44 protein-coding genes and 1 pseudogene are annotated in these 56,941 nt (G+C 69.1%); 18 read left to right on the top strand and 27 right to left on the bottom strand.

What is annotated here, in order from left to right; translation table 11 throughout:
• Nucleotides 1-22: 22 nt before the first annotated feature.
• The 4 genes from CKO41_RS01050 to CKO41_RS01035 form a co-directional block, all read right to left on the bottom strand.
• Nucleotides 23-754, bottom strand: a complete 732-nt coding sequence (locus CKO41_RS01050) for a YggS family pyridoxal phosphate-dependent enzyme (protein WP_200380992.1) — start codon at nt 752-754, stop codon at nt 23-25.
• Entirely contained in the window at nt 751-1,368 is a 618-nt protein-coding gene (gene rdgB, locus CKO41_RS01045; RefSeq protein ID WP_200250308.1) for an RdgB/HAM1 family non-canonical purine NTP pyrophosphatase, read from the bottom strand. The genes CKO41_RS01050 and rdgB overlap by 4 nt, the downstream gene beginning before the upstream one ends.
• Nucleotides 1,365-2,120: a ribonuclease PH gene (gene rph, locus CKO41_RS01040; RefSeq protein ID WP_200250306.1), complete on the bottom strand. Its 756-nt coding sequence runs from the start codon at nt 2,118-2,120 to the stop codon at nt 1,365-1,367. Before rph ends, rdgB begins: the two co-directional genes overlap by 4 nt.
• Nucleotides 2,121-2,240: 120 nt before the next feature.
• Nucleotides 2,241-3,185 (bottom strand): serine/threonine-protein kinase, encoded by a 945-nt coding sequence (locus CKO41_RS01035; protein WP_200380991.1) that lies wholly within the window; start codon nt 3,183-3,185, stop codon nt 2,241-2,243.
• Between the two features lie 122 nt (nt 3,186-3,307).
• On the opposite strand from CKO41_RS01035, the gene CKO41_RS01030 reads away from it, so the two are divergent.
• From CKO41_RS01030 to CKO41_RS01010, 5 genes are all read left to right on the top strand, one after another.
• The gene (locus CKO41_RS01030; RefSeq protein ID WP_200250302.1) at nt 3,308-4,174 is read left to right on the top strand and encodes a YicC/YloC family endoribonuclease; all 867 of its coding nucleotides are present in this window, start codon (nt 3,308-3,310) and stop codon (nt 4,172-4,174) included.
• A 5-nt stretch (nt 4,175-4,179) separates the two neighbouring features.
• Nucleotides 4,180-4,860, top strand: coding sequence for a guanylate kinase (gene gmk, locus CKO41_RS01025; RefSeq protein ID WP_200250301.1), 681 nt, complete (start codon nt 4,180-4,182; stop codon nt 4,858-4,860).
• A 142-nt stretch (nt 4,861-5,002) separates the two neighbouring features.
• Nucleotides 5,003-5,290 carry a DNA-directed RNA polymerase subunit omega gene (rpoZ, locus tag CKO41_RS01020; protein ID WP_200250298.1) on the top strand — a complete coding sequence of 96 codons (288 nt, stop codon included), beginning with the start codon at nt 5,003-5,005 and terminating at the stop codon, nt 5,288-5,290.
• Between the two features lie 41 nt (nt 5,291-5,331).
• Nucleotides 5,332-7,512 (top strand): RelA/SpoT family protein, encoded by a 2,181-nt coding sequence (locus CKO41_RS01015; protein WP_200250295.1) that lies wholly within the window; start codon nt 5,332-5,334, stop codon nt 7,510-7,512.
• A gap of 127 nt (nt 7,513-7,639) precedes the next feature.
• Nucleotides 7,640-8,605 (top strand): SphA family protein, encoded by a 966-nt coding sequence (locus CKO41_RS01010; RefSeq protein WP_200250293.1) that lies wholly within the window; start codon nt 7,640-7,642, stop codon nt 8,603-8,605.
• A gap of 46 nt (nt 8,606-8,651) precedes the next feature.
• Here the strand turns inward: CKO41_RS01010 and ridA are convergent, their stop codons facing one another.
• On the bottom strand, nt 8,652-9,038 hold the full coding sequence (gene ridA, locus CKO41_RS01005) for a deaminase RidA (RefSeq protein WP_200250290.1): 387 nt from the start codon (nt 9,036-9,038) through the stop codon (nt 8,652-8,654).
• Between the two features lie 93 nt (nt 9,039-9,131).
• Between ridA and CKO41_RS01000 the strand changes: the two genes are divergently transcribed.
• Nucleotides 9,132-10,028, top strand: a complete 897-nt coding sequence (locus CKO41_RS01000; RefSeq protein ID WP_200250288.1) for a phosphoribosylaminoimidazolesuccinocarboxamide synthase — start codon at nt 9,132-9,134, stop codon at nt 10,026-10,028.
• Here the strand turns inward: CKO41_RS01000 and CKO41_RS00995 are convergent.
• The 4 genes from CKO41_RS00995 to CKO41_RS00980 all read right to left on the bottom strand — a co-directional run bounded on the left by CKO41_RS00995 (nt 10,003) and on the right by CKO41_RS00980 (nt 17,097).
• On the bottom strand, nt 10,003-12,942 hold the full coding sequence (locus tag CKO41_RS00995; protein ID WP_200250286.1) for a putative bifunctional diguanylate cyclase/phosphodiesterase: 2,940 nt from the start codon (nt 12,940-12,942) through the stop codon (nt 10,003-10,005). The two genes, CKO41_RS01000 and CKO41_RS00995, sit on opposite strands and share 26 nt — an antisense overlap.
• A gap of 345 nt (nt 12,943-13,287) precedes the next feature.
• Nucleotides 13,288-14,112, bottom strand: coding sequence for a hydroxyacylglutathione hydrolase (gene gloB / locus CKO41_RS00990; RefSeq protein ID WP_200380990.1), 825 nt, complete (start codon nt 14,110-14,112; stop codon nt 13,288-13,290).
• 16 nt (nt 14,113-14,128) lie between these two features.
• Nucleotides 14,129-16,057, bottom strand: coding sequence for a 1-deoxy-D-xylulose-5-phosphate synthase (gene dxs / locus CKO41_RS00985; protein WP_200250282.1), 1,929 nt, complete (start codon nt 16,055-16,057; stop codon nt 14,129-14,131).
• Nucleotides 16,058-16,164: 107 nt separating this feature from the next.
• Nucleotides 16,165-17,097 carry a LysR family transcriptional regulator gene (locus tag CKO41_RS00980; RefSeq protein WP_200250279.1) on the bottom strand — a complete coding sequence of 311 codons (933 nt, stop codon included), beginning with the start codon at nt 17,095-17,097 and terminating at the stop codon, nt 16,165-16,167.
• Between the two features lie 312 nt (nt 17,098-17,409).
• Between CKO41_RS00980 and CKO41_RS00975 the strand changes: the two genes are divergently transcribed.
• Together CKO41_RS00975 and CKO41_RS00970 are read left to right on the top strand one after the other, a co-directional pair.
• Nucleotides 17,410-18,828: a form I ribulose bisphosphate carboxylase large subunit gene (locus CKO41_RS00975; RefSeq protein WP_200250276.1), complete on the top strand. Its 1,419-nt coding sequence runs from the start codon at nt 17,410-17,412 to the stop codon at nt 18,826-18,828.
• Nucleotides 18,829-19,023: 195 nt separating this feature from the next.
• Nucleotides 19,024-19,380, top strand: coding sequence for a ribulose bisphosphate carboxylase small subunit (locus tag CKO41_RS00970; RefSeq protein WP_200250273.1), 357 nt, complete (start codon nt 19,024-19,026; stop codon nt 19,378-19,380).
• 762 nt (nt 19,381-20,142) lie between these two features.
• Here the strand turns inward: CKO41_RS00970 and CKO41_RS00965 are convergent.
• From CKO41_RS00965 to CKO41_RS00945, 5 genes are all read right to left on the bottom strand, one after another.
• Nucleotides 20,143-21,162 carry an alpha/beta fold hydrolase gene (locus CKO41_RS00965; protein WP_200380989.1) on the bottom strand — a complete coding sequence of 340 codons (1,020 nt, stop codon included), beginning with the start codon at nt 21,160-21,162 and terminating at the stop codon, nt 20,143-20,145.
• Nucleotides 21,123-21,866 carry a SanA/YdcF family protein gene (locus CKO41_RS00960; RefSeq protein WP_200380988.1) on the bottom strand — a complete coding sequence of 248 codons (744 nt, stop codon included), beginning with the start codon at nt 21,864-21,866 and terminating at the stop codon, nt 21,123-21,125. The genes CKO41_RS00965 and CKO41_RS00960 overlap by 40 nt, the downstream gene beginning before the upstream one ends.
• Nucleotides 21,841-22,503 (bottom strand): YceH family protein, encoded by a 663-nt coding sequence (locus CKO41_RS00955; protein WP_200380987.1) that lies wholly within the window; start codon nt 22,501-22,503, stop codon nt 21,841-21,843. Before CKO41_RS00955 ends, CKO41_RS00960 begins: the two co-directional genes overlap by 26 nt.
• A gap of 107 nt (nt 22,504-22,610) precedes the next feature.
• Nucleotides 22,611-24,806, bottom strand: a complete 2,196-nt coding sequence (gene ppk1, locus CKO41_RS00950) for a polyphosphate kinase 1 (RefSeq protein WP_200250266.1) — start codon at nt 24,804-24,806, stop codon at nt 22,611-22,613.
• Nucleotides 24,807-25,004: 198 nt separating this feature from the next.
• Nucleotides 25,005-25,439 (bottom strand): DUF2934 domain-containing protein, encoded by a 435-nt coding sequence (locus CKO41_RS00945; RefSeq protein WP_200380986.1) that lies wholly within the window; start codon nt 25,437-25,439, stop codon nt 25,005-25,007.
• A gap of 271 nt (nt 25,440-25,710) precedes the next feature.
• On the opposite strand from CKO41_RS00945, the gene CKO41_RS00940 reads away from it, so the two are divergent.
• Both CKO41_RS00940 and CKO41_RS00935 read left to right on the top strand, forming a co-directional pair.
• On the top strand, nt 25,711-26,925 hold the full coding sequence (locus tag CKO41_RS00940) for a polysaccharide deacetylase family protein (protein ID WP_200250263.1): 1,215 nt from the start codon (nt 25,711-25,713) through the stop codon (nt 26,923-26,925).
• Nucleotides 26,926-27,251: 326 nt separating this feature from the next.
• Nucleotides 27,252-28,724: a polysaccharide deacetylase family protein gene (locus CKO41_RS00935; protein ID WP_200250259.1), complete on the top strand. Its 1,473-nt coding sequence runs from the start codon at nt 27,252-27,254 to the stop codon at nt 28,722-28,724.
• Between the two features lie 288 nt (nt 28,725-29,012).
• On the opposite strand, the gene CKO41_RS00930 is transcribed toward CKO41_RS00935, so the two are convergent.
• On the bottom strand, nt 29,013-29,549 hold the full coding sequence (locus CKO41_RS00930) for a DUF4124 domain-containing protein (RefSeq protein ID WP_200380985.1): 537 nt from the start codon (nt 29,547-29,549) through the stop codon (nt 29,013-29,015).
• 1,016 nt (nt 29,550-30,565) lie between these two features.
• On the opposite strand from CKO41_RS00930, the gene CKO41_RS00925 reads away from it, so the two are divergent.
• Nucleotides 30,566-32,434: a SulP family inorganic anion transporter gene (locus CKO41_RS00925; protein ID WP_200380984.1), complete on the top strand. Its 1,869-nt coding sequence runs from the start codon at nt 30,566-30,568 to the stop codon at nt 32,432-32,434.
• A 232-nt stretch (nt 32,435-32,666) separates the two neighbouring features.
• On the opposite strand, the gene CKO41_RS00920 is transcribed toward CKO41_RS00925, so the two are convergent.
• The 5 genes from CKO41_RS00920 to CKO41_RS00900 all read right to left on the bottom strand — a co-directional run bounded on the left by CKO41_RS00920 (nt 32,667) and on the right by CKO41_RS00900 (nt 36,365).
• Complete coding sequence (locus CKO41_RS00920; protein ID WP_200380983.1) at nt 32,667-33,461, bottom strand: energy-coupling factor ABC transporter ATP-binding protein; 795 nt, start codon at nt 33,459-33,461, stop codon at nt 32,667-32,669.
• Nucleotides 33,458-34,222 carry a cobalt ECF transporter T component CbiQ gene (gene cbiQ, locus CKO41_RS00915; protein WP_200380982.1) on the bottom strand — a complete coding sequence of 255 codons (765 nt, stop codon included), beginning with the start codon at nt 34,220-34,222 and terminating at the stop codon, nt 33,458-33,460. The genes CKO41_RS00920 and cbiQ overlap by 4 nt, the downstream gene beginning before the upstream one ends.
• Nucleotides 34,219-34,827 carry a NikL family nickel/cobalt ECF transporter subunit gene (locus CKO41_RS00910; RefSeq protein WP_200254073.1) on the bottom strand — a complete coding sequence of 203 codons (609 nt, stop codon included), beginning with the start codon at nt 34,825-34,827 and terminating at the stop codon, nt 34,219-34,221. Before CKO41_RS00910 ends, cbiQ begins: the two co-directional genes overlap by 4 nt.
• Nucleotides 34,817-35,476, bottom strand: coding sequence for a cobalt transporter CbiM (gene cbiM / locus CKO41_RS00905; RefSeq protein WP_338115525.1), 660 nt, complete (start codon nt 35,474-35,476; stop codon nt 34,817-34,819). The genes CKO41_RS00910 and cbiM overlap by 11 nt, the downstream gene beginning before the upstream one ends.
• Nucleotides 35,477-35,567: 91 nt before the next feature.
• Entirely contained in the window at nt 35,568-36,365 is a 798-nt protein-coding gene (locus tag CKO41_RS00900) for a DUF4198 domain-containing protein (RefSeq protein WP_200380981.1), read from the bottom strand.
• 238 nt (nt 36,366-36,603) lie between these two features.
• Between CKO41_RS00900 and CKO41_RS00895 the strand changes: the two genes are divergently transcribed.
• From CKO41_RS00895 to tilS, 3 genes are all read left to right on the top strand, one after another.
• Nucleotides 36,604-37,365, top strand: coding sequence for a metal-dependent hydrolase (locus CKO41_RS00895; RefSeq protein WP_200380980.1), 762 nt, complete (start codon nt 36,604-36,606; stop codon nt 37,363-37,365).
• 83 nt (nt 37,366-37,448) lie between these two features.
• On the top strand, nt 37,449-38,405 hold the full coding sequence (locus CKO41_RS00890; protein WP_200380979.1) for an acetyl-CoA carboxylase carboxyltransferase subunit alpha: 957 nt from the start codon (nt 37,449-37,451) through the stop codon (nt 38,403-38,405).
• Nucleotides 38,406-38,433: 28 nt separating this feature from the next.
• Nucleotides 38,434-39,753 carry a tRNA lysidine(34) synthetase TilS gene (tilS, locus tag CKO41_RS00885; RefSeq protein ID WP_200380978.1) on the top strand — a complete coding sequence of 440 codons (1,320 nt, stop codon included), beginning with the start codon at nt 38,434-38,436 and terminating at the stop codon, nt 39,751-39,753.
• Nucleotides 39,754-40,041: 288 nt separating this feature from the next.
• On the opposite strand, the gene CKO41_RS00880 is transcribed toward tilS, so the two are convergent.
• From CKO41_RS00880 to CKO41_RS00870, 3 genes are all read right to left on the bottom strand, one after another.
• A complete protein-coding gene (locus CKO41_RS00880) occupies nt 40,042-40,695 on the bottom strand; it encodes a hypothetical protein (RefSeq protein ID WP_200380977.1) in 654 nt (217 codons plus the stop codon).
• Nucleotides 40,696-40,982: 287 nt separating this feature from the next.
• Nucleotides 40,983-42,920 carry an ATP-dependent zinc metalloprotease FtsH gene (gene ftsH, locus CKO41_RS00875; protein WP_200380976.1) on the bottom strand — a complete coding sequence of 646 codons (1,938 nt, stop codon included), beginning with the start codon at nt 42,918-42,920 and terminating at the stop codon, nt 40,983-40,985.
• A 387-nt stretch (nt 42,921-43,307) separates the two neighbouring features.
• Complete coding sequence (locus tag CKO41_RS00870) at nt 43,308-44,942, bottom strand: alpha-D-glucose phosphate-specific phosphoglucomutase (RefSeq protein ID WP_200254106.1); 1,635 nt, start codon at nt 44,940-44,942, stop codon at nt 43,308-43,310.
• Nucleotides 44,943-45,227: 285 nt separating this feature from the next.
• On the opposite strand from CKO41_RS00870, the gene htpG reads away from it, so the two are divergent.
• Nucleotides 45,228-47,147 (top strand): molecular chaperone HtpG, encoded by a 1,920-nt coding sequence (gene htpG / locus CKO41_RS00865; protein ID WP_200380975.1) that lies wholly within the window; start codon nt 45,228-45,230, stop codon nt 47,145-47,147.
• A 63-nt stretch (nt 47,148-47,210) separates the two neighbouring features.
• On the opposite strand, the gene CKO41_RS00860 is transcribed toward htpG, so the two are convergent.
• On the bottom strand, nt 47,211-48,272 hold the full coding sequence (locus tag CKO41_RS00860; RefSeq protein ID WP_200380974.1) for a ribonuclease T2 family protein: 1,062 nt from the start codon (nt 48,270-48,272) through the stop codon (nt 47,211-47,213).
• A gap of 380 nt (nt 48,273-48,652) precedes the next feature.
• Here CKO41_RS00860 and ald point away from each other — a divergent pair, with 380 nt between their 5' ends.
• A complete protein-coding gene (ald, locus tag CKO41_RS00855) occupies nt 48,653-49,774 on the top strand; it encodes an alanine dehydrogenase (protein ID WP_200380973.1) in 1,122 nt (373 codons plus the stop codon).
• 484 nt (nt 49,775-50,258) lie between these two features.
• Here the strand turns inward: ald and CKO41_RS00850 are convergent, their stop codons facing one another.
• From CKO41_RS00850 to CKO41_RS00840, 3 genes are all read right to left on the bottom strand, one after another.
• Nucleotides 50,259-51,404, bottom strand: a complete 1,146-nt coding sequence (locus CKO41_RS00850; protein ID WP_200380972.1) for an alpha/beta fold hydrolase — start codon at nt 51,402-51,404, stop codon at nt 50,259-50,261.
• A 570-nt stretch (nt 51,405-51,974) separates the two neighbouring features.
• A complete protein-coding gene (locus CKO41_RS00845) occupies nt 51,975-52,715 on the bottom strand; it encodes an MBL fold metallo-hydrolase (RefSeq protein ID WP_200380971.1) in 741 nt (246 codons plus the stop codon).
• Nucleotides 52,716-53,264: 549 nt separating this feature from the next.
• On the bottom strand, nt 53,265-54,686 hold the full coding sequence (locus CKO41_RS00840) for a YbaY family lipoprotein (protein ID WP_200380970.1): 1,422 nt from the start codon (nt 54,684-54,686) through the stop codon (nt 53,265-53,267).
• 959 nt (nt 54,687-55,645) lie between these two features.
• On the opposite strand from CKO41_RS00840, the pseudogene CKO41_RS18530 reads away from it, so the two are divergent.
• Both CKO41_RS18530 and CKO41_RS00835 read left to right on the top strand, forming a co-directional pair.
• A pseudogene (locus CKO41_RS18530) lies at nt 55,646-55,965 on the top strand (ISNCY family transposase); the annotation flags it as partial.
• Between the two features lies 1 nt (nt 55,966).
• The coding region (locus CKO41_RS00835; protein WP_242463863.1) for an ISNCY family transposase at nt 55,967-56,941 on the top strand (975 nt) is incomplete at both ends.

Raw genomic sequence — 56,941 nt, 5'->3', positions numbered from 1 at the left:
CTTCGAGGCCTCCGTCGGCGGGTCAGTCCGCCGGGCGCGGGCCGAAGATGGCGGTGCCGATCCGCACGAGCGTGGCGCCCTCGGCGACCGCTGCCTCGAGGTCGTCGGACATGCCCATCGAGAGGACCTCGAGCGGTCGGGCCGGCGTCGCCAGCGCATCGCGCAGCGCCCGCAGGGCGCGGAACGGGACGCGCTGTTCCGCCAGCGTCTCGCTCGGGGCCGGCAGCGTCATCAGGCCGCGCACCGCGAGGCGCGGCAGCTCGGCGCAGGCGGTCACGAATTCTGCCACCGCCTCCGGCGGCAGGCCAGCCTTGCTCGCCTCGCCGCTGAGGTCGACCTGGATGCAGACCTGCAGCGGCGGGTATCCGAGCGGCCGCTGGGCGTCGAGGCGCCGCGCGTGGCGCAGGTCGCAGAGGCCGTGGACCCAGGCGAAGCGCTCGGCGATGGCGCGGGTCTTGTTGCCCTGGATGCGGCCGATGAAGTGCCACTCCAGGTCGAGGTCGGCGAGCGCGGCCTGCTTGTCGAGGGCCTCCTGCAGGTAGCTCTCGCCGAACAGGCGCTGACCGGCGGCATGGGCGGCGCGGATCCGCTCCGGGCCCTGGCGCTTGCTGACGGCGAGCAGCGCGACGCTGCCGGCGGGGCGGGCGTGGCGTCGCTCGGCGGTGGCGATCTCGGTGCGGACGCGGTGCAGGCGGGCGGCGACCTCGGCGGTGCCGCCGTCCCGGGGTACATCGCTCGGGCCGGGTGCGCTCACACGCCCTGACCGCCGAGCGCGGCGACGAGCCGGCGCAGGGCCTGGCTGCGGTGGCTGAGGGCGTTCTTGACCGCCGGGTCCAGCTCGGCGGCGCTCGCCCTGTGGGTCGGGACGAAGAAGACCGGGTCGTAGCCGAAGCCGCGCTCGCCGCGCGGCGCCTCGAGGATGCGCCCCTCCCAGGTCCCCTGGCAGATGAGCGGGGTCGGGTCTTCGGCGTGGCGCAGGTAGACCATCAGGCACTGGAAGCGCGCGGTGCGGGTTGCCTCGGGTATCCCGGCGAGGGCCTCGAGGAGCTTGGCGACATTGGCCGCATCGCTCGCCCCGGGGCCGGCATAGCGGGCCGAGCGGATCCCCGGGGCGCCGGCCAGGGCGTCGACCTCGAGGCCCGAGTCGTCGGCGATCGCCGGGCGACCACTGAGGCGGGCGGCCTGGCGGGCCTTGAGCAGGGCGTTCTCGACGAAGGTGAGGCCCGTCTCCTCGGCGTCCGGGACCGCGAAGTCGCGCTGCGAGCGCACGGTGAGGCCGGTCCCGGCGAGCAGCGCCTCGATCTCGCGGATCTTGCCGGCGTTCGAGCTGGCCAGCACGACGACCTGGTCGCGCTCGTCCCGGCTCATGCGCGCGCCCCCGCGTCGGCGTCGCGCCCCGGTAGCGGCGCGGCGAGGGCCGTGCGCTGGGCGGCCAGGATCTCCTCGATCCCGGCGGCCGCCAGATCGAGCAGCGCGTCGAACTCGGCCCGCGAGAAGCTGCCGCGCTCGGCGGTGCCCTGGACCTCGATGAAGCGTCCGCCCCCGTCCATGACGACGTTCATGTCGGTCTCGGCGGCTGCGTCCTCGGCATAGTCGAGGTCGAGCACCGGCGCGCCGCGGTAGACGCCGACCGAGACGGCGGCGATCTGTTGCACGAGCGGCGAGCGGGCGAGGGCGCCGCTCGCGAGCAGGGTCGCGATCGCGTCATGGGTCGCGACCCAGGCCCCGGTGATGGCCGCCGTGCGGGTGCCGCCATCGGCCTGGAGGACGTCGCAGTCGAGCGTGATGGTCCGCTCGCCGAGCCCCTCGAGGTCGAGGGCGGCGCGCAGCGACCGGCCGATGAGCCGCTGGATCTCCAGCGTGCGTCCGCCCTGGCGGCCGCGCGCCGCCTCGCGCTGGGTGCGTTCGGTGGTGGCCCGCGGCAGCAGGCCGTATTCGGCGGTCAACCAGCCCTGGCCGCGGCCCTTGAGGAACGGTGGCACCTGGGGCGCGACGCTCGCGGTGCAGAGGACGCGCGTCGCGCCGAACTCGACGAGGACCGAGCCCTCGGCATGGCAGGTGAAGCCGCGCGTGAAGCGCAGTGGACGGAGCTGGTCGGGGCGGCGTTGTGACGGGCGCATGCCGGGGTGGGGTCTCCTGGTGTTCGGGTGTCGCTCGGTTGGGCCTTCCGCCGAGCGGGGCGGCCGGTCGTGCCTGGCCCGCTGGGCGTTGCGCGTCTGTCGCGGTCTCCTATGTTCCGGTCAGGTGGACGCGGCGTCAATTCGCCCGCCGGCGGTGGGGTCGCGGCGGGCCGCGTCCGCCGCGGCTGGCAGGTCGACGAACCGCCGCAGGGCCGCGAGGAGTTGGGCGGCGTCCTGGGGGCGCTCGGCCGGGTCCATCGTCATCGACCAGTCGATGGCCTCGAGCAGGAACAGCGGGTAGCGGTCACGGTAGAGGCGTTTGATCGGTTTGAGGCGATCCTGCGGTTGACGTTCGACCGCCGCCGGTGGCGGGCGGCCCTCGATGCAGGCGCGGAGGCTGGCCCCGACTGCGTAGACGTCGCTCCAGGGGCCGAGGTGGCCGCCGCGATAGTATTGCTCGGTCGGCGAGAAGCCGGCCGAGACGATCTGCCCGCCCGGATTCGTGCCCCGATCGAAGTGGTGCACGGCACCCAGATCGAGCAGCAGCGGCTCGTGGCCGTGGCGCAGGTGGATGTTGCTCGGTTTGACGTCGAGGTGGAGCAGGCCGTGGGCGTGGATCAGGGCCAGGGCGTCGAGGATCGGCAGGAAGACCTCCAGGAGGAAGGTCGGGCTGAGCCCGCCGTGGCGTTCGCGGACATAGGCCCAGAGGTTGCGGCCGCGTTGGTAGCGGGTCACCAGGTAGCCCGTGTCGTTGGCGAGGAAGAAGTCGCGCACGGCCAGGATGTTCGGGTGATGCAGCGAGGCCATCGCCTTGACCTCCTGGAAGAAGAGGCGGCGGCCGCGCCAGAGGGCCTCGGCGGCCTCGGGCCGCACCGGGGCGATGCGCCCGCGAGCGTCGCGCACGGCGACCCGCTTGGGCATGTATTCCTTCAGGACGACCTCGTCGCCGTTCTCCTCGTCGGTGCCGAGGTAGATCAGGCTGAAGCCGCCGGTGCCGATCCGCTTGACGATCCGATAGCCGGCGAGGAGCGTTCCGGGGGCGAGGTCTTCGCGGGCGGTTGCCATCTTGTGCTGGTCCTCAACATCGGCGGGCCATCGCCATTCACCCTGCTATCATAGCGGCCTATCGACGGGGCCGTCGTCGCTCGACGGGCCCGCGCCGCGTGTTGCGAGGAATCCTAAACGATATGATCAAGAGCATGACGGCCTTCTCCCGGGAGGTCGGCACGGGCGAGGCGGGCGAGCTGGTCTGGGAGGTCCGCTCGGTCAATCACCGCTTCCTCGAGCCCAGCATCCGCCTCCCGGAGGACCTGCGGCGCCTCGAGCCGGCCGTGCGCGAACGGCTCGGCGTGCGCCTGCAGCGCGGCAAGGTCGACTGTCAGCTGCGCTATGTCGCCCGTCCGGGGGCGCTCGGCAGCCTGCGCGTCAACCACCACCTGCTCGCGCAATTGGTCGCTGCCGCCGACGAAGTGGCCCAAGCCGTCGGGACGCCGGCGACGCCGCACGCCTACGATCTGTTGCGTTGGCCGGGCGTCCTCGAAGAGTCGCAGCAGGATCTCGACGCCGTGATGACCGAGGCACTGGCGCTTCTGGAGTCGACCCTCGACGGCCTGGTTGCGGCCCGCGAGCGCGAAGGGGCGCGCCTGGGCGAGCTGCTCCGCGAGCGCTGCGACCACCTCGACGAGCAGGTCGCCCTGGTGCGCCGCCGCCTGCCGGAGGTCCTCGCCCAGGCCCGCCAGCGGCTCCTCGACCGCCTCGCCGAGGTGCGCGCCGAACTCGATCCGAGCCGCCTGGAGCAGGAGATGGCGCTGCTCGCGCAGCGCCTCGACGTCGCCGAGGAGATGGACCGCCTCGCCGCCCATGTCGCCGAGGTCCGTGACGTGCTCGGCCGTCGCGGGCCACTCGGACGGCGCCTGGATTTTCTGATGCAGGAACTCAACCGCGAGGCCAACACGTTGGGCTCCAAGTCGGCCGATGTCGAGACGACCCGCGCCGCGGTGGAGATGAAGGTCCTGATCGAGCAGATGCGCGAGCAGGTCCAGAACCTGGAGTAGCCCGAATGAGCGAGCGCCGATCCCCGACCGCCGCCCCGCCGGCGTCCGCCCCCGAGGCGCCGCGCGGCGTCCTCTTCATCGTCTCGGCACCCTCGGGGGCCGGCAAGACCAGCCTGGTGAAGGCCCTGCTCGCGCGCGATCCGGCCCTGCACCTGGCCGTCTCCTGCACGACCCGCTCGCCGCGCCCCGGCGAGGTCGACGGCGTGCACTACCATTTTCTCGACGAGGCGGAGTTCCGGTGCCGCATCGCCGCCGGGGCCTTCGTCGAACACGCGGAGGTGTTCGGTAACCGCTATGGGACGACCGCGGCCGCCGTGCACGAGGTCCTGGATCGCGGTCACGACCTGCTGCTGGAGATCGACTGGCAGGGTGCCCGCCAGGTGCGCGCCCGCTGGCCCGAGGCGGTCGGCATCTTCATCCTGCCGCCGTCGCTGGCGGTCCTGGAGGAGCGGCTGCGCGGGCGTGGTCAGGATGGGGATGCAGTGATCGCCGGGCGCATGGCCCGCGCCTGCGACGAGCTCTCCCACTACGGTGAATACGACTACCTGGTCGTCAACGACGCCTTCGACGAGGCCCTCGCGACGCTGGCCGCGATCGCCGTCGCCGAGCGCCACCGCCGCGTCGTCCAGGAGGCGCGCCTCGCAGGGCTGCTCGCCGAGTTGGCCCCGGCGCCGCCACCCCGGTGACCGGGCGGCTTCCCTTGCGCCCGTCGTGTAACGCCCTGAAATCTGGTAACGTAAACCCAACTAGACCGAGATCCCCATTCGGGCGCCGCGCTCCGCCCTCGCGGATGACGGCGCCCTTGACCCTGTTCACGGAGTTCCAACCATGGCACGCATCACCGTCGAGGACTGTCTCGCTCACGTCGACAACCGCTTCGATCTCGTCCTGCTCGCGACCAAGCGGGCCCGCCAACTCGCCAACCGCGTCGACCCGCTGATCCCGGCGCAGAACGACAAGCCCACCGTCGTCGCCCTGCGCGAGATCGCCGCCGGCCTGATCGGCCCCGAGACCCTGGCGAAGGCCGATCAGCAGGTCGATGACACCACCCGCGCGTTGGAGGAGGCCCTGGCCCGGCAGTTCGCCGCCGACCTGCAGGCCGCCGAGCAGGGCTGAGCGCGTCGCCCGGCATCCCCGAGCCGCGCGCGGGCCGCACCATGGTCGCCGCCCTCCCTTCGAGCGATTCGGCTGCCGCCGGAGCCGAGACCGCCGACCTGCCGGTCGGCGAGCTCTGTACGGCCCTCGAGGCCTATCTGAGCGCGGAGCAGATCGACGACGTCTACGCCGCCTACCGATTCGGTGCCACCGCCCACGAGGGCCAGCGACGCAAGTCCGGCGAGCCCTATATCCACCATCCGGTCGCCGTGGCGCAGATCCTCGCCGGGATGCGGATGGACCACAAGTGCCTGATGGCCGCGGTGCTCCACGACGTCATCGAGGACACGCCAACCGCCAAGGAACAACTGGCGGAGCGCTTCGACCAGGAGATCGCCGACCTCGTCGATGGCGTGAGCAAGCTCACGCAGATGGACTTCAAGTCCCGCGTCGATGCCCAGGCGGCGAGCTTCCGCAAGATGATGCTGGCGATGACCCGCGACATCCGGGTCATCCTGATCAAGCTCGCCGATCGGCTGCACAACATGCGCACGATCGGCGCGATGTCCGCCGAGGCGCGGCGGCGGATCTCGCGCGAGACCCTCGAGATCTACGCCCCGATCGCCAATCGGCTCGGCATCAGCTGGCTGCGCATCGAGCTCGAGGAGCTGGCCTTCGCGAACTACTGGCCGTGGCGCCACCGGGTCATCACCCGCGCGCTGCAGCTCGCCCGCGGCGATTGTCGCGCCGTGATCGGTCGGGTCGAGGCGGCGATCCGCGAGCGGCTCGCGCAGGAGGGCGTCGCCGCCGAGACGGCCGGGCGCCAGAAGCACGCCTACGGCGTGTTCCGCAAGATGCGCGAGCGCAAGCGGCGCTTCTGCGAGGTCGTCGACGTCTACGCCTTTCGCATCGTCGTCGATCGGGTCGACACCTGCTACCGCGTCCTCGGCCTGGTCCACAACCTCTACAAACCGCTGCCGGGGCGCTTCAAGGACCATATCGCGATCCCCAAGTCCAATGGCTATCAGTCGCTGCACACGGTCCTCGCCGGCCCCCAGGGGGTGCCGATCGAGATCCAGATCCGCACCCTCGACATGCAGCGCAACGCCGAATCCGGGATCGCCGCCCACTGGATGTACAAGAGCGAGCCGGGCGAGGCGAGCCCCCGGGGGCTGACCGCGGATTGGTTGCGGAATCTGCTGGAGATGCCGCGCGGGGCCGGCGATTCCGAGGAGTTCCTCAATCAGGTCAAGATCGATCTCTTCCCCGACGAGGTCTACGTCTTCACGCCCAAGGGCGAGATCTTGGCGCTGCCCAAGGGGGCGACCGTCGTGGACTTCGCCTATGCGATCCACTCCGACGTCGGCAACACCTGCGTGGCGGCGCGCATCGAGCGGCGGCTCGCCGCGCTGAGCACCGCCCTGCGCAGCGGGCAGACCGTCGAGGTCATCACGGCGCCCGGCGCCAAGCCCCACCCGACCTGGCTGCGCTTCGTCGTGACGGGCAAGGCGCGGGCCAACATCCGGGGCTATCTGAAGAACCTCCAGCGCCATGATGCCGAGGCGCTCGGTCGGCGCCTGCTCGAGGCCGAACTGGCCAGTTTCGATCGCGATCTCGACCGGCTCGCACCGACGGTCCTGGTGGCCTATCTGGCCGAGGCCAAGCTCGCCGATGCCACCGAGCTGTTCAGCGAGATCGCGCTGGGCAACCGGTTGGCGCCGCTCGTGGCCCGGCGCCTGGTGGCGGCCAGCGAGGGTCAGGAGTTGCGCCTGGGCACCCGGCACCGCTTGGCGATCAAGGGCACGGAGGGCATGCCGCTAACCTATGCCCGCTGCTGTCGGCCGATCCCGGGCGATGCGGTCGCCGGGCTGTTCAACCCCGGGCGCGGGATCGTCGTGCACCGCCGCGAGTGCCGCAACCTCGGCGACTTCGAGCGCCAGGGCGATCGCTGGATCGAGCTGGAGTGGGACGACAGCGTCGAGATGGACTTCGCGACCGAGGTCAGCATCGACATGGCCAATCGCCCGGGCAGTCTGGCGAGCGTCGCCGCGGCGATCGCCGAGATGGGCTCGAACATCGAGAACATCCAATCGCGCGAACGCGACGGGCGTACGACGACGCTCGAGCTCCTGATCAATGTACGCGGGCGCCAGCACCTGGCGCGGACCCTGCGGCGGTTGCGGGCCATCGCCGCCGTGACCCGCATCGGCCGCGTGAACCGTTCGGCGCTGCGTCGCGTCTGAGCACCGGCCGCGCGCCGGTCCCCTCTCCCGTGAGAATGTGCGAAGATCGCGCGCCACGCGGCCGCGTCGCTGCGGATGCGGCTCGCGTGACACGCGATCATCCAACGATAAGGCAGAGGGGGTTTCAATGCGCAAGCAGTTGCTCATCGCGGCAGGGGGGGCCTTGGTGCTCGGTACGGGGTCGCCGGCCAGCGCCTACGACCTGCCGCCGTCGGTCAATCTCGGCTTCACGAGCTTCCTCGACGGCGCGCCACCGGCCGGCCCGGGCTGGTACGTCCAGCAGTATGTCCAGTTCTATCGCGACGGTCGTCTCAAGGATGCCGGTGGCGGTGACCTGCGGTTGCCGACGCCGGGCGGGCCGGAGAAGGCGACGGTCGAGACCACGGTCGGGGTGACCCAGCTCGTCTACCAGTCCGATCAGCCGTTGCTCTGGGGCGGCAAGTGGGGCATGAACCTGATGCTGCCGCTCGTCGATATCGATCTGGACCCGAGCGACAATCTGGCCCTGTCGAAGAACAGCGGTGGGGTCGGCGACCTGCTGGTCGGTCCCTATCTCCAATGGGACCCGATCATGGGCCCGAACGGTCCGCGGTTCGTCCAGCGCGTCGAGTTCCAGCTGCTCTTCCCGACCGGCAAGTACGATGCCGACGATGCCTTGAACCCGGGCAGCAACTTCTTCTCGTTCAATCCCTACTGGGCGGCGACCGCCTTTCTGACGCCCAAGTGGACCCTGTCGTGGCGGCTGCACTACCTCTGGAACGCCAAGAACGACGACCCCTATCGCCCGCTGGGCGTCGACGAGGTCCAGGCCGGCCAGGCCGTGCACCTGAACCTCACCACCGCCTACGAGGTGGTCCCGCAGCGGCTGCGCCTCGGCCTCAACGGCTATTACCTCAAGCAGATCACCGACACCGAGTACGACGGCCGCGACGTCGCCGACAGCAGGGAGCAGGTCCTCGGGTTCGGTCCGGGGCTGGTCTTCCACGTCTCGCGGCACGACCACATCTTCGCCAACCTGTACTGGGAGTCGCACGCTGAGAACCGCCCCGAGGGCACGCGCTTGAACCTGCGCTACGTGCACCACTTCCACTGACGGGGGCGGCGAAGGTCGCCCGCGCGCGGGCGACGAGGGCGCCGCGTCAGTCGGCGAGTTCGAGGATCCCGTCCATCTCGATGGCGGCACCCCGCGGCAGCGCGGCGACGCCGATCGCCGCGCGGGCCGGGTAGGGCTCCTGGAAATATTCGCCCATGACCTGGTTGACGCGGGCGAAGTGGCCGAGGTCGGTCAGGAAGACGTTGAGCTTGACCAGGTCGGCCAGTCCCCCGCCGGCGGCCTCGGCGACGGCCTGGAGGTTGTCGAAGACCCGCCGGGTCTGGACCTCGATTTCGCCGGCGACGAGTTCCATCGTCTGGGGATCGAGCGGGATCTGCCCGGAGAGGTAGACGGTGCGCCCGACCCGCACCGCCTGCGAATAGGGGCCGATGGCCGCCGGGGCCCGATCGGTACGGATGATCTGTCGCGTCATCGCGGCGTGCTCCTTCAACGGGTGAGGGTCGAGGACCCGGGTCAGCACCAGTTTCGCTATACTCGCCCGTCATCAACTACGGAAGCAACTGGCATGTCGGTCTTGTTCGAATCGCGTCTCGCCCATCTCGAGCTGGTCCAGCGCGGCAAGGTCCGCGACATCTATCGGGTCGACGACGCCCACCTGCTGATCGTCGCGAGCGACCGCCTTTCGGCCTTCGACGTCGTGCTGCCGCAGCCGATCCCGGGCAAGGGCGAGGTCCTGACCCGCGTCTCGAACTTCTGGCTCGCACGCACCCGCGACCTGGTGCCCAATCATCTCGCCGACCTGCGCCTCGAGGACGTGGTCACGGACCCGGACGAGCGCGCCGCCCTCGGCGATCGGGCGGTCATCGTGCGGCGGATGCGGCCCCTGCCGGTCGAGGCGATCGTGCGCGGTTATCTGATCGGCTCGGGTTGGAAGGACTATCGGCGCAGCGGGGCCGTCTGCGGCATCCGCCTGCCCGAGGGGCTGCGCCTGGCCGACAAGCTGCCGCGGGCGATCTACACCCCGTCGACGAAGGCGGCGCCGGGCGCCCACGACGAGAACATCGACTTCGAGCGCACCGTCGCGCTGCTCGGCGCCGATCTCGCCGAGCAGGTCCGCGACCTGAGCCTGCGCCTCTATCGCGACTGTGCCGATTACGCGCGGGAGCGAGGCATCCTGATCGCCGACACCAAGTTCGAGTTCGGCGTCGACGAGGCCGGGCGGCTGCACCTGATCGACGAGGTCTTGACGCCGGACTCCTCGCGCTTCTGGCCGGCGGACCAGTACCAGCCCGGCATGAGTCCGCCGAGCTTCGACAAGCAGTTCGTCCGCGACTACCTGGAGACGCTCGACTGGGACAAGACCCCGCCAGCCCCGCCACTGCCCGCCGACATCATCGAACGCACCGCCGCCAAGTACCGCGAGGCCGAGGAGCGGCTCACCGGACGCCGCCGGCCGTCCTGAGGTCCGCCTCGCCGGCGTGCTCCGGCTGGCGCGACGCCCCCTCCCTCGGGGCGCGGTTGAGCGACCGCAGGCGCGTCTTGAAGGCCCGGTGCGGCACGGGGCGACTGAACAGGTGTCCCTGGAAGCGGCGGCAACCGAGTTCGAGCAGCCGTTCGCGCTGGTCGGGCCGCTCGACGCCCTCGGCGACGACGGTCAGCCCCAGTGCTCGCCCCATCGCGATGATGGCCCGCGCGACCGCCGCGGCGTTGGCGTCGGCGAGGAGCCTGCGCACGAAGCGCGCGTCGATCTTCACCTGCTCGAGCGGCAGCTGTTGCAGCCGCAGCAGCGACCCTTGACCCATGCCGAAGTCATCGAGCGCCAAGCCGATCCCGTGCCACCGCAGGGCCTGAAGCTTGGCCACGATCGTGTCGATGTCGTCGGTGAACAGGTGCTCGGGGAGCTCCAGGCGCAGGCGGCGCGGGTCGGCACCGCTTGCCTCGAGGATCGAGAGGAGTTCGGGCACGAAATCGGTCTGCTGGAGCTGCTGAAGGCTCACGTTGACCGCCAGCGTCAAGGGGGCTAGGTCCGGGTCGGCGGACCAGGCGGCGAGACGGGCGCAGGCCTCCTGCATGACCCAGCGTCCAACCGCGGCGATCGCCCCGGCCTCGATGGCCTGCGGGATCAGCTCGGCGGCGCTGACCGTGCCCCGCCCGGGCTGTCGCCAACGCAACAGCGCCTCGGCTCCGACGACCTGGCCCCGGCAATCGAGTTGGGGCTGGTAGAGCAGGTGGAGCTCGCCGCGACCGATCGCCTGGCCGAGATCCTGGGCCTGGCGAAGCCGCGTGCTGTGCTCCTTTTGCAGCGCCGGGTCGAAGAAGCGCAAGGCGTTGCGCCCGGCGGCCTTGGCCTGATACATGGCCACGTCGGCCCGCTTGAGCAGTTCGTCGACCGACCACTGGTGGTCGAAGAAGAGGGTCGCGCCGATGCTCGGCGTGCTGTCGTAGGGGCCGGTGCCGAGGTCGTAGGGGGCGCCGAGCGCGGCGCGGATCTTCTCGCCCATGATCGCGACCTGGGCGGCGGCCTGCTGTGGTAGTCCGCTCAGCTGGGTCAGCATGACGACGAACTCGTCCCCGCCGAGCCGCGCGACCGTGTCGCTGTGGCGCACGCAGCCGCGCAGCCGCCCGGCGACCTGCTGGAGCAGGAGGTCGCCGGTCTGGTGGCCGCGGGTGTCGTTGAGCGCCTTGAAGTTGTCGAGATCGATGAACAGCAGTGCCCCATGCTGGCTGGTGCGTCCGCTGGTGGCCATCGCTTGGTGGAGGCGGTCGATCAGCAGGCGACGGTTGGGCAGGCTGGTCAGCGGGTCGTAGAAGGCGAGTTGGCGGATCTCCTCCTCGGCCGCCTTGCGCTCCGTGATGTCCATCAGCGTGCCATAGGCGGCGGTGATCTCGCCGTGCGATCCGCGGCGTAGCCGTGCATAGACCTCGAGCCAGCGCTCGCCGCTACGCGTGAGACAGCGCATTTGGTAGCGGCTGTGGTCGGACTCGCCGCGGATCAATGGCTTGAAAGGCAGCAGGCCGAGCCGGCGATCGTCCGGGTGGGCGAAATCGAGCGCACGGCGGCCGAGGGCGTCCGCTACCGGGAACCCGGTCACCCGTTCCCAGGCCGGATTGAGAAAGGTCCAGCGCCCGTCGGCATCGGTCTGGAAGACGATCTCCTGGATGTCGTCGATCGCCTCGCGGCAGCGCGCCTCGGTCGCGAGGCGCTCGGCCTCCAGACGACGGCGCCCGAGGACGCCGACCAGGAGTTCGGCGAAGGCCTGGAGGCCTCGCTGGGCGTCGTCGGACCAGTCGCGGGCCGTGCGCATCGATTCGAAGCCGACGAAGCCCGACAGGCGGCCCTGGTCGAGCAGCGGCGCGGCGATCAGCGACTGGACCCCGCGTGCGAGGAGGGCGTCGCGCTCGTCCGCCCGGTCTTCGGGCAACCGCGCGACGCTGGGGATGTGGGTCGCGTGCGGCTCGGCGAGCCGCCGCGCCCAGAAAGGGCAGTCCGCGGGCGACAGGGGTTGGCCAGCCCCGAACGGCGCGGCGGCCCCGGCCACCGTCCAGACTTGGCCCGGAGAGAGCCGTTCGCCCTCGATCACGAGCTGATAGCCGCAGTCGGCGCCCCAAAGGACGGCGAGACGCTCTAAGGATGCGCAGACCGCCCGGTCCAGCGCCGTGCTCGGGGTCCGTAGCAACTCGACCGACAGGGCGGCGAGTTCGCGGTCGAGGGCCACCCGCTGGACTTGGGCCTGCTCGACCAGGATCTGCGGGGTGATATCGCGGGCCAGGATCAGGACCGATGCGGCCTCCTCGCGATGGTCACTGACCGGCAGGATTCGCGCCTGAAGCAGGCGCCGCTCCGGCGCGAGATCGAGCCGGCAGGTCCGCAGATGGGGCGAAGGGTCATCGAAGACCTTGGTCACCTCGGCCATCAATGGGGTGACCATCGCCGGCGGCAGGCCGATGGCGTCGATGTCTTGCCCGACCACCTCGTCGGCCCGCGGCAGCCAGCGGAATGCAGCGGGCTGGGAGAAGAGCCGGACGACCCGCCGCCGATCCACGACGACAGCCAGCTCGTCGAGACTCGTCAGCAGGGTCGTGAGATAGACGTCCGCGGTGGCGTGGGTCTGGGGAGGGCGACGTCGCCGGCGGAGGGCATGGGCGCTGCGCAGGACCCAGGCCATCGCGACGAGGAGTGCCCCGGCCAGCGGGGTGGCCAGAACGGTCGGATCGCTCGCCAGCAGCGGCCCACTCGGATAGGCCATGGCCAGCGTGGGCGCCAGCGCCAGCCAGGCACCGAGCAGCGCCAGTCGCCGTCGCGGGATCCGGTATGTATCGCGGCGGCGGCCCGGCGTCCGATGGTCCTGCTGCATCGTGGACAATGCGCGTGACATCTGGTCGTTTCCTCGTGCAGTAGTCGTCTCGGGCAGGACAGGCTGGGCGGCCGTCAGGTGCCGTTACGCTCTTTGTTAAGCATTTTTCGCGCCGTTTTATAAATTATTGTTTATTTTTGTTATTTCTCGATCTGCTTGGTCTTGGCCGGTCGGTCGCCGGTCGGGCTTTGACGCGCTGCGTCACCCCGCACGGGGCGCGGCGGGTGTGGTGCGTCGGGCGTGGAGGCGTGCGCCGCCAAGGATGCGTCGCACGAGGGTCGCTCGATGGCCCATGCGAGGCACGGGTCGGGCGGAAGGGCATCTTTGCGCGGTGCGGGCGGCTGGGGTGCCTCCACTACCGCTCGCTCAATCGTATTCGGTGTCCTTCCAGCGGCGCAGGGCCGTGAAGACCTCGATGCGAGGGGGCGGGGAGGCGTCCAGGGGCTGACCGGCGAAGCGTTCGGCCGCCGCGCGGACGGCCGGTTCGCCGGTGCGCAGGAAGGGATTCGTCGCGAGTTCCAGCGCGAGGGTGGCCGGCACCGTCGGCTCGCCGGCCGCCCGACGGCGCTCGGCGTCGGCCTGACGGGCCGCGCGGGCGGGGTTGTCCGGCTCGACCCAGGCGGCGAAGCCGAGGTTGGCGAGCGTGTACTCGTGGGCGCAATAGCAGAGGGTCGTCGGCGGCAGGGCCGCGAGCCGCGCGAGCGAGGCGGCGAGCTGCGCGCAGGTCCCATCGAAGACGCGCCCGCAGCCGGCGGTGAACAGGGTGTCGCCGCAGAACAGCGCGTCGTCGTCCGGCGTCGGACCCAGATAGGCGATGTGGCTCGCCGTGTGGCCGGGGACCTCGAACACCCTGAACCCCGCCGCGAGTCCCGGGACGGCGACCTCGTCGCCCTCGCCGACGACCCGGGTCAGGCCCTTCAGGCGCCGATCGCGCGGTCCGCAGACGAGGGCGTCGGGATAGGCGGCGACCAGCTCGGCGATGCCGGCGGTGTGATCCGGGTGGTGGTGGGTGATCAGGATCGCCGTGAGTTCCAGCCCCCGTGCGGCCAGGACGGCCAGGACCGGCTCGGCCTCGCCCGGGTCGACGCAGGCCGCCTGCCGGCGGTCGTCCGCCTGGAGCAGCCAGATGTAGTTGTCGTCGAGCGCCGGGATCGGCGTGATCGCCAGGCGCGGCCGACTCGGCTCGCTCATCGCCGCCTCGGTGCGCTCATCCGGTGCGCCGCTCGTCGGTCCGTGCGGGCGCCTCGCCCGCCTGCCGGGCGGCGGTCACGGCCGCGATGACCCCATTCTTGTCGAGTCCGCAAAGCGCCCGTTGCTCGCCCTGGCTCGCGTGCTCGATGTAGCGGTCCGGCAGGCCGAGGTGCAGCAGGGGCACGGAGAGGCCGTGCGCCGCGAGGAGTTCGCCGATCGCCGAGCCGGCCCCGCCGGCCACGGCATTCTCCTCGAGCGTTACCAGCAGCGCATGGGTCGAGGCCATCTCCAGGATCAGTCGCTCGTCGAGCGGCTTGGCGAAGCGCATGTTGACGACGGTGGCATCGAGCGCCTCGCCCGCCTCCTGGGCCACGGCCACCAGGGTCCCGAAGGCCAGCAGCGCGACCCCGCCCTGGCCGCGGCGACGCACCTCGGCCTCGCCGAGCGGCACGGGCGCGGCCAGCGGATCGACGGCGACGCCGGGCCCGGTGCCGCGCGGATAGCGGACCATCGCCGGGCCCGGGTGCGCGTAGGCGGTCTCCAGCAGGCGCCGGCACTCGTTCTCGTCGGCCGGGGTCATGATCGCGAGATTCGGGATCGGCCGGGCGAAGCTCAGGTCGAAGCTGCCGGCGTGGGTCGGTCCGTCCTCGCCGACGAGCCCGGCGCGATCGACGGCGAAGGTCACGTCCAGGTCCTGGAGGCAGACGTCATGGATCAACTGGTCGTAGGCCCGTTGCAGGAAGGTCGAATAGATCGCGACGACGGGCTTCAGGCCCTCGCAGGCCATCCCGGCGGCGAGCGTCACGGCGTGCTGTTCGGCGATGCCGACGTCGAAGAAGCGCTCGGGGAAGCGCTTCGCGAACTGGGTCATCCCCGAGCCCTCGCACATCGCCGGGGTGATCGCGAGCAGGCGCTCGTCGCGCGCCCCGGCCTCGCAGAGCCAGTCGCCGAAGATGCTGGTGTAGGTCGGGCCGCCGTTGGACCGGCGCGGGCGGCCGGTCTGGCGATCGAACGGCGCCACGCCGTGGTAGGTGATCGGCTGCCCCTCGGCCGGTTCGTAGCCCTTGCCCTTCTGCGTGATGACGTGCAGCAGCCGCGGGCCGGGCATCGTGCGCATGTTGCGCAGGGTACCGATCAGCCCATCGACGTCGTGGCCGTCGAGGGGGCCGATGTAGTTGAAGCCGAGCTCCTCGAACAGGGTGCTCGGCATCACCATGCCCTTGACGTGTTCCTCCCAGCGTCCGACCAGTTGGCGCAGGTGCGGCAGGCTGCGCAGGGCCGATTTACTGCCCTCGCGCATGCTCGTGTAGATCTTGCCCGACAGCAGACGGGCCAGGTGGTTGCTGATGGCCCCGACCGGCGGGGAGATCGACATCTCGTTGTCGTTGAGGATCACCATCAGGTCGACGTCCTGGGCGCCGGCGTGGTTCAACGCCTCGAAGGCCAGGCCGGCGCCGAGGGCCCCATCGCCGATGACGGCGACGACCTGGCGGCGCTCGCCCTTGCGCGCCGCTGCGACGGCCATGCCCATCGCGGCGCTGATCGAGGTACTCGAGTGACCGACGCCGAGGGTGTCGTAGGGGCTCTCGCTGCGCTTGGGGAAGCCGGAGATGCCGTCCTTCTGGCGCAGCGTCAGCATCCGCTGGCGCCGACCGGTGAGGATCTTGTGCGGGTAGGCCTGGTGGCCGACGTCCCAGACGATGCGGTCCTCCGGCGTGTTGAAGACGTAGTGGAGCGCGATCGTCAGCTCGACGACGCCCAGCCCGGCGGCGAAGTGCCCGCCGGTGCGCGAGACGCAATCGATCAGGTACGCGCGCAACTCGTGGGCGAGGATCGGCAGGTCTTCCTCGGGCAGGAGCCGCAGATCGGCCGGCAGATCGATGGCGCTGAGCAGCGGGAAGCGATGGGCGGCCAGCGGTGAGTCGGTAATCGGTTGATCAGACATGCGAGACGTCGTGGTGGTCGGGCGAGGATGGTCGGGTAGTGTAGCCCAAGCGGACCTGTCGATGGCCATGAGAAATCGAAATCGTCGCCGGGGGTGTTCGCGCGCGCTCAGGGGCCGCCGGGCAGCGCCGGTAGCGGGTTGAGGCTCGCCAGCGACTGGGCCTCGGCCAGCAGCATGTCGTGGAACGCGCGCGCCGATGGCGAGAGCCGCTTGCCGTGCCGGTAGACGACGTACCAGTGACGCAGCAGCGGGAAGCCCTCCACGTCGAGGACGACGAGCCGGCCGGTCTCGATCTCGAGCTCGATCGTATGCAGCGAGACGATGCTCAGGCCGAGCCCGGAGCGCACCGCCTGCTTGATCGCCTCGTTGCGGGTGATCTGCATGCCCTGGCGCACGGCGAGGCCATGTTCGGCGAAGTGCCGTTCGATGGCCTGGCGGGTACCCGAGCCGGGCTCGCGCATCAGGAAGACCTCGTCGGTCAGGGCCTCCAGCGGGATCCGGCTCGCCCGCGAGAGCGGGTGGCCGGGCGGGGCGATGATCACGAGCGGGTTCTCGAGGAAGACCTCGGCCTCCAGGTCCACCCCCTCCGGCGGTTGGCCCATCAGGACCAGGTCCACGCCGTTCGCCTCCAGGAGGCGCACGAGCTGTTCGCGGTTGGCGATGTCGAGCCGCAGGTCGATGCCGGGGAAGCGCTGGTGGAAGCGCGCCAGCATCCGCGGGGCGAAGTAGTTGACCGTGCTCGCTACCGCGATCGAGAGCCGACCTCGCTCGACGCCCTTGAGGGCCGCGACGACCTCCTCGAGATCGAGCAGCGTCGCGCTGATCGAACGGCTGCACTGATAGACCTCGCGGCCCATCTCGGTGAGGCTGATGCTCTTGCCGAGCCGCTCGAAGAGCGGCAGGCCGATCTCGTCCTCGAGCTGGCGGACCTGCATCGAGACCGCCGGTTGGCTCAGATGGAGCTCCTCGGCCGCGCGCGTGTAGCTCAGTCGGCGGGCGACCGCCTCGAAGACCTGCAATTGCCGAAACGACAGATTCAACGCCCTGCTACTCTTCCGTCCGCTGCGGTGCCGCGGCCGCGGCGCGCGATCCCGGCGTCGCCTTGGCCCCGTGTCGCGCGTCTACTCTAGTGGTGGCATATAAGTTGTGGTTTATATATCGAATCAAAAATCCTGACTGTGAATTATAGTATTGCCGCCTATAATTCCGCCAGGCCCTACCGCACGATCGCTCGGGGCGGGCCGAACACTGGATCTCCCCGCGGCGGACCGCCGAGGTCCTCCGCGCGATACGAAAGGCCGACCGCGATCGGCCCGAGCCCATCACCGTCAGGAAACAGAGGACATTCGCCAATGGCCAAGACCTACAACGCGGGCGTGAAAGAATACCGCGAAACCTATTGGATGCCCGACTACACGCCGAAGGACACGGACATCCTCGCCTGCTTCAAGATCACGCCGCAGCCGGGCGTGCCGCGCGAGGAGGCCGCCGCGGCCGTCGCCGCGGAGTCCTCGACCGGCACCTGGACGACGGTCTGGACCGACCTGCTGACCGACCTCGACCACTACAAGGGGCGCGCCTACGCGATCGAGGACGTGCCCGGCGACGATGAGCGCTTCTACGCCTTCATCGCCTACCCGATCGACCTCTTCGAGGAGGGCTCGGTCGTCAACGTCTTCACGTCGCTGGTCGGCAACGTCTTCGGCTTCAAGGCGGTGCGCGCGCTGCGTCTGGAGGACGTGCGCTTCCCGATCGCCTACGTCATGACCTGCAACGGCCCGCCGCACGGCATCCAGGTCGAGCGCGACGTCATGAACAAGTACGGCCGGCCGCTCTTGGGCTGCACGATCAAGCCCAAGCTGGGCCTGTCAGCCAAGAACTATGGCCGCGCCGTCTACGAGTGCCTGCGCGGCGGTCTGGACTTCACGAAGGACGACGAGAACGTCAACTCGCAGCCCTTCATGCGTTGGCGCCAGCGCTTCGACTTCGTCATGGACGCGATCGACAAGGCCGAGCGCGAGACCGGCGAGCGCAAGGGGCACTACCTCAACGTCACGGCCCCGACCCCGGAGGAGATGTACAAGCGTGCCGAGTACGCCAAGGAGATCGGTGCCCCGATCATCATGCACGACTACATCACCGGCGGCTGGTGTGCCAACACGGGTCTCGCCCAGTGGTGCCGCGACAACGGCGTGCTGCTGCACATCCACCGTGCGATGCACGCGGTCATCGACCGCCACCCGCACCACGGCATCCACTTCCGCGTCCTGACCAAGCTGCTGCGCCTCTCCGGTGGTGACCACCTGCACACGGGCACCGTCGTCGGCAAGCTCGAGGGCGACCGCCAGGCGACGCTCGGCTGGATCGACCTCCTGCGCGAGTCCTACATCAAGGAGGACCGCTCGCGCGGCATCTTCTTCGATCAGGACTGGGGCTCGATGCCCGGCGTCTTCGCCGTCGCCTCCGGCGGCATCCACGTCTGGCACATGCCGGCCCTGGTGACCATCTTCGGCGACGACGCCGTCCTGCAGTTCGGGGGCGGCACCCTCGGCCATCCGTGGGGCAACGCCGCCGGCGCCGCGGCCAACCGCGTCGCGCTGGAGGCCTGCGTCGAGGCCCGCAACCGCGGCGTGGCGATCGAGAAGGAAGGCAAGGAGGTCCTCACCGCCGCCGCCAACAGCAGCCCCGAGCTCAAGGCCGCGATGGAGACCTGGAAGGAGATCAAGTTCGAGTTCGACACCGTCGACAAGCTCGACGTGGCGCATAAGTAAGTTCTGCTTGAACCACAGAGACGCAGAGGGCGCAGAGATCCGCACGGAGATCGCCTCTCTAGCGTCTCGGAGGTTCGACGCGAGACACTGAATTCTAAATGGCCAACCGCTGACGCAAGGACCGAGCAGAGATCTTGAATCGATAAGCTCCGCGTCCTCTGCGCCTCTGCGGTCAAGAATTGAGAGAGCTAGAAAATGAGCGCAATGCAGGATTACAGGTCGAGTCTCGAAGACGTCAATAGCCGCAAGTTCGAGACCTTTTCCTATCTGCCCGCGATGACCCCGGAGCAGATCCGCCAGCAGGTCGAATACATCGTCGGCAAGGGCTGGAACCCGGCCATCGAGCACACCGAGCCGGAGAACGCCTTCGACCACTATTGGTACATGTGGAAGCTGCCGATGTTCGGCGAGACCGACGTCGAGGCCATCCTCGCCGAGGCCGAGGCCTGCCATAAGGCGCACCCGAATAACCATGTGCGCCTGATCGGCTATGACAACTACGCCCAGTCCCAGGGCGCGGCCATGGTCGTCTATCGCGGCAAGCCCGTCTGAGCCGAGTCCGGGCCGTGCCCGGACCCGCAAGACCCCGTCCCGCCCGAGCAGCGGGACGGGGTCTTTTTTTTCGGGGGGGAGGCGTGCAGGGGCACCTCGGTGCCCCGGGATGCCCTCAGCGATCCTCTGTCTTTTCGGCGCGGGGCAGGGTCTCCCGGCGCACCGCGGTGAGGTCCTCGTCGGTGAGGCCGACGCGGCGGCCGATTGCGGCCCCCTGGGCCGGGGGCCGGGCAGGCCGCGATCGGATGGGTTCGGGAACCGCCTCGAAGGCAGGGAAGCGGTGACCCGAGTCAGTGGCTCCCTAGTGCGAGACTGCGCAATTCCCGAGAACGCACGCTGCGGCCTGCCACCCTCGCGTGGTAGGAGCCCGGATTCGTCAGGGTGACATGAAAGAGCGGCCTCGGTACTTCTGAAGCGAGACACTAGTCGGATTCTTCGACGACGTAACCGACGCTAGCGCCGAACGGCCCCGCGACGCCCCTGACGATGGCGGCCCCCGATACCATGTGCCGCCCGGCGCGTTGCATGTTCCCATACCCGGACGATGTTAGGGCCGATGCCAGCAAGATGGCCAGATGCAGTCTGGTCGCTCGACTCCTGGGGACCTTGAGTCGAGCGCCTTGGGCTGCTCATGGTGGGTTCGCCTGAGTCTGGCGACGCAACCGCGCGGCCTGGCAGGCCCGAGACCGAGCCGGCGCAGGCCGGGTGGAGGAGAGGGGCTCCGCGTTCGCCGCGGCGCGAGCGGCGCGGCTCGGGGCCCCGTCAGTGACGGTCGCAGAACGCGGTGAGCCGCTCGCGGTGCCATCGGACCTCTTCGCCGGAGGGCAGCGGTGCGGAGGGGTCGGCGAGCCAGGCGGCGATGTCGGCACGTACCCGGGCGCCTTGGCGGTCGCGCGGCAGCATGTGCCAGCCGTCGCGATAGAGGGCCAGGCGCAGGGCCGGATCTTCGGGCAATTCCGAGAGGAAGCTGCAGAAGGCGTTCGGCGGGATGATCTCGTCTCGCTCGCCGTAGAGGAGCAGCATCGGCGGGGGCTTACGCAGCGCCGGGGCGACGGCCCGGGCCGCGTCCATCAGGTTCGTGACGCCCCAGAGGGCGTCGACGCGGGTGGCCTTGATGACCAGCGGGTCGGCGCTCATCGCCCGCAGCATGTCCAGGTTGTCGGATGGGCGCAGCCGGACCCCATCGCCGGTGAGCTCCAGCCAGGGCAGGGTGCGCACCGCCATCCCGAGGGCCAGGCGCTGATACCAGGGCATGGTGTCCCGCGACCAGACGGCCGGCGCGATCAGGATCAGGCCGTCGATCGCGAGTTGCGCGCGGGCCTCGGCGACCATCGCCACCGCCCCGCCCATGCTCTCGCCGGCGACGTAGATCCGCGCCTCCGGGTGACGCCCTCGCAGCAGTTGCACCAGGGTCTCCAGGTCTGCGACGAGGGTGGCGCTGCCGGGCCAGCGCCCGGCCCCGTCGGTGGCGCCGAAGCCGCGTTGGTCGACGGCATAGGTCGTCACGCCCTGTGCGGCCAGGGCTCGGGCGAGCGGGGCGAATGACCGGCTGTAGTCGTTGAAGCCGTGCAGACCGAGGAGGACGGTCGAGGGTTCTCCGTCGGCGGCGGGCCAGACCTGGAGCGGCAGCCGGTAGCCGTCGGGCAGTTGGGCCGCGTCGGCGGTCAGATGCGGCACCTGGGCCGCACGCGGCGCGGCCGCGGTTTGCGGCGGGGCGCATCCTGCGAGTGCGAGGAGGGCGGTCAGGATGAGGACGGCGGCGGGGATACGGAGGTCGGACACGGGCTTTCGTCGAGGAGCGCGGGCGACGGTTCAGGCCGCAAGGGCACGGGCTCGGGGTTGCCGAGGAAACGGGGGCTGCGCCCGGTCAGCAGGTCGAGCACGGCGAGGGCGCGGGCGAAGACCTCGCGCACGCGGATCGGTAGATACCAGCCGAGTGGCGGGTCGGCGGCGGCGTACGCGATGGCGTTCAGGCCGGCGCGCTCGGCGATGTAGAGGGCACGCGCGGCGTGGAAGCGTTGCGAGACGATGATCAGTTCCTTCTGACTGAAGACCGCCTTCGCCCGCACCATCGAATCCAGCGTGCGAAAGCCCGCGTAGTCGAGGGTGATGTAGTCGGCCGGCACGCCGGCGGCGATCAGGTCGCGGCGCATCGTCCAGGGCTCGTTGTAGTAGCGGGTCGCGTTGTCGCCGCTGACCAGGATGGCCCGCACGCGCCCGGCATGGTAGAGGTCGGCGGCGGCCTGGATGCGCGGGCCGTAGAACAGATTGGGCCGGCCGCGCTGGCGATGCGAGGTGCCGAGTACGAGGGCGACCGGGGCCGGCGGCACGCGCGCCAGGTCGTCGTGGATCCGCTCGCGGGTCGCGAGCCAGATGCCGACGTCGATCGTGATCAACAGGGCGCCCGGCAGCAGGACGGCCAGCGCGGCGAGGAAGACCGAGACCCCGAGCCAGCGGCGCTTAGAGGGCTTCGCGGTGCTCGGCAAGTCCGGTCAGCTCCCAGAGGGCGTCGAGCTCGGCGCGCAGGTGCGCGACCTCGGCCTCGAGCTGGGCGATACGCTCTTGGCGCGCAGCGGCCGGCGCGGTGGTCTCGGCGACCTCCCCGGGGTCGACGGGACCGCACAGGGTGTGGGCGTAGCGCTCCTCGCGGCGCCCGGGCGGCGGCAGCAGCGCGACGACCAGTGGCGTTTCGCGCTGCATCAGGTGGCGCAGCGCATAGTCGAGGGCCGCGAGGTCCGGCAGTTCGGCCAGGCGGCTGGCATGGGTGCGCAGCTCGGCGGCGGTCTGCGCGCCGCGCAGCATCAGCGTCGCCATCACGGCGGCCTGGCGTCGATCGAGCTTCAGCGCAGCGACCAGCCGCTGGTCATAGCGCTCGGTGCGCCCGGCGAAGGCGGCCTCGACCAGGTCGCGGTCGCGCAGGCCGTTGACGGCGTGGCCGACCTCGCGGACCTCGAGGTTCATGACCGGATGGCGGCTGGTCTTCTGGTTGCAGGCGAGGACCAGCGCGTTGAGCGTTAGCGGGTAGTTGTCGGGGGTGGTGCGCTGCTTCTCGATGAGGCAGCCGAGGATGCGCGCCTCGACGGGCGTGAGCATCGGTTCGGGCGGTGTCGGGTTCTCTGGCATCGGCGGTCATGGCTCGTGAACGGGGGCGTCGGACAAGCCTAATCGCTTTCGCGGCGCGATCCAAACGGGGCGCCCGGCGAGGCCTCGCCGGGCGCCTCGGGGCCTGGTCAGTCTCCCTTGACCCGGCGCTGGAAGTGGTTCAGCAGGCGCGAGCGAAAGTTCTTCTCCTTGTGCTTGGAGCTCGCTGCCAGGCGCCGCTCGGCGACGCCGATGAGGGTCTCCTGAGCGCCCTTGGCGTTGTCCTCGCCCGGGCGGCGCTGGACGTAGGTGCCGTCGGGCTGCATGTCCCAGGCCGAACGCTGGTCGGAGAGCTGCACGTCGAGGATGAGTCGCAGCTCCTGACGCAGGGCCGTGTCCTCGACCGGGGCGTGGACCTCGACCCGGCTCTCGAGGTTGCGCCGCATCATGTCCGCCGAGCCGATGTAGTACTCCTCGTCGCCGCCGTTGCGGAAGTAGATGATCCGCCCGTGCTCGAGGAAGCGCCCGACGATGCTGATGACCCGCGCGCCCTCGCTGAGGCCCGCAATGCCGGGGCGGAAGCGGCAGGTGTCGCGCACGATGAGGTCGATCTTCACGCCCGCGCGGCTCGCCTTGTAGAGGGCGCGGATCACGTCGACGTCCTCGATGGCGTTCATCTTCATCTGGATATGGCCGTTGCCGTCGCGCTCGTGGTGGTCGATCTCGCGCTGGATCTTGGCCAGGATCGCCTTCTTCAGCGTGTAGGGCGCGGCCAGGATCTTGCGGTAGCTCGGCGGCGGCGAGTAGCCGGTCAGGTAATTGAAGAGCTCCGTGAGGTCTTGGCCGATCTCCTCGTCGCAACCGAGCATGCCGAGGTCCGTGTAGAGCTTGGCCGTGCCCGGGTGATAATTGCCGGTGCCGATGTGGTAGTAGCGGCGCAGCTGCGAGTAGTCGCGGCGCACGACGAAGATGAGCTTGCTGTGGGTCTTGAGGCCGAGTACGCCATAGGTGACGTGGATGCCCTCGGACTCCAGCCGCCGCGCCCAGCCGATGTTGGCGGCCTCATCGAAGCGCGCCTTGAGCTCGACGAGGACGGCGACCTGCTTGCCGTTGCGCGCCGCCTTGACCAGCCATTCGAGCATCGAGCCGGAGGTGCGGTAGACGGTCATCTTGATCGCCAGCACCTTGGGGTCCTCGGCGGCGGTGCGCAGGAAGCGCTCGACCGTCGTGCTGAAGGACTCGTAGGGGTGCTGCAACAGCAGCGGCCCATTCTCGCGGACGATATGAAAGATGTTGCGCCGGTCGTTCGCGAGCAGCGTGTGGTCGACGGGGCGGTGTGGCGGGTCGTGCAGGTCTGGCAGCTCCAGCGCGGCGAGCTCGAAGAGGTCGCGCAGGGCCATCATGCCCTCGACCTCGACGACGTCGCGCTCCTCGTTGAGCCCCAACTCGGCGGCCAGCATGCCGCGGTGCACGGGGCTCATCCCCCGCTGCACCTCGAGCCGCACGATGGGGGCGAAGTGACGCTCGCGCAGCTCCGTCTCGATCAGCTCGAGCAGGTCGTTGGCGGCCTCCTCGGCCGGCTCGACGATGGCGTTGCGCGTGACCCGGAACAGCTCGCAGCTCGCGATCTCCATGCCGGGGAAGAGCATGTCCAGATTGGTCGCGATCAGGTCATCGAGGGTGACGAAGGTGTTGGCCTCGCCGACTCGCACCAGGCGGCTGGAGACGTCCTTGCTGACCGGCACCTTGACGCGGGCCTTGTAGGTCTCCTGCCCGCCCGGGAAGCGCAGCGTCACCAGCAGGTTCAGCGCGAGGTTCGAGATGAACGGGAAGGGGTGCGAGGGATCCATCGCCAGCGGCGTGATCATCGGGAAGATGTCGGTGCGGAAGTGCTCGCGCAGCCCGAGCCGCGCCGCCTCGGGCAGGTCGGCGATGCGCACCAGTCGGATCTCGCGGGCCTCCAGCAGGGCCATCAGCTCGTCGAAGATCTCCTTCTGCTCGCGCTGCATGTCGCGGATGATCGCCTGGCACTCCTGGACCTGCTGTTGCGGGGTGCGCCCGTCGATCGTCGGGCTGTGGACACCGGCGGCGATCTGCTGCTTGAGCCCGCCGATGCGCTTCATGAAGAACTCGTCGAGGTTGTTGCTGACGATGGCGAGGAACTTGACCCGCTCGAGGAGCGGCGTGCGTGGGTCGGCCGCCTCGTGCAGGACGCGTCGGTTGAACTGGAGCCAGGTCAGCTCGCGGTTCAGGTAGAGGGCCGGGTCGTCGAGGCTGAAGCCGGTGGCCGTGGTGGCCGGTTCGCTCGAATCGCCGCACGGCGGCTGGGCGTCGCTCTTGGTCATGGAGGCTCGCTGGTCGGATGGCGGGAAGACGCCCGCCATTCTACCAAATTGGCCTGTCGGCCTGGCGGCCGAACGTGACAGGAATGGCTCGTGGAATTGCCCTTTGGACAGGATGTTACGATCTTGTTGCGGCCAGCGTCCCGGTCCGCGCGGCGGCCCTTTGGACGCCGCGTTCGACGCCGCGCGGAACTCGCGAGGCTAATCGGCGCGGCGGCGCTGGCGCAGCCACTCGTCGACCTCGCGCTCCGCATCGGCCCAGTCCTGGACCTCGAAGCCCGGGGCGAACTGGCGCTTCTCGGCCTTGAAGTAGGCGGCCATGCGGATCATGTTCTCGCGCTCCTCAGGCGAGATCGACAGACCACGCTTGGTGGCGGGTTTGGCGGATGCGGGTGTCTTCGTGCGGGTCTTGGCCGGTGTCGCGGCGACGGTCCTCGTCGGCGTCTTCTGGGCGCCGGCCTTGCGGGCCGATCGGGGCGCAGCCGGTGCCGGGGCGGTGGCCGGTCTCGATGGGGACTTCGTCCGCGTGGCGGCCGCTTGTTTGGCCGTCGTCTTCGCCGGGGCCTTGGCCTTGGCGGGGCTCGGGTTGGCCCCTGTCCTCTTCGTCGCGGCCTTCTTCTGGTCTTCGTTTGCCATGGCTGGTTACTCGCGCGTGGGGATTCCGGGGGACGAACGGGAACGAGGGCCAGACCGTGCCCGCGGGGATCCTCGGCCGCGCGGACCCGTCGAGCCTCCTTGACATCCCGCACTATTCTGATCAAGTCCTCGACAAAAGACAAAAACCGCCGTCAGGCCGCCCCCGAAGCGGGTAAACTAGGGCCGCATGCGCGGGATCTCGGCCCATCCGTCCTCCCCGCCAGGCGCTCATGGGTCGACCGACAGTCACCCCCAATTCGAGGGCCCCAGCATGATTGCTCAGCACGCCCTTGTGCTCAATCTCCACCAGCCGGCCGGCAACCTCGAGGGGCTCCTCGAGCACCGGGAATGGGAGGCCAAGGAGATCCTCTTCGCGATGGATCGCATCCCGCGCAGCCTCTGGGGCTACGAAGACCTGGCCCGCGTCCACCTGTCGCTGTCGGGGACGCTGCTGGCGACGCTCTCGGATACGACCTTTCAAGAACGGGTCTATGGCAGCGTCGACTGCGGTTCGCTGCTCTGGTACTTCCAGAACCAGGAACTGTTCGAGATCCTCGGCACCGGCTATTACCATCCGGTACTGCCGCTGATCCCCGAGGCCGATCGCAGCGCCCACCTCGAGCGTTGGCAGGGGATCGCGCGGCACCTGTTCTGGCGCGGTCACTTCCAGGGCTTCTGGCTGCCGGAGATGGGTTTCTCGATGGAGCTGATCCCGTTGCTGCGCGCCTTCGGCTATCGCTACGTCCTGGTCGACAGCGAGCATGTCGAGCCACTGACCAAGATGAGCTGGCAGGAACTGCGTTACCGACCGCATCTGGCGCGCTACGGCAACGATTCGATCATCGTCGTCGTGCGCGATCGCGATCTGTCCAATGCCCAGGAGTCCGGGATGGAACTCGACTGGTTCCTCGCCGAGGTGGCCGAGCGCACCAAGTGGTGCGATTTCGTGCCGCTGGTGACGACCTGCACCGACGGCGAGAACGGCGGCTGGTTCCGCAACGTCACACCGGGGGCGAATTTCTGGAGCGCCTTCTACCAGCCGCTGCTGGAGCGGATCCGCGCCGCCGAGGCGGCCATCAAGCCGGTCTTCATCCATGACCACCTCGACAACTACGGCGTGCTCGGCGAGGTGCGGGTCAACACGGGGGCCTGGAACACCGGCTGGCACGACGGCCGGGGCTTCACCCAATGGACGGGCTCGGCGCGGCAGCGCGCGACCCTCGCCGACATCCGGGCCGTCAGCGCGGCGATCCATGCGGCGCGCGCGGCAATCCCGGACGGCGCCGCCGAGGGCGGCGCGGCCGTTCCGCTGCCCGAGGTCGAGGAGGCCTACTGGCTCCTATTGCGGGCCGAGACGAGCTGCAACTTCTACTGGGGCGAGGACTGGGTCGGCCGGGCCGATGCCGATCTGGCGGCGGCGCGCGCCGCCCTGGCCCGCGTCGGGCTGGCCCCGCCCGAGCCGCCGGAGGCCGCCGCGAAGCCCTGATCCGGAGCCCGGAGCCCGGAGGCCGAGCGGCCCAGGGCGACGACCGTTGGGCCGGACCTCGGGGTCGGCCTGCTCGCCCTGGAGGTCGCACCGCGGCAAGCCTTTTATTTTTCACGCAATTGATTATTGAAGAACGGCCGGCGCATCTTCTTGGAACTACGAGACACGCGAAAAACGCGAAAGAATTGAATGAGCACAGGATTATCCGCCGTTTTTCGCGACTTTCGGTATCTCGTGGTTTCTAGTCTTCCCCGCGCTCGTGTCGGTTGCCTCTGTCCCGTTCCTCAGCATCCACCAACCTCACACCCCGATAAGGAGCCGCTCCAGTGAACGCGCTACCCGAGTACGTCGACGACCTGCCCAACATCAGCGGTGCCGAGGCCGATGTCGCCCGGACCCTGGCCAGGGGGCGCGACAAGACCCTCTTCGTCGGTGAGGGCGGCATCGATTTCGGTGCCGTGCGGGCCGCCACCGCGATTGCGCTGCACATGCATCAACCGCTGATCCCGGCCGGCGGCGACGACCTGCCCACGGCCGCGATCATCAGCAACCTGCAATACATGATGGAGCACCAGGACATCGGCGATAACCACAATGCGCCGGTCTTCCACTGGTGCTACAAGCGCCTCGGCGAGTTCATCCCGCAGTTGGTCGGCGAGGGCAAGTCGCCGCGGGTGATGCTGGAGTATTCCGGCACCCTGCTGCACGGCCTGCGCAAGATGGGTCTCGATGACGTCATCGAGGGCTTGAAGACCATCACCTGCCATCCCGACTACCGCTGGACGACCGAGTGGCTCGGCATGCCGTGGGGGCATCCAGTCGCGCCCTCGACCCCGGTGCAGGACTATCGCCTGCACGTGCGCGCCTGGCAGCACCACTTCGCGGCGATCTTCGGCTGGGAGGCGCTGGAGCGGGTGCGCGGGTTCTCGCCCTCGGAGATGGCGCTGCCCAATCACCCGGACGTCGCCTACGAGTTCGTCAAGACCCTCGTCGACTGCGGCTACCAGTGGGTCCTGGTGCAGGAACACTCGATCCAGCAGGTCGACAACGGCTGGCACCCGCAGCGTCCCCACCTGCCCCATCGGCTCGTCTGCACCAATTCCAAGGGCGAGACCGCGAGCATCATCGCCATCGTCAAGACCCAGGGTTCGGACACCAAGCTCGTCGCCCAGATGCAGCCCTGGTACGAGGCGCAGGGTCTCCAGCGTTGGGAACTGGCCGGCAAGTCCGTGCCGCCGCTCGTCACCCAGATCGCTGATGGCGAGAACGGCGGTGTCATGATGAACGAGTTCCCACCCAAGTACACGGAGGTCGTGCGGGCTGCGAGCGGCACCGAGACGCCGCTGATGAACGTCAGCGAGTACCTGGAGCACCTCTTCGCGATGGGCATCCAGGCGAACGACTTCCCGGCGGTACAGCCGCTGCACCAGCACAAGATCTGGGAACGGATGAAGCCCGGCGACGGCCCGGAGCGCCTCGCGGCGGTCATCGACGAACTTAAGAAGTCCGACCACCAGTTCCACATGGACGGCGGCAGTTGGACGAACGATCTCTCCTGGGTCAAGGGTTACGACGATGTCCTCGGGCCGATGGAGGCCGCCAGCGCCCTGTTCAATCAGCGCGTGCTGCTCTCCGACGTCGCGACCGACGAGGGGCGCTACCGCAATGCGCTCTTCCACCTGATGACCTCGCAGACCAGTTGCTATCGCTACTGGGGCCAGGGTCAGTGGACCGATTACGGCCGCGAGATCTGCCGCCGGGTCGAGGCCATCATCGGTCACGACTTCGGGGCGCCTTGAAAAATTCGAGGTGCCGGGCGGGGCCAGGAGGCCCCGCCATTTCCAGTCGGCTGCGCGACGGAAAATGAAGCGACGCGGAAATCGCATTGTCGCTTCGCGTCTTGAAGAATCGCCTGGCATGTCGTGCTGACGCTGCATCCGTCAGGCGCTTCATGGTGTGGGTTGCCGCGCGGGTCTGCGCTGCGGCCAAGGGCAGGCGAAAGTCGCCCTGGGCGGGCGGTGAGATACGACGGTCGACCGTTTCGAGGCGGACGGGCCCGACGGGTCCTCAGAGACTCCGCGATGCCGTCAGAGGAGGGGATCCTGGCCACTGCGGGGGATGCTCATCGGTGCCCGCGGGTTCGGCGGAAAGCGCTCATCCTGTTTCGGCTCGGGCGGTGCCGGGGGGCGGGGCGGCCTGGGCGGCGGCCAATGCCCTGGCGGACAGAGGCCACCGTCGGGGCAGAGGACGTAGGGGGCATCGTAGCCGAAGAACCAGCGTTCCTGCTGCTCCTCCTCTTCCGCCCGCCGCTTCTCCTCCTCCGCCTCTCGGTGCGCGCGTGCCTGCTCTTCCGCCGCCTGGCGCTCCGCGCGTTGCCGCGCTTGGCGCGCGTCGTATTCGTCCAGCAGGGGTTGGTTGCGAGCGCGGATCTCGCCACTCTCCCAGCCGCTTGGTGGCAGGGTCAGCTCGAAGCGTTCCTCTCGGGCACCCGCTTCGCAGGGTTGATCCGACAGGGTGACGGCGCCGTCGGCCCCGATGCAGCGATAGACCTCGGTGGCTGCCGTCGGCAACGCGAGCAGGGCGGCCAGCGCCAACGAAGCGACGGGAACGGGATGCGTGCGCATGGTCGAGTTCCTTCGCAGAAGATTGGGGAAACCCGCAGCGGTCGCACTGGAAATCCTTGACCGGCCGAACTAGTCCGGCGAGTCGAGTCTATCAGGTCGTGCACTCACGCGATGCCTGCCAGATCCCGATGAGCTGCGTTCTTCACGCATCAATTGCAAGCTGGAGTTTTGCCCTCTTGGAGGGGTACGCCCGCAGGTGGTGGGAGTCTTGATGGGGTTCGCCCAGATCCGCACCAACTCCACCAAGAGTCTGCAACCGTAGGTCGCTAGCCCGTTAGCGATTCTCGAAAGCGAGAATCTCAGCTACAAGGTGATCTCGCAAGATTTCCGAGACCGCGCGCCCTGGTCCGCAACCCTCGCGTGGTAGGAGCCCGCTTGCGGGCGATCTTGGTGACGATTCAGGAACAGCCGGTACATCTTCTGGGAACTACGAAACACGCGAAACACGCGAAACACGCGAAAGGGCCAAACTGACACACAAGAATCTGTCGTTTTTCGCGACTTTCGTGTATTTCGTGGTTTCTTGTCGTCTTCGCGCTGGTGTCGTTTGTTTCTGACCCCTTCCTTGGCCGCCCCGAGCGCGTCGTAGTCGCCCGCAAGCGGGCTCCTACGGGGCTCTCATCCTAGGGCGACATAAAAGCGGCCTCGGTACTTCCGGAGCGAGGCACTAGTGCAGCGCTTCAGAAGTCCCGAGGCTGTTCGTTGTCGTTGTCGTTGTCGTTGTCGTTGTAGTTGTCCTAATCGTAGTCCGATCGTCGATTACGACAACGACAACGATAGTCTTTGGAGGCGGTCTCGGAACATCCGCACTGCTGTACTAGGCCGCTCGGATCCTGGAGCGACATGACAGGGCAGCCTCGGTATCTCGGAAGCGATACGCGAGCTGGCCAGGCTTACGGCCAGGCTGGACCATCGATCAGGGCGTTGGCGATGGCGGTTACCTTGGTCCCTCCGCGGCGGGGGTGCGACCCTCGTGGCTGAGCACGACCGGGGAGCCGCCCAGCGTCGCTAGGTCGATGGCGCCGAAGGTCGGGGCGCGCGACGACGGCGGTGAACCCCGGCATCGTCGGGTCGCAGGGGATCTCTCGCTCGTGGGGCCGGGCGCAGACGATGGCCTCGGCGCCATGCGGCGCCGGCGCCGCGTCGTGGAGCAGGCAGGTCTCGCCGACGCGCAGACGGGCGCCGTCGATCTGCCCGTGAAAGACATTGACCGCCCCGGGGAAGCCGTAGACGATCACTCAATCGATCAGTTCGCGGATTCGGGCCGCATGCAACAGAAGACCCTGCGTGGCGATATCTTCGGTGGGATCACGGCGGCGGTGATCGCGCTGCCGCTCGCGCTGGCGTTCGGCGTCGCATCCGGCCTCGGCCCGATGGCGGGCCTGTACAGCGCGATCGCGGTCGGCTTCTTCGCGTCGCTGTTCGGTGGCACGCCGGCCCAGGTGTCCGGACCGACTGGGCCGATGACCGTGGTGATGGCGGCGGTGGTGGCGCAGTACGCCGACAGCCTCACCACGGCCTTCGTCATCGTGTTCCTCGGGGGGGCGATCCAGCTCCTTCTCGGGCTGATTCACGTCGGGCGCTATATCGCCTACACGCCCTACTCGGTGATCTCCGGCTTCATGACGGGCATCGGCATCATCATCATCGTCCTGCAGCTGGCGCCGCTGTGCGGTGCCGATGGGGCGGGCGGACCGGTGGACGCGTTGCGCCTTCTGCCGGATGCGATCGCCAACGTTAACGGCCAGGCGCTGGTCGTCGGCTGCGTGGCACTGGCGATCATGGTGTTTTGGCCGGCCGCGCTGGGCCGCCTGGTGCCGGCGCCACTGGTCACGTTGGTCGCCGGAACCTTGCTCGCCTTGTTCTGGCTCGACGCGGTGCCGGTCATCGGCGACGTGCCGACCGGTCTGCCGACGCTCATCCTGCCGGCCTTCCCGCTCCAAGAGCTGACGCGCATCTTGCAGGCGGCCTTCGTGCTGGCGTTGCTCGGCTCCATCGACAGCCTGCTGACCTCGCTGGTGACCGACTCGATTACCCGGACCCGTCACGACCCGAGCCGCGAACTGATCGGCCAGGGCATCGGCAACATGGCCGCCGGCTTGCTCGGCGCCCTGCCCGGCGCCGGCGCGACCATGCGTACCGTGGTGAACGTGCGCGCCGGCGGCCACAGCCGGCGTTCGGGCATGTTGCATGCGCTGATCCTGCTGTCGCTGGTGCTCGGCCTCGCGCCGCTGGCCGAGCGCATCCCGTTGGCGGTCCTGGCCGGTATCCTGCTCAAGGTCGGCTGGGACGTCATCGACTGGGGTTTCCTGAAGCGCATCGGCCGTGCGCCGCGCGAGAAGGTGGTCGTGATGCTCATCACGCTCGGCCTGACCGTGTTCGTCGACCTGATCACCGCCGTGGCCGTCGGCCTGATCATCGCCGCCCTGGTCACCGCCGACTGGATGAGCCGCGAAGAACTCAAGGGCGTCCATGCCGACCATGGCGATCTGGCCCCCGAACTGGTGGCCCGTCTGGCCGCGCTCGAACCGCGCGCCTTCGTCATCCACCTGGAGGGGCGCTACTCCTACGCCTCGGCCCGCGGCCTGACCCGCCAAATCGGCATGATGTCGCCGGGTAGCGAAGTCCTGATCCTCGACCTCGAAGCTGCCTCGAAGATCGATGTCACCGCCGCGATGGCCATCGACGAGGTCATCACCGGGGCCAAGGCGCAGAAGGTGTGCGTCCTGCTGGCCGGAGCGACGGGTGAAACCCGCAACGTCCTCGACGCCGTCGGCGTCACCGAACACCTGCCGACCGAGCAGATCTGCGGTTCTGTCGAAGAGGCGATCGCAAGAGCGGAGAGGCTGTTGGGATCGCCGGATGAACAGAACGCTGGCGGCTGACGTCCGGCCTTTCTCCCTGCCGCCCACACCTTGGGGGGACCTTGAAAAGCGGCCATCCGGGCAATTCTTCGAGGCGCGAAGCGAAAATGCGATCTCCGCTTCGCTTAATTTTCAGTCGCTTAGGCGACTGAGCATGGCGGGGTCTTCAACATCTGAGCGGGGCGGGGCGGCGTCGCGCGATCCAAGAACCAAGACGGTTCCGACCGATCGGGTTCGCTGCGCGGACCATCGATCAGGAAAGGTCCGCGCTGCCCGACCCGATCGGCGTGCGGTGGTGATCGGTGTGGCCCGCGGGGGCCTCGTGGCCGTGGCCGGCGGCACCCTCCAGCGGGTGGATGTGGGCGTGCACATGGGTGTGCGGGTGGACGTGGACGCTCGCCGGGCGCAGTCGCCCCTCCCCGAGCAGGATGACGCGCGTCGCGAGGCGTGCGACCAACGCGCGATCGTGGGAGACGAAGAGCATCGCCTGAGGCAGGCCGGCCAGGTGCTCGACGAGGCGCCGCTCGGTGGCCTCGTCGAGGCCGGTGGTCGGCTCGTCGAGGAGCAGGACCTCGGGGCGCATCGCGAGCACGGTGGCGAGTGCGACGAGGCGCTTCTCGCCGCCCGAGAGGCGATGGGTGACGCGCCCGGCGAGCCCGGCCAGGCCGAGGGTCGCGAGGGTCTCTTCGGCGACGGCGCGCGCCTCGGCGACCGACAGGCCCAGATTCAGCGGGCCGAAGGCGACGTCCTCGAGGACGGTTGGACAGAAGAGCTGGTCGTCGGCGTCCTGGAAGACGAGCCCGACCCGGCGGCGCACCGGGATGAAGTCCGCCTCGTCGCGGCAGTCGGTGCCGAAGGCGATGACGCGCCCGGCGCTCGGCGGGTGCAGGCCGACCAACAGGTGCAGCAGTGTGGTCTTGCCCGAGCCGTTGGCCCCGACCAGGGCGAGGCGCTCGCCGGCGGCGATCTCCAGGTCCGCCTCGCGCAGCACGGTGCGCCCCGGATAGCCGCAGGTCACCCCGCGCAGTGCGAGGAGCGGGGCGCTCATGCCGGCCGTCCGAGGAGGAAGAGGAGGGCGAGCGTGGCCCCGGCGCCGAGTGCCGCAGCCGTATCGCCCCGGTGCCAGGCGAGCTGATCGAGGCGGTAGAAGTGCCCGGCGAAGCCGCGGCACTTCATCGCCGCCGTCACCCGGCGGGCGCGCTCGAGGCTGCGCACGAGCAGCATCCCGACCAGCCAGCCGAGCGTGCGCCAGGTGTGGGCGTCGCTGCGCGGGACGAAGGCCCGGGCGCGCAGGGCCTGGCGCAGCCGGCGGTACTCGCCGTGCAGGACATCGATGTAGCGCACCGTGAACAGGAAGAGGTGCACCAGCTTGTCCGGCAGGCCCAGGCGCGCGAGCGCGTGGCCGAGGGTCACGGGGTCGAGCGAGCCGACCAGCCCGAGCATCGCGAGGACGACGGCGCTCGCCTTGAGGGCGATCCGCATCGCCTCGAGCAGGCCCTCGCGGCTCGCGCTCAGCGGGCCGAGTTCGAGCCAGGGCGTGCCGGGCACCATCAGCGGCAGGGTCGCGAACAGGATCGCGAGGAGCCCAGCGAGCGGTGCGAGCCGGCGCAGCGCGTTGCCCAGCGTGAGCCCGCCGGCGGCTGCCGCCGCGGCGGCGAGGATCAGCGCGAGCAGCAGGGCCGGTAGCCGTTCGAGGCCCACGGTGACCAGCGCGAAGGCCACCGCGGCGAGGATCCGCAGTCGGGCGTCGCGGGTCGCGAGCCAGTCGCCGGCGGTGCTCGGCGTGAGCGGTGTTGTCGCGACCCTCATCGACCGCGTCGTCGACTGGCCTGCCACCAGGCCGCAAGGCCGGCGAGCCCGAGGATATAGCCCAGGCCGCCGAGGATGTCGTGCAGCCGCACCTGCTCCTCGTAGGCGACCAGTTGCTCGCGCAGCGGCCGAACCTGGCGGGCGACGGCCCGCTCGATGAGGACCTCCAGGTCGCCGGGGGATTCGGTGGCGGGCACGGACGCCGCGGCCGTCTCCGCCGGCGTCGCCTCGGGTGTGCTCTCGGTCGGCGCGGCCGGCCGGTCAGGGTCGCCGGCCGCCGGCGCCGCGATCTCCAACTCGGTGGCGGGGACGGTCCACTCCGCGACATGGCCGTCGCCGCTGTCGACGCGGATGCGGTGGTCGATCGCCGCATTGGCCTGGTAGCTGAACTCGCCGTCGTCGTCAGTGCGCAGCGCCGCGAGCACCCGTCCGTCCGGGGCCAGTACCTCGACCGCGGCGCCCTTCGCCCGGGCCCCGCCGGCGAAGTAGGCGCGGCCTTCGATGCGCTCGCCCTCGGCGAAGGCGAAGACCTTGAGCAGGTGGGCGTGCAGGGGCGTGGCCGTCGCGAGCAGGAGGCAGGCCAGCGCCAGGCGTTTATCGATCATGGCCAGTGGCCTCCGGCGGGCAGAGGATCTCGGGGGCCACCCGCCCGAGGAACGTGACGGCGGCGCCGGTCACGACGGCCTCGACGAGGGCGAGCGGCAGATAGGTCAAGAGGATGATCTTGGCCGCTGGCGCCAGCGCCGAGCCGCTCGCGGCCAGCGCCACGGCGATCAGGACCCCGGTCAGGAGCACGCCGAGGGCGCCGGCGCCGGCCCCGATCAAGAACGCCCCCCGGCCCGGGTGGCGGCGAAGCGGTGCCCGGAAGAGGGCGGCGCAGACCAAGGCGGGCACGGCCATGTTCATCGTGTTGACGCCGAGCACCAGCAGCCCGCCGAAGCCGAAGAAGACCGCCTGGAGTGCGAGCGCGACGAGGATCGCCGGCGCCGCCGCCCAGCCGAGCACCAGGCCCATCAGGCCGTTCAGCAGCAGGTGGACGCTGCTCGGTCCGAGCGGGACGGCGATCAGCGAGGCGACGAAGAAGGCGGCGGCGAGGACGGCGGCCTGCGGGATGCGCTCGTAATCGAGCTGGCGCAGCCCGACGAGCACGGCGCCGGCCGTGACGACGGCCCCGGTGACCAGCACCGGGGCCGCGAGGACGCCATCTGGGATGTGGGCGATGGGGGCTCTCTCCGCAAGGAGGCGCGCCGACACGGCCGGGGCGCGGGTGGGCCAGTGACGGTTCGGGGATCACCGGATGGCGGTTTTGCGCCCCGTCGCCCGCCACTGGTTCGTGAACCTGGCCCTATTTCATATCCCGGGTCTGGACCCAGATCAGCGCACCCTGCTCGACCGGGACCTCGTCGCCGGCCGGATTCTTCATCGGCGCGTCGCCCTCGAGCAGGGCGGCGAAGCCCCACCAGCCGGCGTGCGGCATCGCGTAGCTGAATACCCCATTGGCATCGGCCTTGATGACCTGGGTGACGTAGGGACCGGCCGGGGCCGTGAGGCTACCGTCGTTGCGCCATTCTACCTCGATCTCGGCGAAGGGCACCGGCTGGCCGGCCTTTTTGACGAGGCCTTGGAACAGGTTGCCGGTCCACAGGCCGTAGGGGCGCACCAAGGGTTCGATCTCGACCGGCAGGCCGACCTCGGCATCCCAGCCCTCCTCGGCGCCGAAGCCATCGACGACGACCTTGGTGTAGTGGACGATCATCACGCCCTCGGCCGGCTCCCAGTAGGCGGCCGGCTCGAGGTAGAAGACGTAATCGCCGGGCTCCTTCGCCCGGTAGCGGGCCTGGTAGGTCGACTTGCCGTCCTGTTCGACCCGCGTCAAGGCGCCACTCAGATCCTCGCGCCCGGCCGGGCCGAGGACGCCGAAGCGCACCGGCGTGCCCATCTCCATCAGCGGCCCCCGGGCCATCGGGTGGGTGAAGCGCATCTCCAGCTCGACGCGGCTGCCCGTGTCCTCGTCGAGGATCGCGCGGTCGGGGATCAGCTCCTGGAAGTGGGCCTGGGCGGCGAACGGTGCGGCCAGTAGCGCGGCCAAGGGGAGGCGGAGCGCCGCCGTGAGCGGCTTGCGGTTCGGGGTGTGTGGCGGCATTTCGAATCCTCGGATGTTCGTGGATCGGCTGGCGTCCGTCGGCGGGGGGCGCTCGGTCGTCGGACGGTCGCGGGACTGGTGTTACCAAAGGATGTTTTGTAGCACGAAACCTGGCGGGCGCCAATCGCGCCGAGTGCCCGGAGCGGGCGGAGCCCATTGCGGCCGCGCCTGTCCGGCATCGTGCGCTATGATTGGGGTCAGATTCTTTCGATCGACAGGCGGCGGGCGACCTTCGGCGATGGCGAACTTCGCGACTCACCTCTACGGCGCGGCGGCCGTCAGCAGCACGGCGGCACTCGGCCTCTTCGCGGTCGGGTTGGCCGACGCCGGCCAGGCGCAGGCCTATTTTGCCGTCGGCGTCGTCGGTGGGCTCCTGCCCGACATCGATTCGGACAGCTCGACCCCGGTGCGGGCCTTCTTCGCCTTCATCGGCGCGGCGGCCGCCTTCCTGGTCGGCTTCGCGCTGATCGAGCGCCTCGCGTTGTTCGAGTTGGCCCTGGTCTGGACGGTGGTCTTCCTCCTCGTGCGCTACGGTCTCTTCGAGGTCTTCGCCCACTTCACGGTCCACCGTGGCGTCTGGCACTCGTGGCTGGCGGCCTTGTTCGCGGCGCTCGGCGCGGCCAATCTGGCCTACTGGGTGGTCGGGCGTTCGGCCTGGGAGTCCTGGGTCTTCGCGGGCTTCACCGGGCTCGGTTATCTGACCCACCTGTGTCTCGATGAGTTGGCCAGCGTGGACCTGCTCAACAGTCGCGTGAGGCGCTCGTTCGGCACCGCGCTGAAGCCCTTCAGCCTGCGTTCGCCGTGGAGCTCGCTCGGCATGGCCGGGGCCGCGATCGCGCTGGTGCTGACCGCGCCGAGCCTGGCCCCGGTCACCGAGGCCGCGCGCGGCCTCGGCTATACGCGCGAGGCCCTCGCGGCGCGGCTCTGGCATCCGTCGCCCTGGCTCACCGAGTGGCGCGGCTGGGTGGGCGAGCGGCTCGTCCAGCTGGGGGGGCGCTGAGGGGCCGCCGCCGGGGCTGGAGTCGAGCGTGCGGTGCAACCCGTCTATCGTTGTGGTCGGCGATCGTATAAACTTCCGCCGCCATGGATCCACACTTCCTCGACTTCGAACAACCGATCGCCGAGCTCGAGGCCAAGCTCGATGAGCTGCGCCGCGTCGGCGACGACAATGCCCTGAACATCGGCGACGAGATCGAGCGTCTGCGCAAGAAGTGCATGACGCTGACCGAGTCGATCTTCTCCTCGCTCACCCCCTGGCAGATCTCGCAGCTCTCGCGTCACCCGCGGCGGCCGTATCTCCTCGATTACGTCGAGCGGCTGTTCGAGGACTTCCAGGAGCTGCACGGCGATCGCGCCTTCGCCGACGATCGGGCGATCGTCGGGGGGGTCGCGCGGCTCGACGGGCGCTCGGTCATGGTCATCGGCCACCAGAAGGGGCGCGACACCAAGGAGAAGATCCAGCGCAACTTCGGCATGCCGCGCCCCGAGGGCTATCGCAAGGCCCTGCGGCTGATGGAGATGGCCGAGCGCTTTCGCCTGCCTATCCTGACCTTCATCGACACCCCAGGTGCCTATCCGGGCGTCGGTGCCGAGGAGCGCGGCCAGAGCGAGGCGATCGCCCGCAACCTCCAGGTCATGGCCGCGTTGCGCACGCCGATCGTCTGTACCGTCGTCGGTGAGGGCGGCTCGGGCGGCGCGCTGGCCATCGGCGTCGGCGACCGGGTGCTGATGCTCCAGTACGGCACCTATTCGGTGATCTCGCCCGAGGGCTGCGCGTCGATCCTCTGGAAGAGCGCGGACAAGGCCCAACTCGCCGCCGAGGCGATGGCCATCACCTCCGAGAAGCTCCTCGAACAGGAACTGATCGATGCCATCGTCCCGGAGCCGCTCGGCGGTGCCCACCGCAACCTGGACACGATGGCCGCGACCCTGAAGGCGGCCTTGCTGGAGCACCTCGACGACCTGGCGGCGATCGACATGGACGACCTCCGGGCGCGCCGCTATCGGCGCCTGATGGGCTGCGGCCGCTTCAAGGAATAGGCCCAGGCCTGCCGACCGCGAGGGCGCGATGCCCACGCTCGAGCCGCACCATCTCCTGCCTCCCCTGGCGCGCTTCGCGGCCGCTCGTCGCGGCTGGGTCGCGTTCAGCGGCGGGCTCGACTCCACCGTCCTCCTGCACGCCCTCGCGGCACTGGGGTCGCGACTGCCGTTCGCGCTGCGCGCCGTCCACGTCGACCACGGCCTGCAAGCGGCCGCGGCGCAGTGGGCACGTCATTGCGCGCGCGTCTGTGGCGATCTCGGGGTACCGCTCGCGACGCTCACCGTCTCCGCGCATGCCGCGCCCGGCGAGAGCCCCGAGGCGGCCGCGCGGGCGGCCCGTTACGGCGCGCTTGCCGGGCTGCTCGAGCCGGATGATCTCATCCTCGCCGCCCATCATCAGGACGACCAGGCCGAGACCCTGCTCCTCGCCCTGCTGCGTGGCAGTGGTGTCCACGGCCTCGCGGCAATGCCGGCGGACAGCCCACTCGGCGTTGGGCGGCTCGTGCGCCCCTTGCTCGGGTACCGCCGCGGCGATCTACATGAGTATGCCGTGCGGGCTGGGCTCGCCTGGGTCGAGGATCCGAGCAACGCGACGCTCGACCTCGACCGCAATCTGCTGCGCCATGAGATCCTGCCGCGCCTGCGCGCGCGTTGGCCGGCGGCGGCCTCGACCATCGCCCGCAGTGCCCGGCACTGCGCCGAGGCGGCCCACCTCGTCGACGGCACCGCCGCCGAGTTGTCCGCGCGCCTCGCGACCGGCGACGGCACCCTGTCGATCCCCGGCCTGCGCGTACTCGCCCCAGCGCACTGCCGCGCTGTGCTTCGCTACTGGATCCGGGAACGGGGGCTGTCGGTGCCCGATCAGGTCCACCTCGAGCGGGTGCGGTGCGAGGTCCTCGCGGCCCGCGCCGATGCCGACCCGCTGGTCGCCTGGCCTGGCACCGAGATCCGTCGCTATCGCGAGCGCCTCTTTGCGCTCCGCCCGTTGCCGCCGCCCCCAGCGGCCGACCTGGTCCTCGACTGGTCGTCCGGGGCCGATCTTGAGCTCCCGAGCGGGCTCGGTCGCCTCGCCCGCCTGCCCACCTGTGTCGACGATGGGCTTGCGCGGCCCATCCAGGTCCGCTTCGCCGTCCCCGGCGCGCGCCTGCGCCCGCACCCCCGAGGTCCCAGTCGGTCCCTCAAGAACCTCTTCCAGGAGGCTGGCGTACCCGCGTGGCTGAGGTGCTATGTCCCGCTGATCTTCGCTGGCGATGAATTGATCGCCGTGCCCGGCCTCGGGCCGCGCGACGACAGGTCGACACCGGCGTGGTTCGACCATCCGTGGCCGGGCCTCGTCGGCTGGGATTGAGCTTTGCGCCTCCACCGCCGGGCGGGTGGCGGCCGTCGATGACGCGACGTCTGGGCATGGTCGGGACGACCGGGGCCTCGAACCCGAAAACGCGCGCGGTCATCGACCGGGCTGGTGAGCAGGACTCACGTACGGCCTCTTCGCCATTTCAACGACTTCAATCCATGAGGAAGCGGTCAACTGCCGCTCTTAGGTTCAGGGGTCGCGGGACGGTGCGGGTCGCGTCGCGCGGGAGCGGGTCTTGCGACTGGTGCGTGAGCGGTTGCCGATGGCGGTTCGCCGCGGATTTCAGGCGGAGTGGGTCAGCGCCTCGGGGTTGAGGATCTGCATCGTCTCGTCGCCCATGCCCATGACGAGCAGGCCGTGGCGGGTCGCGAGCCGCACGACGCTCGGATCCGGATAGAGGGTCGCGAGCAGGCCGATACAGCGCCGTTCGGCATATTCGGGAAAGACGTTCGGGATCTCGGCAAGCTTCTCGAGCGTGGCCGGGACGTGGCTATCGAGCAGGCGCGACTTGGTCTCGTTGACGAGCAGGACCCCCCCGCAGGCCAGCAAGGCGTCGTATTCGCGGCTCGCACCATCGAAGCGGCGCCTGATGCGGATCGCGAACAGATCGGGGTTGGTGCAGCCGAACAGGGTCTCGGCAATGCGCGGCAGGTTCGGCGCGACGATGTCCTCCACCAGGGTGCCGAGCCGATTGGCCAGGTCGCCCCACTGCTTGTTCATGTGCCGTCGTTCTTGCACGGACTCGTCTTTGAAGGTGCGCATCTCGTCCTTGAACTCGCCCATCTCGTCCTTGAACGCCCGCATCTCGTCCTTGAACTCTCGCATCTCCTTGCTGAGACGGGCCAGTTCCATCTCGGTGCGCAGGGACTGGTAGCTCAGCTCCTTCATGTACTCTTCGAGCGTGTCGACCCGACGCTCCAGTGCGGCTTCCGCCATGGCATTCGACCTCTCGTCGTTCGGGATGGAGGATCCTGGACAGCATAGCATCTGAGCGTCCAGCTCGGATTCCGTCCCGATCGGGGCTTGGGACGGCTGCTTCGCATCCGATCGAGGCGCAGAGACCGATTGGGTCCGCGGGGTCTGGGGGAACGAGCAGGCGGCGTCGTGCTGGCAGGGCCGTGCCGGCGACCGGTGGCCGGCTCGGGCGGGGCCGGCGAGCGATGGCTCGCCGCGGCGGGGCGGAGAGGGGCCCGCGGGCGATGCCCGCGGGCCTGGGCTGAGGCTCAGTGCTCGCCGATGGGGCCGCCAACGATCGGCTTGTTGCCGCCCTGCGGGCGGTCGGGGCCGAGTCCCGGGCCGTCGCCGGTCGTCGCCGTCGGTCGCTGGTCGTCGTCGTGCCCCTCCGGCGGGCGCATCGTCCGTCCGGCCATGATGTCGTCGATCTGCTCGCGCGAGATGGTCTCGTAGTGCAGCAGGGCCTCGGCCATCTTGTGCAGCTTGTCCTTGTTCTCCTCCAGGATCTGCCGCGAGCGCTCGTAGTTTCGATCGATGATCGCGCGGATCTCCTTGTCGATCTCGCGCGCCGTCTGGGCCGAGATCTTGCTCTGCTGCGTGACCGCATGGCCGAGGAACACCTCGCCCTCGTCTTCGGCGTAGGCCAGCGGTCCGAGCCGCTCGGAGAGGCCGAAGCGGGTGACCATGTTGCGCGCGATCTCGGTCGCCCGTTCGATGTCGTTCGAGGCCCCCGTGGTCACGAACTGCGGGCCGAAGATCATCTCCTCGGCGATCCGCCCGCCGAACAGGCTCGAGATCATGCTCTCGAGCTGACGTTTGGTGCGGCTGTAGCGGTCTCGCTCCGGCAGGAACAGGGTCACGCCGAGCGCCCGACCGCGCGGGATGATGCTGACCTTATGCACCGGGTCGTGCTCGGGGACGCTGCGCCCGACGATGGCGTGGCCAGCCTCGTGATAGGCGGTCAGGCGCTTCTCGTCGTCGGACATCACGACGCTGCGCCGCTCGGCGCCCATCATGATCTTGTCCTTGGCCTTCTCGAGGGTGTCCATCGTCACCTCGGTCAACCCCGCGCGGGCCGCGAACAGGGCCGCCTCGTTGACCAGGTTGGCGAGGTCCGCGCCGGAGAAGCCCGGGGTGCCGCGGGCGATGGTACGGGCGTCGACGTCCCCCGCGACCGGCACCTTGCGCATGTGGACCTTCAGGATGGCCTCACGACCGGCGAGGTCCGGCAGGCCGACGACGACCTGACGGTCGAAGCGTCCGGGGCGCAGCAGCGCGGGGTCGAGGACATCGGCACGGTTCGTTGCGGCGATGACGATGATGCCCTCGTTGCCGGCGAAGCCGTCCATCTCGACGAGCAGCTGATTGAGGGTCTGCTCGCGTTCGTCGTGGCCGCCGCCGAGTCCGGCCCCGCGGCGCCGACCGACCGCGTCGATCTCGTCGATGAAGATGATGCAGGGCGGATTCTTCTTCGCCTGTTCGAAGAGGTCGCGCACGCGCGAGGCGCCGACGCCGACGAACATCTCGACGAAGTCGGAGCCCGAGATGCTGAAGAAGGGCACCCGGGCCTCGCCGGCGATGGCCTTCGCGAGCAGGGTCTTGCCGGTGCCGGGCGGCCCGACCATCAGCACGCCACGCGGGATCCGACCACCGAGGCTGCTGAACTTCTGCGGGTTGCGCAGGAACTCGACCAGTTCGGTGACCTCCTGCTTGGCCTCCTCGACGCCGGCGACGTCCTGGAAGGTCACCTTGACCTCGCCCTCGGCATGCTGGCGGGCGCGGCTCTTGCCGAAGCTGAACAGACCGCCGTTGCCGCTACCCCCGGCCGAGCCACGCCGCATGATCCAGATCCAGACCCCGATCAGCAGCAGGAAGGGCAGCCAGGCGGCCAGGATCTGTGCGAGCAGGCCTGGTCGCGCGGCCTCCTCGGCGTTGATCGTGACGCCGCGGTTGAGCAGTTCGCCGATCAAGGCCGGATCGCCCGGGTCGTAGGTCTCGAAGCGCGAGCCGTCGGTGCGGGTGCCCGTGATGCGCAGATCTTCGATCGTGACCTCGCGGATGGACCCATCCTCGAGCTCGCTCAGGAAGCTGCTGTAGCTCAGGTTACGGGCCTCGGTGGGCTTGGGCCCGGTCATGCTGTTGAAGATCATCAACATCCAGAGGCTGACGGCGACCCAGAGGATGATGGTTAAAGACTTGTTTTTCATTCGCTTCGAGCCTCGAGAAATAGCTGCGCGATCGCGCTTGGCCGCGCGAGCCCAGGGGTAGGGCGGTTGCGGAGTCCAGCATCCGGCGGCCGGGTCGATCCCGACCGAGCCTTGCCCGGGCAGCCGCAGCGCGGCGCGTCGATCGAGCATGACGATGGCATGCTACATCGGGTCGGCGACCGGGGAAACAAAGCCGGGGCCCCCTTGCCTGGCGGACGGGAAGGGGCCCGGGCAGGGCACTTCCGAGGATGCCGCGATGCGGGCATCGGATGTTAGAGGGGAGAGGACGGGAAAGGTTCGCCGTCGCCAGCGTCGGGGGCGGACATCGTCGATGGGGCGCGCGGCGGGGCCTCCCTGCCCCGTCCACGAAGGCGGGTGCGCTTGGCATCAGGTGATCACGTCGGGCTCGCCTCGGCCGGTGCGGGCCTCGATCTGGGCGAGGTCGCGGGCGATGTGGATCAGCGGGGCCATGACCTCCTGGGTGTCGCGCTCATGCTGCGCGGGATCGGCCTCGAAGCGTTCGAGGTAGACCCGTAGCGTGGCGCCCTCGGTACCGGTGCCCGAGAGGCGGAAGATGATCCGCGCCCCGTCGGCGAGGCCGATGCGGACCCCCTGGCGTTCGGCGCGGCTGCCGTCGATCGGGTCCTCATAGGCGAAGTCGTCGGCGTAGACGACGGTCTGGCCACCGAGGGGCTTGCCGACGAGCCCTGGCAGCTGCTCGCGCAGGTGCGTCATCAGGTCTTCGGCGGCCTCGGCGTCGACGCCCTCGTAGTCGTGACGGGTGTAGAAGTTGCGACCGAAGCGCCGCCAGTGATCGCGGACGATCTCGGCGACCGACTGCTGGCGCACCGCGAGCAGGTTCAGCCAGAAGAGCACGGCCCACAGGCCGTCCTTCTCGCGGACGTGATCCGAGCCGGTGCCGAAGCTCTCCTCGCCGCATAGCGTGATGCGCCCGGCATCGAGCAGGTTGCCGAAGAATTTCCAGCCCGTCGGCGTCTCGTAGCAGTCGATGCCGAGCTCCTCGGCGACCCGGTCGGCGGCCTGGCTGGTCGGCATCGAGCGGGCGATGCCGACGATCCCGTGACGATAGCCGGGGGTGTGGTGGGCATTGGCCGCGAGCACGGCCAGGCTGTCGCTGGGGGTGACAAAAAACTCCTTTCCCAGGATCATATTGCGATCCCCGTCGCCATCGGAGGCGGCGGCGAAGTCGAGCCCGTCCAACCCCCTGGTCATCGCCACCAGGTCCTGGGTGTGGGCCAGGTTCGGATCCGGATGGCCGCCGCCGAAGTCCTCCAGCGGCTCGCCGTTGAGCACGGTCCCGGGCTCGGCCCCGAGGCGGCGCTCGAGGATCTCGAACGCGTAGGGTCCGGTCACCGCATGCATCGCGTCGAAGCGCATGCGGAACAGTCCCGAGTTGAACAACTGATGGATGGCGTTGAAATCGAAGAGGGCCTCCATCAGCTCGGCATAGTCGGCGACCGGGTCGATGACCTCGACCGCCATCGCGCCGAGCGGCTGCGTCCCGATCCGCTCGAGATCGATGTCCGGCGTCTCCAGCGTCCGGTAGCGTTCGATCGTCCGGGTCCGTTCATAGATGGCGTCGGTGACGGATTCCGGCGCCGGGCCGCCGGCCCCGACGTTGAACTTGATGCCGAAGTCCGCATCCGGGCCGCCGGGGTTGTGGCTGGCCGAGAGGATCAGGCCGCCCTGCGTGCGGTACTTGCGGATCACGCAGGAGGCTGCCGGCGTCGACAGGATGCCGCCGCGTCCGACGAGCACGCGGGCGACGCCATTGGCGGCGGCCATCCGGAGGATGGTCTGGATCGCCACCTTGTTGTGGTAGCGTCCGTCGCCGCCGACGACCAGCACGCCACCGTCGAGCTCCGGCTGCGTATCGAAGATGGCCTGGACGAAGTTCTCCAGGTAGCCGGGCTGTTGAAACACCTTGACCCGCTTGCGCAGGCCGGAGGTGCCGGGGCGTTGCCCCGTGATGGGCTGAGTGGGGATGATGATCGGATCCATCGGCAAAACCCTTGTGTTCGAGTGACGATGTCGCTGGTGCGCATCGGCGGCGGCCGAGCGCCGGCGCCGGCGCGCGAGATCGATGCACGGCCTCCGCGGTCTGCTCAGCGGCAACCCGGTCCCGGCGATCGCATCCGGCGTGCCCGCGACGATGAACGGTCCCGGCATTCTATCGCCGATCGTCGCGGTCGCGCTCGCCGAGCCGCGATCGGCCTTGGCGCCGCGCGCGCCGCCCGGTCGGCGAACGACGTTCCTTTCAGATGAAACGACAAGCAGAGTCAAACGATGACGGTAGATACGCATAAAGAGACATTGGAATTCAAGGCCGAGGTGAGCCAGGTGCTCGACCTGGTGATCCGCTCCCTCTATTCGAACAAGGAGATCTTCCTGCGCGAACTGGTCTCCAATGCCTCGGACGCGGCCGAGAAGCTGCGCTTCGAGGCCCTGACCGACGATGCCCTGTTCGAGGACGATCCGAACCTGCGCATCCGCGTGAGCGTCGACCCCGAGGCCGGCACCCTGACGGTCTCGGACAACGGCATCGGCATGGGCCGCCAGGAGGCCATCGACACGATCGGCAGCATCGCGAGCTCCGGCACGCGGCGCTTCCTCGAGAACCTGAGCGGCGATGGCGCGAAGGACAGTCAGCTGATCGGTCAGTTCGGCGTCGGTTTCTACTCGGCCTTCATCGTCGCCGACAAGGTGACCCTGGTGACGCGCCGGGCCGGGCTCGGTGCCGAGCACGGCGTGCGCTGGGAGTCCGATGGCCGCGGCAGCTTCTCGATCGAGACGGTCGCCAAGGCCGGGCGCGGTACCGACGTGATCCTCCATCTGAAGGAGGACGAGAAGGAATTCCTCGACGGCTGGCGGCTGCGCTCGATCATCGGCAAGTTCTCCGACCACATCGCACTGCCGGTCGAGATGCTCAAGGAGTCGTTCGGCGACGAAGACAAGGAGGAGGCCGACAAGGCCCCCGAGTGGGAGCAGGTCAACCGTGGCACGGCGCTCTGGATGCGCAACAAGGCCGACATCGGCGACCAGGAATATGCCGACTTCTACAAGCACGTCGCCCACGACTTCGACGAGCCGCTCGCCCACGTGCACAACCGCGTCGAGGGCACCAACGAGTACACGACCCTGCTGTTCATCCCCAAGCGCGCCCCGTGGGACCTGTGGGACCGCGAACAGCGCCACGGCGTGAAGCTCTACGTGCGCCGCGTCTTCATCATGGACGAGGTCGACAAGCTGCTTCCGCACTACCTGCGTTTCGTCAAGGGCGTCGTCGATGCCGACGACCTGCCGCTCAACGTCTCGCGCGAGCTCCTGCAGCACAATCGCAAGATCGACACCATCCGCCAGGCCAACACCAAGCGGATCCTCGGCCTGCTCGAGACCATGGCCAAGGACGAGCCGGAGAAGTACGCCGACTTCTGGCGCGAGTTCGGCCGGGTGATGAAGGAGGGGCCGGCCGAGGACTTCGCCAATCGCGAGCGCATCGCCGGTCTGATGCGCTTCTCGACGACGCACAGCGAAGGCGAGGCGCAGACCGAGTCGCTCGATGCCTACATCGAGCGGATGAAGGAGGGGCAGGACAAGATCTACTACATCACCGCCGACACCCCGGCCGCGGCGCGCTACAGCCCGCACCTGGAGGTCTTCCGCAAGAAGGGGATCGAGGTCCTGCTCCTCTCGGATCGCGTCGACGAGTGGCTGGTCAGCCACCTGAGCGAGTACAAGGGCAAGCACCTGCAATCGGTCGCCAAGGGCAAGCTCGACCTGGGCGAGCTGGCCGACAAGGAGGAGCAGGAGAAGACCGAGCAGGCCGCGGCCGAGCACGGCGAGCTGCTCGAGCGGCTGAAGAAGGCCCTCGGCGAGCGGGTCAACGAGGTGCGGGCGAGCACCCGCCTGGTCGACTCCCCGGCCTGCCTCGTCGTCGGCGAGTACGACATGAGCGCCAACCTCGCGCGGGTCCTCAAGGCGGTCGGCCAGTCGGCCCCCGAGAGCCGCCCGACGCTGGAGGTGAACCTGGACCACCTGCTGGTCAAGCGCCTCGAGGGCGAGGCCGACGAGGGGCGCTTCGCCGACCTGGCCTCGATCCTCTTCGACCAGGCGATGCTCGCCGAGGGCGGCCAGCTCGAGGACCCGGCCGCCTTCGTCGGGCGGCTCAACAAGCTGATGTTGACGATGCTGATGGCCGGCCGCTGAGCGGTCGTCCTCGGCGACGGCCAGCCCGTCCCGCCGGCGCCCGTGCGGCGCCGGCGGCCTCCGCTATTCCGCCACCCGCACGACCCGTCCGCCGGCGCAGCTGCCGGTCTCGCTCCAGCGCGTCCTCGGCGGGGCGGCCTGGATCAGCGCGGCCAGGTCGGCCGGCTCACCGATGTCGCCGGCGAGCCCGATCCGCAGTTCCAAGATGACGCGCTCGCCGCCGACGTCAGCGCAGCGTATCAGTACCCGCTCGCCTGCCCCCACCCCGAAGGCCTCGTCGAAGGCCGCCTCGATCCGAGTCCGCGTCAGGCGCTCGCCGAGGTGGTCGGCGAAGAGCCGGCGTACCGCCGAGGCGTTGAGCGCCTCGAGCGCCGCCAGCGACTCGCGGAAGTATTCGTCCGGCTCGGCGCCGGCGTCCGGACCTGTCCTGTCGTCCTCGTAGCAGGTCCCGTGCTTTGCCCACTCGTGGCGGTGCAGACCCGACTGCATGCCGGGCATCGCGATCGCCAGCCGGTCGCCGACCTCGTCCGACAGGGCGATCCGCGGCCTCCCCGGTCGGCTCTGCGTGCAGCTCGCCGGTGCGCCCTGGTCGCAGTAGCACGGGAAGACGGCCCGGTCGTCCAGGTCATCGGGCCACAAGCCGTGGAGCGCGAAGTGGGTCGCGTCGAAGCGCCGCGCGGTCTGCGAGCGGCATTCCGGCTTGTCCCGACCGGCGTCGCTGCGGCAGAAGGCCGGCTGCCAGCTTGCGGCGAGCACGAACTCGATGCCATCCGGGACGAGGCCATCGCTCGATGCCGGGCCCACCGCCGTCGCGTTGGGCGGGGCGGCCGACCCTGCGAGGGCCAGGGTGCCGCAGTCCATCGCCACCCAGCGCAGCTCGGTCACAGGCGCGCCCGGCACCCGGATCTGGTAGTGGGTCCCCGGGGTCGCGTTGCGGCCGAGGACCTCGTAGACGCGGCCCGGCGCGAGGCGCACGTCGCCCGGATTGTCGCGGTCCTTCTTCTTCGTCGCCGGACAGGCGTGCGACGCGCTCAACTCCCCCTCGAACGGGACCTGCTGGGCCGACGCCGGTGCGGCGGACGCAAGCGCCAGCAGGAGAAAGATCGGCAAGATGGTCTTGATCATCTAGGTGTCACTCGACATGGCGGGGTCCATCGCCCGGGTCTTCGCGACCCGAGCACCAAATTCGTCGTCGGCCGTCGGGCGGGAAAGCGAAGCGCATCCCGCCGCGAGCCATCCCGCCGCTGGCAATGGCGCATCTCTGCATCCACGGCGGCTCCCGCCGCCGACGGGGCGGGCTCGTCGTGTGCCGCGCGCTGTCCGCGGCACGTCGTCCCAGGCAGGAGGGCTCGGGCTTGGGTCGCTCCCAGCGCCGGTTTCCCGCCCCGCGGCTAGCCGTCGCGCGTGTCCGGTCTTGGGGCGTCGCCGAACACCCCCATCCTGTCCACTGATCCGTTGCGCCCGCCGGCTGGGCCGGTGCGCCCCGTCTCCCGGAGACCCTTGCCATGAAAGTCGGTGTGCCGAAGGAGATCAAGCCCCAGGAGTACCGGGTCGGTCTGGCGCCGGCGGCCGTCCGGGCGCTCACGACCCGCGGGCATCAGGTGCTGGTCGAGGTCGGCGCCGGTGCCGCGATCGGGTTCGACGATGCCGCCTACCGCACCGCCGGGGCGCAGGTCCTCGACTCGCCCGGCGCGGTCTTCGACGAGGCCGAGCTGATCGTCAAGGTCAAGGAGCCGCAGCCCCCCGAGCGGGCGCGGCTGCGGCCGGATCACACCCTGTTCTCGTATCTGCACCTGGCGCCCGATGTGGCCCAGACCCGCGACCTGCTCGCGAGCGGCGCCTGCTGCATCGCCTACGAGACGGTCACGGACGCGGCCGGCCACCTGCCGCTGCTCGCGCCCATGTCCGAGGTCGCCGGTCGGCTCGCGGTCCAGGCCGGCGCCCACTGCCTGGAGATGGCCCAGGGCGGGCGCGGTGTGCTGCTCGGCGGCGTGCCCGGCGTCGCGCCGGCCCGGGTGGTCGTGATCGGCGCCGGGGTTGTCGGGCGCAACGCGCTGGCGATGGCCGTCGGCCTGGGGGCGGACGTGACCGTCCTCGACCGCGACCTGGCCGTCCTGCGTCGGCTCGACGAGCGCCTCGGCAACCGCATCCACACCCTCGCGGCGTCGGAGCAGAATCTGGAGGAGGCGGTGCTAGCCGCCGACCTGGTGATCGGTGCCGTGCTGATCCCCGGGGCGCGGGCCCCGCGCCTGATCGGGCGCAACCTGGTCGCCCGGATGCGGCGGGGCGCCGTCCTCGTCGACGTCGCAATCGATCAGGGCGGCTGCTTCGAGACCTCGCGGCCGACGACCCACGAGGCCCCGACCTTCGTCGTCGACGGCGTCGTCCACTACTGCGTCACCAACATGCCCGGGGCCGTCGCCGCGACGGCCACCCAGGCCCTCGGCAACGCAACCCTGCCCTTCGTCCTCGCCCTGGCCGACAAGGGCGTGCCGCGGGCGCTACGCGAAGACCCGCACCTGCTCGAGGGCCTCGCCGTCGCACGCGGACGGATCTGCCGCCCCGAGGTCGCCGCGGCCCAGGGCGCCGATTGGGTCCCGGCCCTGGAGGTGCTCGACGCGCCCTGATGCGCCGGCCGGCCAAGCAGCACGGAGGTCCAAGGCGTGGTTTCTGACGTCATCGTCAGTCGCCTCGCGCGACTGACGATGGTGGGGCCTCTGCGTCCTTCAGGAGGTGCTGAGAATCTCAGCGCCTCCCTCGTATCGCGCTTCAGAAATGCCGAGACCCTATCCTGTCACCTCAGGATCCGGGCGCCGTAGGAGCCCGCTTGCGGGCGATCTGAGTGACGACTCAAGAACAGCCGGTCGATCTTCTGGGAACTACGAAACACGCGAAACACGCGAAAGGGCCGAACTGACACACAAGAATCTGCCGTTTTTTCGCGACTTTCGTGTATTTCGCAGTTTCTTGTCGTCTTCGCGCTTGTGTCGTTTGTTTCTGACCCCTTCCTTGGCCGCCACGAGCGCGTCGTCGTCGCCCGCAAGCGGGCTCCCACGGTGCTCGCATCCTAGGGCGACATGAAAGCGGCCTCGGTATTTCCGGAGCGAGGCACTAATGCGCCAAGAACTCGATCAACGAGTTGGTCAATCGAACGCTCGCTTCGGCCGGTATCCAGTGCCCGGCCCCCGCGACCAACTCGATCTCGGCGTTCGGGAAGTATTCCTCCATCCCCTCGAGGAAGTTGACGCCGACGACCTCGTCCTCGGCGCCCCAGAAGAATTTCACTGGATAGCCCAGGGGGTTGGGTTTGGGGTAGCCGAAATAGTCCGACGGGTTATTGGGGAACACGAAGCGATAGTATTTCAGAAGGTCTTCGATCTTGCCCAGGCCGCTGATGGAAAAGGCGAAGTTGCAGACGTGCTCGGCGGGAAGTCGGAAGCCCGGGCCGCCGTACAGGATCGATCCGCCGGTCACGAACTCGGTCGCGAATTGCTTGATGAAGAGGGCGGCCCGATCGGGGAAGCCTTGGAAGAGGGGGATGTGCCACGAGTTGATCAAGACCTCCTCGTCGGCATACTGGACGGGGAAGGTCTCGGGATGCGGCGCGTTGATGATGAAAAGCGACCGGATCGCGTCGTTGCGGTACTTGGTGAAGCCATAGGCGAGGATGCCTCCCCACTCGTGGGCTACCACATGCGCCTGGGAATGACCGAAGAAGGCGAGCACGCTATCGTCGTCACCGACGAGTAGGTCGGTGAAGTAGGAGAGATTGTAGTCCTCGTCCGAGGCCGGCGCCTGCGAGCCGTTGAAGCCGGGTAGGTCGACGGCGATCACGTGGTAGCCGAGGTTCCCCAGGGCCACGAATTGATCCTTCCATGCCCACCAGCTCTCCGGGAATCCGTGCAGGAAGAGCAAGGGCTCGCCGTTGGGATCCCCCGCGTCGACCACATGGACCTGGATGCCCTGCAACAGGGTCTTCTGGTGCCGGGCGACGAGCGTGGCTCCCCTTGCGCCGGAGAGGGTCTCTTCGGTCGGCCCGCTCGACAGGTCGAAATCGACTCGGGGATTGGTCTCGGGAAAGACGCTGCAGAGGCGTGCATCGAACGGAAGTCGTTGCATCCACTGAAGCTTCTCGCAGGCGTTTTCCAATGGCGCATTGAGCGTGCATATCGGATCTAGCGCCGGATTCCAGGCATTGGCGACGCCAGGCATCATGACGACAGCGGTCGCCAACAAGGCAAGGATCTTCGTGTGCATCGATGAGCTTCCCCTTTCCGGGTTGGGCGGGTTGTCCGAAACGGTGTCCGTCGGTTCGGTCAGACGGGCCGTCGTGTGCCGAGGACCGCAGTCGGGCGTCCACCAAGATCAAGATCGGATCGAATTGCAATCGACTGACGGGCGAGACGGTTCGACAGGTTCGACCTGTCCGGCATGCGTCGGATGGTCAGCGAAAAACCGCTCTTGAGGCAAGTGATTTGGCCTTGGTAGGCGTCGTGCTTCCTTCCAATACGCCTGTCGAATACGCCGGTCCGATGCCCAGTGCGTGTCTGCCGTAGCGGATCAGTCGAGGCCATGCCGCTCAGCGCGGTCCGCGCCGAACGACAGACGCAAGTCCCCTCTGGGTTGGGCGCCCCCTCGAGGACGACGCTCCGGTAGCCCTTGTGCTCGAATGCGGTAGCCAGCGCGATGCGTGCGGGTCCCTGTCGCACATCGGGGTGCGGCTGTCCAACGCGGCTGACGACACCGCCCGATGGCGATATCACAGCGACGCAAGTCCGTCGCCATACCGCCGAGGCCCGCCCCGTCGCCGCGATGGCCGTGGGGGCTTCAGGCCCCGCGGTGGCCGCAGGCGTCGAGGCGGATCGCGCGCCCGACGCCACCGGCGAAGCAGCGCTCACCGAACGCGGTCATGAAGGCGGCCCTGGCCGCCTCCCCGGTGCAGTGGGTCGGCACCACGCAGCGGATGCCGAGGTCCCGCACGGCCCGTACCGACCGATCGATGGCCGCGGCATCGGCGTACATCAGGTGAAAGCCGCCGATCGCCCAGTCGGGCGCCCGGCCGAGCAGGGGCGTGGCCCGCTCGACGATGTGCTCCATGCCCGGGTGCGCGCAGCCGCTGATGGCGGCCGTGATGCCGTCGGCATCGATCACCAGGCCCTGCTCGGCAGGCTGGCTCTCGAGCAGGCCGGTCGAGAAGACACCCGGAGCCAGTTGGCACGGGTCGGGACCGACGACGAGGAGCTCGCGGCAGAGGGTGCGCAGGTCGTGGATCAGGTGCTTGGAAAACCCCTCGTGCAGGACGACGGTGACCTCGGGGTTGCGCTCCAACAGCGAGTCCAGGCCGCCCATGTGGTCCCAGTGCGGATGGGAGAGGAAGACCAGGTCCACCGTCTCGGGGGCCAGCCCGAGGGTCGCCATATTGCGAAGCAGCACGCGACCGTTGCTGCCGGTGTCGAAGAGGACGGTGCAGCCCTCCAGGCGGATGAGTGCGGCGAAGCCCCAGAGGGTCGTCAACCCGGGCAGACCGGGTTCGTTGTCGAACAGGATGGTCAGGTGCGGAGATGTCATCGGGTCCTCACAGCAGCGTATCGCTCGGGTTGCCGCTACGCCGGCATAGTCGTTACGTGGGTTGGCGCCGCGGCCTGCGAGAAGGCACGGGCAGGGGCGCGCCGCAACCCGATAGGCGGTAGTGCCAGTATGCCAAAGCTGCCCGCCCGAGGTACGCGCGGTCGGGTTACGCCCCGAGGGGCTAACCCGACCTACGGCCCCGACGACCATCGGCACCGCCGTAGGTCGGGTTAGGTGCGCTCGCACGGCGCTCGCCGATAGAGAACAGCCCGGCGCGCGCCGTAACCCGACAGCGGCTGCGTTGCCGGCCGTCGGCACCGCCGTAGGTCGGGTTAGGTGCGCCTGCACGGCGCTCGCCGATAGAGAACAGCCCGGCGCGCGCCGTAACCCGACAGCGGCCTCGTTGGGGGCCGGGTTATGGCCCCGAGGGGTCGGCGCGCCGGTTCGAGGTCGGCCCCTCTCAGGTACGAGACCGCACGAGGCGCCCGGACGCGCGGCGCAGGCACAGGGCCGACCCGGGTCCGGGCGCTCGGCAGGGGCTCGTGACCGTCACCGCAGATAGACGGCCGTGAGCAGCGCGATCACCGCGCCCGCCTCATCGTAGAGGGCCAGCGTTTCGCCGCTGATCTGGTAGCTGCGCACGGCCGACAGCGTCTCCGCCAGGGTGCGCTCCAGCGCATCGAGTGGCGGGGGACAGGCCATCATCGTCGAGGCGGTGAGGCCGAAGGTCAGGCGGCCGTCGTCCGCCAGCGCGTAGGGACCGTTCATCTGGTTGCAGCCCAGGGTCGCCGCGAACCGGTGCGCATCGCCCGCGCGCAGGATCAGATGCGGCTCGCGCCGCTCGGGCAGGCCGACGACGGCCTCATCGCCCAGCCTGTCGATCCGCCAGTAGGTGTTGGTCAACGCGGCATTGGCCTGCTGGCGCTCGCAGGTCACGCCTAGCCGCGTCTTGATGAACCGATGCACCACGAGGCTGCGCCGGTCGGGGCCTTCCATCGCCGGGCGCATCAGCAGACCGCCCTCGACGTGTACGTACAGCGGCGCACCGGGCGCCGTGCGGTCTGCGAGGTAGGCCCGTTCGAGGGCGAGGTAGTCGCCCTCCTGCGCGATGGGATAGCGCCGACCGGTCAGGCACTCCTCGAACAGGGCCGCATCGGCCATGTAGGTCATCATCCCGCCGAGGAAGAGGCCGTCGAGATCCGTCTCGGTCAGGCTGCCATCGCTCGTGACCTCGTAAGGGAGCTCTGACTCGATCGGGTTGCCCTCCATGTCGAGCAGCCGCAGCCGCTCGGGACCCTTGACCGCCCACTGGATCGGCATCTCGGAGGCGCCGTGCAGGACGATCGCGCGGCGAGCCGGATCGGCAGACCAGCGGCCGAGCGCGTCGCGCCGATGGCTGCCTGGGTCGTCGTCGCGCCCCAGCCATTCCCGGCGCAGGTGATAGGTCTGGTCCGGCCAGAGGTCGAGGTGGTGCGCGATACCTTCGCAATCGGCGCAGGGCAGGGTGCCGGTGAAGGTCGCCGGGAGGCGCAGCCCATGCGCCCCGATGCGGGGGGCGTCCCTCACGGCCTGCGCCTTGGCCGGGCTGACCATGCGCATGACGAGATCGACCTCGCTCGGCGCCCCGCGCGTGAGGACCGGGGCCACCCTGTCCGTCGTGAACAGGAGGCGGTCGCCCGCGGTCAGCGTCGCCCGCACCGCATAGGTGTGGCGGTCGTCGATCGCCGCGGGATCGTACGCGATCGCGAAGGCGTAGGGCGGGTTGCCGGCCTGCTCGATCTCGGCGCGCCCCAGCTCCACGGCCGGGGCGTCCGCGCGCGAGATGTCTTCGAGTACCGCCACGAACCGCGCATCGGGCGGCGCCGCGATCCGCTCGCGGTAGGTGGCGGTCCCCGTCACCATGTCGGCGGCATGGAGAAGCGGTGGCATCATCAGACACAGACCACAGGCCAGAAATCGAAGAAACGTCATCGAGGTGCTCCGGTGCTCTCGTCGGCGGGAAGTCGCCGCTCGATTGTAGGTTGCGCCAGCCCCCTTGCCGAGGTGCCTGGCACGGGTAGGCGCTCGCCCCGGCGGCCGCTGGCGGAGGTCGCCAAACGATGAGGCTCGCTTGCTCGGCCCGCGCCACCAGGTCGCCCGAGTGCTCGAGCACTACTGCAGCGCTAGTACAGCAGTGCGGATGTTCCGAGACCACCTCCAACGACTATCGTTGTCGTTGTCGTAATCGACGATCGGACTAGGATCAGGACAACGACAACGAACAGCCTCGGGATTTCTGAAGTGCTGCACTAGGGAGTTCAATCTGACGGCTTTCACGCACTTTTCGATCCCTCGGTCGCCAGACGGGGAAATGTTGCCTAGAGACATATCATTACCCATATCTTTTGCCATATAAAACAGCTACTTCCAAGGATCTCGGGCAGCCTGGCGGTGTCCTGCCGCCGAAATCGTTAGACGGTGCGCCAACAATCAACGGCTTATCGAGCCGTTTGACCTTGTTCATCACGCGCAGAAATTATATAACATGCTGATTTCGAATATTTTATTTGCTTTCAACCGCAAAAATAGGTCTAAAATTATGATTTTTATCATCTTTTTGGTTTATGGGTAATGGCGCGGCCTAGAGATCCGCAAGTTATTGATCGTAAGGGAAAAGTTATCCTTCTAGATCCGGACGAAAACTGCATGAGAGGAATGTGGGTGAGATCCGCCGATTGAACTACCTAGTGCCTGGACGGAAAGTCGTTTTCAATCGCAAGAACAATGCCTTATAATCGAATCGGGCACCGGAAGTCGAGCGGCCGGAAGCCGTCTGGGCCCACGGCGCCGCCGCTAACTGCCTGATTGTTCGTCGCCGCGGGTGGCGGAAACCCGCCGGTCGTGGCAGTGATGGTATTGGATCCGCAAAACTTCGTTCATTCCCAATTCCCATGCGCGAGATCATCAACCCGCAATTGCAGCTCGGTGAACAGGACATCGGCGCCATCGTGATCGACGCCAAGTCGCGCGATGACATCCCGCGACTGCTGCGCGGTCTGCAACACATCTACACGACGCCCGAGTTGCGCGAGCCGGTCTTCGCCATCCTCGCCGAGATCCTGCCGGAGCGCGCCGATGGCACGGGGCCGGTGAGCCGCGAGACGGGGCGCCCCGGGATGACGCAGTGGCAGATCCTGGTGCTGGGGACGCTGCGCCTGGGGCTGAACGCCGACTACGATCGCATCCAGGAGCTGGCCAATGCCCATCGCACNGCGCATCAACGAGGTGGTCGTCGCCGCCGGGCATGCGCTGGTAAAAAAAAGCCCGCACGAAGGGCTCGAGGCGCGCAGTGACTCCTTCGTCGTCGAGACCGATATCCACTATCCCACCGACATCAACCTGCTCTTCGATGCGGTGCGCAAGGCGATTGAGACCAGCGCGGCGCTGTGCGAGAGCGAGGGCTTGAGCGACTGGCGCCAGAGCGCCTACAACCTGCGCTGTCTGAAGAAGGCCTATCGCCGCGCCCAGCAACTCAAGCGCTCCACGGCGCAAGACCCCGAGAAACGGGCCGCGCGCCAAGCCGAGATCCGCGACGCCCATGAAGCGTATCTGGCGCTCGCCGAGCAGTTCATCGAGCGCGCCCACCTCACCCGCATCAAGCTCGAGCACGGCTGCGGACTACCCAGCGCGCTGTTCACCGCCCTCGATGACTACCTGGCTCATGCCGAGCGGCAGATCGATCAGGTGCGCCGCCGGGTGCTCCAGGGCGAGACGATCCCGCATCACGAGAAGGTCTTCTCGATCTTCGAGCCGCACACCGAGTGGATCAGCAAAGGCAAGGCCGGGGTCCCCGTCGAGCTCGGCCTGCGCGTGGCGATCAGCGAGGACCAATTCGGCTTCATCCTCAACCATCGCGTGATGCCGAAGGAAACCGACGACCAGGTGGCCGTGCCGCTGGTGGAGGACCTCGCCAAGCGCTACGACAACCTCATCAGCGTGAGCCTCGACAAAGGCTTCCACAGTCCCGCCAATCAAGAGCGCCTGGGGGAGATCATCGACTTTCCGGTGCTGCCGAAGAAGGGCCGGCGCTCAGCGAGCGAGCTGGAGCGCGAGCACAGCCCGCGCTTTCAGCGCCTGCGCCGGCGCCACTCGGCGGTGGAGTCGGCGATCAATGCGCTGGAGGCCCACGGCCTGGACCGCTGCCCGGATCACGGCCTCGACGGCTTCATGCGCTACGTCGCCTTGGC

It is taken from the genome of Thiococcus pfennigii (genome assembly GCF_016583835.1).
Classification (GTDB): Bacteria; Pseudomonadota; Gammaproteobacteria; order Chromatiales; family Chromatiaceae; genus Thiococcus; species Thiococcus pfennigii.
This window is presented reverse-complemented; position numbering and strand designations above follow the sequence as displayed.

What these genes read in the sequence shown, in the direction of transcription:
- rdgB (WP_200250308.1), bottom strand. Translation starts at nt 1,368, where the DNA reads ATGAGCCGGGACGAGCGCGACCAGGTCGTCGTGCTGGCCAGCTCGAAC.
- rph (WP_200250306.1), bottom strand. Translation starts at nt 2,120, where the DNA reads ATGCGCCCGTCACAACGCCGCCCCGACCAGCTCCGTCCACTGCGCTTC.
- CKO41_RS01035 (WP_200380991.1), bottom strand. Translation starts at nt 3,185, where the DNA reads ATGGCAACCGCCCGCGAAGACCTCGCCCCCGGAACGCTCCTCGCCGGC.
- CKO41_RS01030 (WP_200250302.1), top strand. Translation starts at nt 3,308, where the DNA reads ATGATCAAGAGCATGACGGCCTTCTCCCGGGAGGTCGGCACGGGCGAG.
- gmk (WP_200250301.1), top strand. Translation starts at nt 4,180, where the DNA reads ATGAGCGAGCGCCGATCCCCGACCGCCGCCCCGCCGGCGTCCGCCCCC.
- rpoZ (WP_200250298.1), top strand. Translation starts at nt 5,003, where the DNA reads ATGGCACGCATCACCGTCGAGGACTGTCTCGCTCACGTCGACAACCGC.
- CKO41_RS01015 (WP_200250295.1), top strand. Translation starts at nt 5,332, where the DNA reads ATGGTCGCCGCCCTCCCTTCGAGCGATTCGGCTGCCGCCGGAGCCGAG.
- CKO41_RS01010 (WP_200250293.1), top strand. Translation starts at nt 7,640, where the DNA reads ATGCGCAAGCAGTTGCTCATCGCGGCAGGGGGGGCCTTGGTGCTCGGT.
- ridA (WP_200250290.1), bottom strand. Translation starts at nt 9,038, where the DNA reads ATGACGCGACAGATCATCCGTACCGATCGGGCCCCGGCGGCCATCGGC.
- CKO41_RS01000 (WP_200250288.1), top strand. Translation starts at nt 9,132, where the DNA reads ATGTCGGTCTTGTTCGAATCGCGTCTCGCCCATCTCGAGCTGGTCCAG.
- CKO41_RS00995 (WP_200250286.1), bottom strand. Translation starts at nt 12,942, where the DNA reads ATGTCACGCGCATTGTCCACGATGCAGCAGGACCATCGGACGCCGGGC.
- gloB (WP_200380990.1), bottom strand. Translation starts at nt 14,112, where the DNA reads ATGAGCGAGCCGAGTCGGCCGCGCCTGGCGATCACGCCGATCCCGGCG.
- dxs (WP_200250282.1), bottom strand. Translation starts at nt 16,057, where the DNA reads ATGTCTGATCAACCGATTACCGACTCACCGCTGGCCGCCCATCGCTTC.
- CKO41_RS00975 (WP_200250276.1), top strand. Translation starts at nt 17,410, where the DNA reads ATGGCCAAGACCTACAACGCGGGCGTGAAAGAATACCGCGAAACCTAT.
- CKO41_RS00970 (WP_200250273.1), top strand. Translation starts at nt 19,024, where the DNA reads ATGAGCGCAATGCAGGATTACAGGTCGAGTCTCGAAGACGTCAATAGC.
- CKO41_RS00955 (WP_200380987.1), bottom strand. Translation starts at nt 22,503, where the DNA reads ATGCCAGAGAACCCGACACCGCCCGAACCGATGCTCACGCCCGTCGAG.
- ppk1 (WP_200250266.1), bottom strand. Translation starts at nt 24,806, where the DNA reads ATGACCAAGAGCGACGCCCAGCCGCCGTGCGGCGATTCGAGCGAACCG.
- CKO41_RS00945 (WP_200380986.1), bottom strand. Translation starts at nt 25,439, where the DNA reads ATGGCAAACGAAGACCAGAAGAAGGCCGCGACGAAGAGGACAGGGGCC.
- CKO41_RS00940 (WP_200250263.1), top strand. Translation starts at nt 25,711, where the DNA reads ATGATTGCTCAGCACGCCCTTGTGCTCAATCTCCACCAGCCGGCCGGC.
- CKO41_RS00930 (WP_200380985.1), bottom strand. Translation starts at nt 29,549, where the DNA reads ATGCGCACGCATCCCGTTCCCGTCGCTTCGTTGGCGCTGGCCGCCCTG.
- CKO41_RS00925 (WP_200380984.1), top strand. Translation starts at nt 30,566, where the DNA reads ATGGCGCCGAAGGTCGGGGCGCGCGACGACGGCGGTGAACCCCGGCAT.
- CKO41_RS00920 (WP_200380983.1), bottom strand. Translation starts at nt 33,461, where the DNA reads ATGAGCGCCCCGCTCCTCGCACTGCGCGGGGTGACCTGCGGCTATCCG.
- cbiQ (WP_200380982.1), bottom strand. Translation starts at nt 34,222, where the DNA reads ATGAGGGTCGCGACAACACCGCTCACGCCGAGCACCGCCGGCGACTGG.
- CKO41_RS00910 (WP_200254073.1), bottom strand. Translation starts at nt 34,827, where the DNA reads ATGATCGATAAACGCCTGGCGCTGGCCTGCCTCCTGCTCGCGACGGCC.
- CKO41_RS00900 (WP_200380981.1), bottom strand. Translation starts at nt 36,365, where the DNA reads ATGCCGCCACACACCCCGAACCGCAAGCCGCTCACGGCGGCGCTCCGC.
- CKO41_RS00895 (WP_200380980.1), top strand. Translation starts at nt 36,604, where the DNA reads ATGGCGAACTTCGCGACTCACCTCTACGGCGCGGCGGCCGTCAGCAGC.
- CKO41_RS00890 (WP_200380979.1), top strand. Translation starts at nt 37,449, where the DNA reads ATGGATCCACACTTCCTCGACTTCGAACAACCGATCGCCGAGCTCGAG.
- tilS (WP_200380978.1), top strand. Translation starts at nt 38,434, where the DNA reads ATGCCCACGCTCGAGCCGCACCATCTCCTGCCTCCCCTGGCGCGCTTC.
- CKO41_RS00880 (WP_200380977.1), bottom strand. Translation starts at nt 40,695, where the DNA reads ATGGCGGAAGCCGCACTGGAGCGTCGGGTCGACACGCTCGAAGAGTAC.
- ftsH (WP_200380976.1), bottom strand. Translation starts at nt 42,920, where the DNA reads ATGAAAAACAAGTCTTTAACCATCATCCTCTGGGTCGCCGTCAGCCTC.
- CKO41_RS00870 (WP_200254106.1), bottom strand. Translation starts at nt 44,942, where the DNA reads ATGGATCCGATCATCATCCCCACTCAGCCCATCACGGGGCAACGCCCC.
- htpG (WP_200380975.1), top strand. Translation starts at nt 45,228, where the DNA reads ATGACGGTAGATACGCATAAAGAGACATTGGAATTCAAGGCCGAGGTG.
- CKO41_RS00860 (WP_200380974.1), bottom strand. Translation starts at nt 48,272, where the DNA reads ATGATCAAGACCATCTTGCCGATCTTTCTCCTGCTGGCGCTTGCGTCC.
- ald (WP_200380973.1), top strand. Translation starts at nt 48,653, where the DNA reads ATGAAAGTCGGTGTGCCGAAGGAGATCAAGCCCCAGGAGTACCGGGTC.
- CKO41_RS00850 (WP_200380972.1), bottom strand. Translation starts at nt 51,404, where the DNA reads ATGCACACGAAGATCCTTGCCTTGTTGGCGACCGCTGTCGTCATGATG.
- CKO41_RS00845 (WP_200380971.1), bottom strand. Translation starts at nt 52,715, where the DNA reads ATGACATCTCCGCACCTGACCATCCTGTTCGACAACGAACCCGGTCTG.
- CKO41_RS00840 (WP_200380970.1), bottom strand. Translation starts at nt 54,686, where the DNA reads ATGACGTTTCTTCGATTTCTGGCCTGTGGTCTGTGTCTGATGATGCCA.